Raw genomic sequence first — 57,671 nt, 5'->3', positions numbered from 1 at the left:
GGCATGCGGCGGCTGGCGCTATGGGCGAGCCGCTCGTTCGCGGCCGGCGTCCTGCTTTCGCTGCCCTTGGTGACGGCTTTGCTGCTGGTCAACCTGGGATTCGGCGTGGCCAGCCGCGCGGCGCCCCAGCTCAATATTTTCTCGGTGGGGTTCCCGATCAGCCTGGGACTGGGGCTGTTTCTGATCGGCATCAGCCTGCCCGACGTCCTCGGTCTTTTCTCGGGTTTTCTCGACGAAGGCTATCGGTTGATGAGCGAGATTTTGCGGTAGGGCAGCGCATCATGGCCGAAGAATCCGATCAGGAACGAACAGAAGACCCTACCGGCAAACGCCTGAGCGATGCTCGGAAGAAGGGACAGATTCCGCGTTCCCGCGAACTGAATACCCTGGTTCTTCTGCTGACCGGTTCGGCAGCGATATTGGTCTTCGGCGGCGGCATAGTGCAAAGCCTGTGGAACGTGATGGAGGGCGATTTTCGCCTGAGCCGCCGCGATCTTTTCGATCCCGCGGCGCCGCTCGCGCATCTCGTCCGCGACTTGCTGGCGGCGGGCCAGGTTCTGCTTCCGATTCTCGGCCTGGCCGTGCTGGCCGCTCTGGCCGCGCCCATAATGCTGGGCGGATGGAATTTCAGCGGCGAAAACCTGATCCCCAAGCCGGAAAAGCTCAATCCGATGAAAGGACTGGCCCGCATGGTTTCCATGCAGGCTCTCGCGGAAGTCGTGAAGTCGGTATTGAAATTTCTTCTGATCGGCTCCGTGACCGCCGGACTGTTGACGGCTTATTTCGACGATCTGGTCGGTCTCGGCCGTTTGTCCTTGTTTCCGGCGGCGAACGAGGTCGCGCGCCTGGTCATGACGTTCATGTTCTGGCTGTGCGCTTCGCTGGGGCTGATCGCGGTTCTGGACGTGCCTTTCCAGCTCTGGAGTTACAAGCGCCAGCTCAAGATGACGCGCCAGGAGGTCAGGGACGAAATGCGCGAAACCGAAGGCAAGCCGGAAGTCAAAGGCCGGATTCGCAGTTTGCAGATGGAACTGGCGCGCCGCCGCATGATGGACGAGGTGCCCAAGGCGGACGTGATCGTGACCAACCCGACCCACTACGCGGTGGCCCTGAAATACGACCAGGCCAGCATGAAAGCTCCGAGAGTGGTGGCCAAGGGCGCGGATCTGGTGGCGGCGCAGATCCGGAACCTGGCGGTCGGCGCCGGCGTGCCGCTGCTTTCCGCGCCGCCGCTCGCCCGCGCGCTCTATGCATCCACCGAACTCGGCCGCGAAATACCCGCCGGTCTCTATTTCGCGGTCGCCCAGGTTCTGGCTTACGTCTACCAGCTCAAGGCGGCCCGGGTTTTCGGCGGCGAGATTCCGACGCCGCCGACCGACTTCAAGGTTCCGGAAGAGTTCCTGCGCCGGTCCGTCGACGCGTAGCCCGCGCGTGGCCTGAGTTTTTTCCGCGGCCGTCCGGTCGGCACGAAACGTGATTGCCTTCGGTGTCATCGAAGGTTTTGCACGGTTTTCGTCATGGCCGCAACGGTATTGGAAAGAATCAAGGTCGTCGGCAATCTCGGCTTGGGCGCGCCTCTCGTCATCCTGCTCATGATGATGATGATGGTGCTGCCGCTGCCGCCGTTCGTTCTCGATCTGCTGTTCACGTTCAACATCGCGTTTTCGCTGCTGATCCTGCTGGTGACGATCTATACGTTGCGCCCGCTGGATTTCGCCGTGTTTCCGTCGGTTCTTCTGGTCGCGACGCTGCTCCGGCTGAGCCTCAACGTGGCCTCGACCCGCGTGGTTCTGCTCGAGGGACACAAGGGCCCGGATGCGGCCGGCAAGGTGATCGAGGCGTTCGGCGAATTCGTGATCGGCGGCAATTACGCCGTCGGTCTGGTGGTGTTCATTATTCTGGTCATCATCAATTTCGTGGTCGTGACCAAGGGCGCCGGGCGCGTCTCGGAAGTCAGCGCGCGCTTCACCCTGGATGCGATGCCGGGCAAGCAGATGGCGATCGACGCCGACCTCAACGCCGGTCTGATCAACCAGGACGAAGCCCGGGCCAGGCGGCAGGAAGTCTCGCGCGAGGCCGATTTCTACGGATCGATGGACGGTGCCAGCAAATTCGTCCGCGGCGATGCCGTGGCCGGCATCCTCATTCTGCTCATCAATGTCGTCGGCGGCCTGATCGTCGGCATGCTGCAGCACGGGCTGCCGTTTTCCGAAGCCCTGCACAATTACACCCTGCTCACCATCGGCGACGGCCTGGTGGCCCAGATTCCCTCGCTGTTGCTGTCGGTCGGGTCGGCCATGATCGTGACCCGGGTGTCCAGCAGCAGTGAAAACATCGGCGCCCAGTTCAGCGCCCAGTTTTTCGCCGATCCCAGACCTCTCGGGCTTTCCGCGGGCGTGGTCGGGCTGTTGGGGCTGATTCCCGGCATGCCGAATTTCGCCTTTCTGCTGCTGGCCGGTGCTATGGGCGCGTCGTCCTATGCCATTTTCAAGCGCCAGCGGCAGGAGCGCGCGCTGGCGGAAACGCGGGTCGCGGCCCGGCCGCCGGCGCCCGAAGCGAAAGAACTCGGCTGGGACGACGTCATGCCGGTGGACCTCATCGGGCTGGAAGTGGGCTATCGGCTCATCCCGCTGGTCGACAAGAATCAGGGCGGTCAGCTCATGCCGAAGATCAAGGGCGTGCGCAAGAAGCTGTCCCAGGATCTCGGTTTTCTGATTCCCTCGGTGCACATCCGGGACAATCTGGATTTGACCCCCAACGCTTATCGCATCAGCTTGCTCGGCGTCACGGTGGGCGAGGCCGAAGTGTTTCCGGATCGATTGATGGCGATCAACCCCGGACAGGTGTACGGCACGCTGAAAGGCGTCGAGGGCAAGGACCCGGCTTTCGGCCTGGAGGCCGTCTGGATCGAGCCGGATCAGCGCGATCATGCCCAGACGCTGGGCTATACCGTGGTCGATCCCGGCACGGTGGTGGCCACCCATCTCAGTCATTTGCTGCAATCCCACGCCCATCAACTGCTCGGACATCAGGAAACGCAGCAGTTGCTCGACCTGCTCGCCAAATCGATGCCCCGCCTGGTCGAGGATCTGACGCCGAAAATCCTGCCCCTCGGCGTCATCGTCAAGGTGTTGCAAAACCTCCTTCAGGAGAACGTGCCGATCCGCGATATGCGGACCATCGCCGAAACTTTGGCGGAGTTCGGCGGCAGAAGCCAAGATCCCGGCGTTTTGACGGCGGTGGTGCGGGCCGCGCTGGGACGGCTGATCGTCCAGAAAATCAGTGGGATGGAAAAAGAAATTCCGGTTTTGACGCTGGATTCGGATTTGGAACAGTTGTTGCAAAAAATACTGCAAACGGCCGGTCAGGATGGCGCCGGCATCGAGCCCGGACTGGCGGAGCAGATTCACAAATCCCTGCAAGACAAGGCTCAGAAACTGGAAATGGAAGGACACCCCGCCATTTTGCTGGTGTCGTCGCCGGTGCGGACCTGGCTGGCGCGCTTCGTGCGCCATTCCATCCCGGGGCTCAGCGTTCTGGCGTACAACGAGATTCCGGAAGACCGGCAGGTCCGGGTGGTGGCCAGCATAGGCCAGCGCGGCTGAAAGACTTGAGGCATAGGCATGAAGATCAAACGATATTTCGCACCCGATATTCGTCAGGCGATCCGTATGGTCCGCGAAGAGCAGGGGCCGGACGCCGTCATCCTGTCCAACCGCAAGGTGGACGGCGGCGTGGAAATCGTAGCGGCCCGCGACTTCGACGAGCAACTGCTGCTGAATCGCGCCAAATCGGAGCCGCGCGGCGAACCGGCCGGCGCCGAAGCGTCCGGGAAAGCCGAGGCCGACGCGAAGCGCCGCGCCGAAGGCGCCTTTCGCGAGGCCTTGGGCAAAAGCCCGGCTGTAGCAGACATGCGCAGACCGGTTCCGCAAATGACGAAAAGGGAGGATCGGGGCGTTCCTGCGGCCGAAAATCCGGTTTCTCGGCCTCGGCAGGAGTGCATGGACACGGCGGCCGTCCGGCCGCCGGAACCGGTCAAGCCGGGTGTCGACGCCGAGGCGTTCAGAGAGATGCAGCGCGAACTCCGGCAGATGCGGCGAATGATCGATGCCCATTTGAGCGAAGCCGGCTGGCAGAACGCGGCGAGCCGAAACCCGGCCCGGCTGGAATTGCTGCGCCGTTTCAGCGCGCTCGGATTCTCCAGGAACATCAGCCAGGACCTGGCCGAGCGGCTGGGCGGCGTCGACGATCTCGATCTGGCGTGGCAGGCCGGGCAGGACATCCTGTCACGGCAGATTCCGTTGGCCGAGGACAATCTGCTCGACTACGGCGGCGTCGTCGCACTGGTCGGACCGACGGGCGTCGGAAAAACGACGACGATCGCCAAGCTGGCGGCCCGCTTCAGGCTCAAGCACGGGCCCCGGCAAATCGCGCTGATCACCACCGACAACTATCGCATCGGAGCCCACGAACAGCTCGGCACCTACGGCCGCATCCTCGACGTGCCGGTCCGGGCCGCCTCCAGCATCGAGGATCTGCGTCAATTGCTGTCCGGTTTCTACGATAAGCGTCTGGTGCTCATCGACACCGCCGGCATGGGGCAGCGGGACCGGCGTCTGGCCGAGCAAATCGCCCTGTTCGGCCGCGCCGGGGTGCCGGTCAGATCGTATCTGGTCATGTCCGCGGCCAGCCAGTTGCGCGTCATGCAAGAGGCGGTGGCGTCCTTTCGTGGCTTTTCCCCGGAAGCCTGCATTCTGACCAAACTGGATGAAACCGACCAATTGGGCGCCGCGGTGTCCGCCGTGGTGGAAAACCGGCTTCCCGTCGCCTTCGTGTGCGACGGACAACAGGTCCCGGAAGACCTGCACGTGGCCAGAACTCACCTATTATTAAACCGGTGTTTCGCCGAGCGGTCCGGCGCCGAAGATGCCGGCGCTCCGATGCCTTCCTACGAAGACTGGATAGCCCATGCGAATGTTTGACACAGACCAGGCCGACGGAATCCGGCGGATGGCCCAGCCCAGGCCGGTGCGCGTTTTGGCCGTGAGTAGCGGCAAGGGGGGCGTCGGCAAGACCAACGTCGCGGTCAATCTCGGCGTCAGCCTGTCCGAACTCGGCCGGCAAGTGGTTCTGCTCGATGCCGATCTGGGGCTGGCGAACGTGGACGTGCTGCTGGGCTTGCAGCCGAAATACAACTTGTCCCACGTGTTGAGCGGCGAGCGCAGCTTGGACGAAATTCTCGTCGAAGGGCCGTCGGGGCTCAAGATCGTGCCGGCCTCGTCCGGCATCCAGCGCATGTCGGAGCTCACGTCCGCGGAACAGGCGGCGGTGATTCGCGCGTTCGGGGAGATGAGCCAGGATATCGACGTGCTGCTGGTCGACACCGCGGCCGGCATTTCGGGAGGCGTGGTCAATTTCGCGCGCGCCTGCCAGGACATCGTCCTGGTGGTTTGCGACGAGCCCACGTCGCTCACCGACGCCTACGCCTTCATCAAGTTGCTGAACCGGGACTACGGCGTCTATCGGTTCCAGATCTTGACCAACATGGTCCAGGACTTTCAGCAGGGCCAGGCGCTGTTCGGCAAGCTGTGCCGGGTGACCGACCGCTATCTCGACGTGACGCTCGATTTCCTGGGCGCGGTGCCTCGGGACGAGCAATTGCGGCGGGCGGTCCAAAGGCAAACCCCGGTGGTCGTCGCCTATCCGCAAAGCAAGGCGTCGCGGGCGTTTCGCGCCTTGGCGCTGAAGATGGACGCCGCGCCGATCTCGGGGCAGGCCAGCGGCCGGCTGGAGTTCTTCGTCGAACGGATGATTCAGTACACCCGCGCGGCGGCCTCATGAGCGGCATCGCGTTGTACGCTTCGGTACAGGCGCCAGGCGTGGATGCCGTCGTGGCGCAATATGCGGCGCTGGTGAAGCGGATCGCCTACCATCTCATGGGGCGGCTGCCGTCCAGCGTGCAGGTGGAGGATTTGATCCAGGCCGGCATGGTGGGGTTGCTGGAGGCGGCCCGCCAGTACGACCGCACGCAAGGCGCGAGCTTCGAAACCTATGCCGGGATTCGGATACGCGGCGCCATGCTGGACGAACTCCGGCGCTACGACTGGACGCCGCGTTCGGTGCACCGCAAGGCCCGCGACGTGGCCGAGGCGATGCGGATCATCGAGGCCAGAACCGGCCGCGACGCCCGCGCCGCCGAAGTCGCCGAGCACCTGGGCCTATCCCTCTCCGAATACCATCAGGTTCTTCAGGACGCCTTGAGCTGCCGTATTTTCAGCATCGAAGAACTGTCGGAGGCCGGCGATTCGATCCTGGACGATTGCGCGGATTCGGCCGCGCCGCCCGTCGACATACTGACCCAATCCGGGTTTGCGGAGGCATTGGCAGAGGCCATCTCGGGGCTGCCGGAGCGGGAGAAATGGGTGGTTTCGCTTTATTACGAAGAGGAACTCAACTTGCGCGAAATCGGCGAAGTGCTGGGAGTCAGCGAATCCCGTGCGTGCCAGATTCAAGGCCAGGCCATGCTGCGTCTTAGGGCGAGGATGCAGGACTGGCTGGATGCGGAGCAATCCGCCGCAACCTCTTCGAAACGTCGGCGAAAGGCCGTGCAGGCCTGAAGCCTCATATACCCATAAGAAAAAACAGTCAACCGGAATGCGAGGTGAGCGCCCTTGAACAAGAACATGAAAATCCTGGTCGTGGATGACTTTTCCACCATGCGCAGGATCATCAGAAACCTGCTGCGGGAGCTCGGGTTCAACAACATCTTCGAAGCCGACGACGGGCAGAGCGCCCTGCCCAAGCTGCGGGCGGGAGGGATCGATTTTCTGATCACCGATTGGAATATGCCCGGGATGACGGGCATCGATCTGCTGCGCGCGGTACGCGCCGACCCGAAGCTGGCTCAGTTGCCGGTGTTGATGGTGACCGCCGAGGCGAAGCGGGACCAGATCGTGGAGGCGGCCCAGGCCGGCGTGAACGGTTATGTGATCAAGCCGTTCACCGCGGCTACGCTGCAAGAGAAGATCGAAAAGATTTTCGAACGCCTGGAAGCCTGATCGGATCTTCGGAGAGGCCAATGACTGACAAGCAATCGCCCGTCGACGGGCGGATCGAACAGGCGCGGGCGCTTTTGGCGGCTCTGGAGCGGGGCGACGACGAGTCGGCCGACCGCATTCTCGACGAGATCGGCCGTGTTCGGGAGACCCTGATGTTTCAGGAAGTCGGCAAACTGACCCGGCAACTGCACGACACGCTGGCGAATTTCGCTCTGGACGAAAAAATCGCCGATCTGACGGAAAAAGAGATTCCGGATGCGAAACAGCGCCTCAATTACGTCATCGCCATGACCGAGCAGGCGGCGAACACCACGCTGAACGCCGTCGAATCCATCTTGCCGCTTGCCGAAAGCCTTCGCGACCGGTCGGACGAACTGGGCGGCCGGTGGCGGCGCTTTCGCCAGCGGGAAATGCCTTACGAGGAATTCAAGTCCCTGAGCCAAGACCTGGCGGAGCATTTCGCCGCCGCTGCGGAGCATTTGCAGACGGTGCAGCACAGCCTCACCGAAGTGCTCATGGCGCAGGGGTTTCAAGACCTCACCGGCCAGATCATCCGGCGCGTGATCAAGCTCGTGCAGGATCTGGAGCGCAGTCTGGTCGAGCTGATCCGGATATCGGGACGGCGCTTCAAGTCTTCCGGCGAGAGCGTGCCGGAAGCCGCGCCGGCAGCGCTCGGTCCCGCCGTTCCGGGGGTGGACGAGGATACCGTGCGGAATCAGGACGACGTGGACAGCTTGCTGTCGAGTCTGGGCTTCTGAAGGTAGCGCGTCATGGCAGTCGATCTCGACGACGAAATCGTTCAGGACTTCCTGGTGGAAGCCGGAGAGATACTGGAAAAGCTCAACGCCCAATTGGTCGAGCTGGAACAGTCGCCGGACGATTACGATTTGTTGAATGCCATTTTTCGCGGCTTTCATACCGTCAAGGGCGGCGCGGGTTTTCTCAATCTGGCCGCCCTGGTGGACGTTTGTCACAACGCCGAAGACGTGTTCAACGTGCTTCGGCAGGGTGAGCGGCGCGCCGATCCGGCTTTGATGGACGTCATTCTCGAGGTTCTGGATGTCGTCAATGCCATGTTTCGGGACATTCGGTCCGGGCACGACCCGGAACCGGCCGACCGGTCGCTGATCGATCGGCTGAAGATTCTCGCTCGGCCGGAAACCGATTCTGCCCCGCAAGTTCCGGCGGCCGTGGAATCCGCGGCTGTTCCCCAGGCCGCTTTCAAGGCCGTTCCGTCCGCGATGAATGTCGTGGAACAGGCGCTTGCGGAGATGCTGGAACCCGCCCGAGACGACGTTCCGGACGAACCGGAATGCGAGCAATCGGCGGACGAGCCGGAGCGCGCTTCGCCCGCCGCGGCGATCGAAGCGGAAAGTCCGGGCGCCGATGATATCACCGAGGAAGAGTTCGACCGGCTGCTGGACGAGATGGGCGGAGAGAGCAAGCCTGGCGGCGTTCTCGATGCGGACGCGTCAAAGGTTTCGAATTCGGACGGCGAGATCACCGAGGAGGAGTTCGAAAGCCTGCTGGACGAGCTTCACGGCAAAGGCAGGCACAACGGAAGGCCGAGCGCCGCGCCCGCCGTTGCGCCGAAGCCTCCGAGGGGAAGCGACGACATCACCGATGACGAATTCGAAAGCCTGCTGGACGAGCTTCACGGCAAGGGCAAGCACAACGGCGTTCCCAAGAAGACGATAGCGCGTCCGGCCGCGGTCGATCCTCCGGCGCCGGCGAAAGTCGGGGGCGCGGCTCAGGACCCGGTCAAAACGATCAAGGCGCCGGTCGCCGCGGCGGCGGAAACCACGGTGCGCGTCGACACCCAGCGCCTCGACGAAATCATGAACATGGTGGGCGAACTGGTCCTGGTCCGTAACCGTTTCCAGACTCTCAAGACCGCGCTCGGCGACGAAGAGATCGCCAAGGCGGTCGCCAATCTGGACGTGGTGACCTCGGATCTTCAGTTGTCGGTCATGAAGACGCGCATGCAGCCGATCAAGAAAGTGTTCGGGCGGTTTCCGCGCGTGGTGCGGGACCTGGCCAGAAGTCTCGACAAGGAGGTACGGCTCGAATTGCGCGGCGAAGAGACCGATCTCGACAAGAACCTGGTCGAGGCCCTGGCCGATCCCTTGGTGCATCTGGTTCGCAACGCCGTCGACCACGGCATCGAGACGCCCGAGGCGCGGGTTGCGGCGGGCAAGCCGCGCGAGGGTTCGGTCGTTTTGACCGCGTCGCAGGAAGGCAATCACATCGAATTGACCATCGAGGACGACGGCAGGGGCATGGACCCGGGCGTGCTTCGGCGCAAGGCCGTGGAAAAAGGATTGATGGACGAGGAAAGCGCCGCGCGCCTGGACGACAGAGACTGTTACAACCTGGTTTTCATGCCCGGCTTTTCCACCAAGTCGGAGATTTCCGATGTTTCCGGGAGAGGCGTCGGCATGGATGTGGTCAAGACCCGGATCGCTCAGATGAACGGCTCGGTCGCCATCGATTCGGTCAAGGGGAAGGGCAGCCGCATCACCATCAAGCTGCCGTTGACGCTGGCCATCATGCCGACCCTGATGGTCAGGCTGAACGAGCAGCCCTTCGCCATTCCGCTGGCGAACGTCGTCGAAATTCTCGACCTCGATCTCGGCAAATCCAATACGGTGGACGGACAGTTGGTGGTCCTGGTCCGGCAACGGGCGTTGCCGCTGTTTTATCTCAAGGAATGGCTGGTTCCGGGCTACCGGCACGACAGAAAGCGCGACAGGGAACCCGGTCACGTGGTGGTGGTGAATGTCGGCGGACGGCACATCGGGTTTGTGGTCGATCACCTGGTCGGGCAGGAAGAAGTGGTCATCAAGCCTTTGGGCGCGAAGCTCGAAGGCGTAGCCGGAATGGCCGGCGCCACGATTACCGGCGACGGCAAAATCGCCCTCATCCTGGATGTGCCCGGCTTAATGAAACGGTACGGCCCGTTGCGTTAAACATAGAGCAGCTGAGAGGTTTTCATGACAATCCGGGTTCTGGTGGTGGACGATTCGGGCTTCATACGCCGCAGGCTGACCGAAATCCTCGGCGCCGACGGCGATATGGAGGTCGTGGGATGCGCCGCCGACGGCGCCGAAGCTGTGCAGAAGGCGGCATCCCTCAATCCGGACGTCATCACCATGGACGTGGATATGCCGGTGATGGACGGCATTACCGCGGTGCGCCGCATCATGAAGGATCAGCCGACGCCCATTCTGATGTTTTCCGCATCCACCAAGGCGGGCGCCAAGGCCACCCTGGACGCGCTCGAAGCCGGCGCGATGGATTTCATGCCGAAACAATTGCAGGAAATCAGCGGCGATCAGGACTTGGCCAAGCGCATCCTGCGGCGCCGCGTCCGCGATCTGGCTGAGCAGGCCGGTAAATTCAGGCGGCTCGGCCGGTTGTCGAAGCCCGCCGCTGCCCCGGCCGTTGCCGGGCCGTCAGCCGCTAAGTCGCAAATCCGGGATTTCCGTTTGCTGGCGATCGCCGCTTCCACCGGCGGCCCTGTGGCCATCCAGAAGATTCTGACGCAGATTCCGGAGACCGCTTCGGTTCCCATCCTGCTGGTCCAGCACATGCCGGGAAATTTCACCGGCAGCTTCGCCGAACGACTGGATCAGATTTGCCGGATTCGAGTCAAGGAAGCCCGGAACGGCGACGAACTGAAGCCCGGCGTCGCGCTTTTGGCGCCCGGCGGCTTTCAACTGGAACTGAGCGAGCGCGGGGCGCGCAAGACGGTCGTCGTCCGGGAAAGCGAAAGCGGGGAGCATTTCCGTCCCAGCGCCGATGTGACGTTCAGCTCCATAGCCAGAAGCATGCCCGGCAAAGTGCTCGCCATCGTGCTGACCGGGATGGGATCGGACGGGAAACTCGGGGCGGAAAAGCTGAAAGCCAAAGGCGCGGTCATCTGGGCTCAAAACGAGCAGAGCTGCGTCGTTTACGGTATGCCGAAAGCCGTCGTCGACGCCAGGCTGGCCGACTGCGTCTACGATCTCGATGAAATGGCCGGCGAGTTGAAGAATCTCTGAGTATGGATCCTTTAAGCATCATCGGAGTGACTCTCGGGCTCGTCGCCGTGCTGGGCGGCAACTGGCTCGAGGGCGGGCACATCGCCTCGCTGCTGAACGGCCCGGCGATGGTGATCGTATTCGGCGGGACGCTGGGGGCGACGCTGTTGCAGACGCCGCCGGCGGTGTTTTTGTATGCCGTCAAAATGCTGAAATGGGTTTTCATGACGCCGCCGATCGATCATCAGGAGCGAATCAAGAAAATCGTCGGCTGGAGTGCGCTGGCGCGGCGGGAAGGTTTGCTCGGCCTGGAAACCTTCATCGGCGACGAGAGAGAACCGCTGGCGAAAAAAGGGCTTCAGTTGCTGGTCGACGGCAACGAGCCCGAGGCGATCAGAGACAGCCTGGAGGTCGAAATCTACGCCCGGCGCCAGCGGGAACTGAGCGCGGCCAAGGTGTACGAGGCCATGGGCGGTTACGCGCCAACCGTCGGAATCATCGGCGCGGTCATGGGATTGATCCACGTGATGCAGAATCTGTCGGACCCCGGCAAGCTGGGGGCCGGCATCGCCACGGCGTTCGTGGCTACGATCTACGGCGTCAGTTTCGCCAATCTGATCGTTTTGCCTATCGCCAACAAGCTGAAATCCCGCGCGCAGGCCAACAACCAGGCGCGGGAACTGATTCTGGAAGGCATCATCTCGATCGCGGAAGGCGAGAATCCGCGGAATATCGAGATGAAGCTGACCGGTTTTCTCGACGGGTGACGACGCTATGGCGCGACGCAGGCATTCGGAAGAAGAGCATGAAAATCTGGAGCGCTGGCTCGTGTCCTACGCCGATTTCATTACGCTCCTGTTTGCGTTTTTCGTCGTGATGTATGCGATTTCTTCGGTCAACGAAGGCAAATATCGGGTGTTGTCGGAGTCGCTTTCCTCGGTATTCAAGGAGCCGCAGAAAGATCATGACCTGAGTCACACGCTGGAGCCGATCCAAATCGGCCAGTTGAGGAAAGGGGAGGATCTTTTCGGCGAGCCTTCGACGCCGGGCGGCTCGATATCGTCCGAGAGCGTGATCGGGCCGGCAGGCGATGATTCCGAAGCGGAGCGGGCCCGGCTGGGAGGGGTGGCGGGCCGGATCGAAGCGGCTTTGTCGCCGTACATTCAGGACGATCTGGTCGCCGTCAAGCGTCATGAGCTCTGGGTGGAGGTCGAGATGAAGAGCGGCATGTTCTTCTCCAGCGGCAAGGCCGATCTTTCGAAAGAGTCTCTGCCCATGCTTTACCGAATGGCCGAAATTTTCCGCGAAATCGACAACACCATTCATGTCGAGGGCCATACCGACAATGTGCCGATCAATACGTCCGAATTTCCGTCCAATTGGGTTCTGTCTTCCGCCCGCGCCGCCGTCGTGGTCAACCAGTTGATGAGCAACGGCATCGATCCGCGCCGGATGGCGGCCATAGGTTATGGCGAATATCATCCGATTGCCGACAATCGGACCGAGGAAGGCCGCTACCAAAATCGGCGGGTGGTGATCGTCCTGATGTCCGACGGAGCGGCCCGCTACAAGCTTTCTTCCGGTGACCGAATCCAGGACCTCGACGCGCCCCCGAAGCCGGTGGCCGCGGGTTCGTCCACTCCTCCGGCGGAGGCCATAAATCCATGAAAATCTGGGCCGTATCCAACCAGAAAGGCGGCGTCGGCAAGACTACGACGGTCGTGACCTTGGGCGGGATTCTCGCGTCTCGCGGATACCGTACGCTATTGATCGATCTCGATCCCCACGGTTCCCTGACCAGCTATTTCAGAATGAACCCGGATCAAATCGACATCAGCGTCTACAACCTGTTTCAGGATGCGATAGCCAAGAAAAAGCTGTTTCCGGCCCCTTACATCGTTCCTACCTCATTCGAGGGACTGTCGGTACTGCCGGCTTCCACCGCCATCGCGACCGTCGAGCGGCAGGGCGGCGCCGGGGGCATGGGGTTGGTGATCGCCAACGGCTTGGCGGCCGTTCGCAAACAGTACGATTTCGTGCTGATCGACAGCCCGCCCATGCTGGGCGTGCTGATGGTGAACGCTCTCGCCGCTTGCGGACATCTATTTATACCGGTATTGTCCGAATTTCTCGCGCTCAAGGGCCTGGAGCGCATGCTGCATACGCTCGACATGATCGGCAAATCCCGGAAAACGCAGATGAACTACACCATCGTTCCCACCTTGTTCGATCGGCGCACCCGCGCATCGACGCAAACCCTTCGGATAATGCGCGAGCGTTATGGCGATCAGGTGTGGGGCTCCGTGATACCGGTCGACACGCAGGTGCGGGAAGCGAGCGACGCCGGAGTTCCGCTGTCGTGCTACATGCCCAGATCCAAAGCCGCCACCGCCTATGCCGAACTCCTCGATCATATCTTGTCGCAAGACCGCTTCCGTCGGGATGAACCGGCTCTGGCCACTGCATGAGAGCCGTTAGCCTCGGGCAAGATGCGGCCGGACGGTAGGAGCGGGCACTCGTTTTTTATCTGCGAGGCCTGCCGAATCGCGCCTATGGGCAACCGGAAACGGTGTCGGCCGGGCTCATCGAAAGACAGAACGGATTCGGGTCGTCCACCGGGGCTTTGTGATTTTCATGATGACACTAGAAGCAAGAGGGTGATATGAGCGAAGCGTTGGAAAAACGCAGTGATCCGGTGAATCGGTGGGTCACGTTTCGTTTGGGCGAGGAAACCTACGGCATTAATGTGATGCAGGTGCAGGAGGTGCTGCGCGTCAGTGAAATCGCTCCGGTTCCGGGAGCGCCGGATTACGTGGTGGGCATCATCAATTTGCGCGGCAACGTCGTTACCGTAATCGATACCCGGAAGCGCTTCGGACTGCTTCCGAAAGAGCCGGACGACGCCTCGCGAATCGTCATTATCGAAGCGGAAGATCAGGTTATCGGCATCCTGGTCGACAGCGTTGCCGAGGTCGTCGAGCTCAGAGGGTCGGAAATCGAATCGGCGCCCAGCGTCGGCAATGAAGAAAGTGCCCGATACATCCAGGGCGTGACGAGTCATGGCGGCGAATTGCTGATCCTGGTCGACCTCAACCAGTTTTTAAACGACGAAGACAAGGCCGCGCTCGATCTGCTTTAACCCATGTCGCAAGGGAACGGTGAAAGGATCATGGTTGAAATTCATCCTGTCGAGCGCGTGGGACCTTTGCCGGCCGTCGAAAAGGCTGAACGAGACGAACGCCGAAAACGGCAAAACGCCGATTTGCACGAAAAGAAAAAAACGGAGCCGGCGGATAGTCGCGATTCGCCGCCCCATGTCGATGAATACGCCTGATGGACTGGCATCTCCCATATTTTATTCTGATCGGACTGATCGTCGTGCTATCGGCGGGAATGCTCGCGCTGGCACGGGCTTACCTGATGCTGCGGCGCGATCATGCGTCATTGGCCGCCGTGCTGGCCAAGCAGCAAAACGATTTGAACGGGCTGTCGGCAGCCGCGGTACAGGTGGACCGGCGCATGCTCGATCAAGAGCGGCGGCTCCGCGAGTGCGACGAGAAGGTGACGTCGCTGTCCTTGCAGGATACGGGCTATCAACCTTATCGCGCCGCGATCGAAAGACTCAAGGACGGCATCGATCCTCGGGAACTGGTGTCCGAACTGGGGCTTTCCCTGCCCGAGGCAGACTTGCTGGCGCGTCTCTACGCGCAGAAACGGAACTGATACCGATTCGCCAAAAAGGGGCTTGGTTTGTTCGGGTGTTTTTCTCGGCCTGAAGAGCATGATCCCAGAAACGGCAATTGACTGCCGGGATGGCGTAGAAACGTCTCACGGATTCCGACTCTCTTTCTTTCTACCGACGGCACCGCTTGGATGCGCCGTTACGTACCCGCCCGCCGCACACTCGAGCACGCCCAACGGCCGTTTCCAGATGATTGCTCGAACCGGTTGTCGAGAACGATTCCCGGAATTGTGAATCGAATACCGGAATGCGTGATTTGACGGTCACGCATTCCGTTTGTTGCTCAAACGCAAAATCGTCGCAGGGCAGCAACTAAGCGTAGCGTTTCGCCTGGAAATTTATGATATAGTCGCGGCGATTTCGACTTCGGACTTATGGGGAAAACCATGTTTCTTCAGTTTATTCTGGGATTATTTCTGGTTGCTTTAGCGCCGTTGTCCGTCGCCGCCGATGCTGGCGCGGATGCGAAAAAAACCGTAGACCTGCTCAATACCACGCTTATTCAGGTCATGAAAGACGCTAAACAATTGGGATACCAGGGACGGTATAAGAAGCTCGAACCGGTAGTCAAGGCTGTGTTCGAGTTTGAAGCCGTTTCCCAGATTGCGCTTGGCAATCACTGGAAAAAGCTGGAAAAGCAACAAAAAACGGCCTTTGTCGAGAAATTGACCGATCTCAGCATAGCCACCTATGCCGCTCAGTTTAATGGGTATTCGGGGGAGGAGTTCAAGTACGATTCCGCCCAAGACATGAAGAGCGATCGTGTGCTGCTGCGTTATTTTCTCACCGCGCCCGGCGAGAAACCCATTAAATTCGAATACGTGGTAAATCAGTTCAACGGGCAGTGGCACATCATCAACATCGTCGTCGACGGCATCAGCGATTTGGCGCTCAAGAAGGCGCAATACACCAGCGTCATCGACCGCGAGGGATTCGATAGTCTTCTGAACAAGCTGTCCCAGAAGATCGCCGATTATTCCAACAACAATTCGACTTCCGGATAAAAACGGCGGTCATGCGGACGGGATAAAAACCTCCGTAGGAACCCTCTTTTCGAGAACGCCCCGCTTTGAGCGGGGCGTTCTCATTTCGGGCGGAGGCCGATTCGAAGCTCATGCGAGCGTTCTCCGGGATGCCGGCGCGATTTCGAGCTTTGCGGCGCGGCGACGCCGTCGCAAAGGAGATGGAAAGAGATTGTCCCGGTGCGGCCGCCGGCGGTAGACATTCGCACGAACGTTGACCGTATCCGATATTTGAGGCTGACAACGCAGGGAAGCTCGGCATGGTTCCTGTCCGGGAGCGGGCGACTTCGGATGTAGCCCGCAAACGAAAAGGCCCGTCGCTTGGACGGGCCTTTCGCTCGGGCCGGCAGACTTGCGGTACGGCCTCGCTCGTTCGGCTTCAGAACAGCGGTTCGCGATAGAACAGCAATATATTGCCGATCAGGAACATGGCCGATATGGATACGAAACCGGCGATTTTTCCTTCCGAAAACCCGCCGTAATTTTCGTCGGTTCCCGCCAGACGGAGTTCCAGCCAGCGCCCGCTGGCCATGATTACGGAAAGCAGCCCCATCGCCGTGTGTGTCGACTGGATGAGGTATTCGCTCTTCAGTTCGAACTCGGCATGCGCGTGGGTGAGCAGCAAAATGCCCCCAAACGCGCACAATATGGGAAACAGATAACGTAATCGTTGGGCGTTCCGATTGGTGCGCGTGCGCATTTCCATGACGCCCAATGCGAAGGCCAGAAGCGTGGCGATACGATGCTGGAATACCTCGCCGTTGCCGAAAGTGCTCTCCCAAAAACCGATGGGACCCAAAGGCCAAGTTTCGGCATCGCTGCGGAAAAACAGAAAAATGCTCAATCCCACGAACCCGAGAGGCCAATATCGGGCCCATTCAAACCGCTTGTTATAGGACAGCATGGCGATGAGCGCCATGATCGTCAGGAACAGGCCCGATATGTTGTGATTGTAGTCCGACCACTCCGTGGCCGCGGGCGACGGGATCTTGTTGACCACCGCCACGCGCCCCGGCTCTCCGGCCAGCAGTTGTTCGTGGGTCGGCGAAGAAAGACGAGGAACGCGCGGAACGAACATCTCGGCGACTTCGGAGACGGTCGCGGACAGTTCCTTGATGTCTTCGGAAGGCGGCTGAGACGATAAAGTGGCGGCAATGAAGAGTATCCCGACCAATATGAAAGCCTCGGCCTCGATGTAATGCGGAACTTTTCGATCCAGCGCCTCCGTCTGCCGTTCTCTCAGCCACAGCCGGCCGGCCCGATGGTTCAGATAAGCAAAGCCGAGGGCGATGATCAGAAGGATGACTTTGGTGACGACCAGGCTGCCGTAACCGGTCCCGAAAAGACCGTTCCAACTGCCGATATAAGTCCAGGCCAGCGGAAGCCCCGTGATCAGGAGCATGGCCACGGAACTGGCGCCGAGCCAACCGAAACGGGCGACGGCGAGCGGCCAGAGCGCTTTGGCTTCCTGCGACCGCCGGCTCATTTGCCAAAGCGACAAGAGTTGCGCGACGCCGCCGAACCACACGGCCGCCGCAAACTGGTGGAGCACGGTCACGGTCATGAGCGTCCCCCTGTCTTCGAAGCGGCCCACGCCATGCACCAGCCAGGCGCCGGCAATCACCAGAGGCACGATCAAAATTGCGGCGAGATTCCAGGATGATCGTTTATCCGGTGTCTGACGCAACTGGCTGGCGACGAAGATCAAGCCCAGGGACAGCAGGAAGCGGATCAAACCGGCCTGAAACTGAACCGTGCCCACATACGCGTCGACCGGAAGTTCGCCCAGAACCGAAGCCAGAACCGCACCCTTGATGATCAATTTGAGTCCCTGGGTGACGGCCAGGGCAACGGCACCGGCGCGCAGCAGTTCGACCGACCGGCGGACCACGGATTCATGGACGACGAAGCCGGGCGACCAAACTCGGAGAATGAAGGCGCTCCAGAGCATGCTGCCCACGGCCAGGGCGTAGCTGATCAGAATCAGCCCGCCGAGGAAATCATCGATGAAATTGGCCAAGCCTTGCATGTACATAGGGATTACCGCGGTTCAGAGACGTGGAAACGGATGACGTTTTCCGTGAAGTGTCCATCCGCGGCGAACACCTTGTATTTCAAGGCGTATTCGCCCGGTTCGAGAGCCGGCACATGAATGTGCATCTCGCCCGGTTTCTTGCCTTTCTCGATCGGCATCGGGTGATAGACATCGCCTTTGCTGACCAGGAAGACTCGCGACAGCGGCAATTCCACGTTGGAATTGAAAAAAAGCACTACCGTCGTGGCGTGATTCGGCTGAATCGGGTTTTGAGTCAGCGAGGATTCGGTGACCACGGCGTGAGCCCAAGGCCGTTCGGCGTAAGCCAGGAGCAGACAAATGGAAAACAACAGGAAAACAAGCTTGTTGCTGCGAGAGGCGGTGGGGTGGTGCATGGTGCGTGCCGGTTTGATAGGTGGATGTGGAAGTTAGCCCGCCTTGGATTTCAAGGCGTGGCCGGTAAGATTTTTCCCCAGGTCCCAGATGGCTCCCGGAACCTTGTGGCAGTCGGCGATGACGTCGTCCAGGGCGGCGAGGATCCACTGCGTGTCCTTGTCGTTGATCACCAGCGGAGGCAAAAATTTCACCACGTTCATGCCGTGCCCGGCGACTTGGCTCAAGATGCGATGATTCTTGAACAGCGGGATCGTGATCATCTGGCTGAACAACCCTTTGTTGGCGGTTTCCAGCAGATTCCAGGCGGCTTTCAACGAGAAGCTCCTGGGCGAGCCGAATTCAAGAGCGATCATCAGGCCCTTGCCGCGGGCTTCCTGGAACAATTCGTACTTGTCGACCAGATTTCGCATGCCGGCCAGAAGTTCATCCCCGCGGCGGGCAGCGTTTTCCACCAGGTTTTCGTCGTCGATGACCTTCAGGGCGGACAGTCCGGCCGCCATCGCCATATTGTTCTTGGAGAAGGTCGAACCGTGGACCACGGCGCGGTCCATGCGGTTGAAGACGGCGTCCATGACGTGCTTGGTCATCGCCACGGCGCCCACCGGGATGAATCCTCCGGACAGGGCCTTCGCCATCAGGATCATGTCGGGCTTCACCCCCCAGTGCTCGATGGCCCAAAACTTACCGGTGCGGCCGATGCCGGTCTGAATTTCGTCGGCAACGAAAAGCGTTCCGTATTTGGCGCACAAGCGAGCCGCTTCAGGCAGATAACCGTCGCTCGGCAAATTGACGCCCTTGCCCTGGATCGGCTCGACGATGAAGGCGGCGACGTCTTTACGGCGCAACGCTTCGTCCAGGGCTTTGATATCGTTGAACGGTATGGCGATGCATTCCGGCAGTAAAGGCCCAAAACCTTCGCGGAAGACTTTTTCGCCGTTAAGCGAAAGCGCGCCCATGGTCAAACCGTGGAATCCGTGATCGCAATAGACGATCTTTTCCCGCTGGGTGGTGTAACGGCTGAATTTGATCGCCGCTTCGACGGCTTCGGCGCCCGAATTGCAAAAGAACATTTTGCTGAGGTTGTCGGGGCTGTGCTTCAGGATTTGCTCCGCCAGCAGGCCGCTGAGCACGGACACGTCCATCTGCACCATATCCGGCAGCTCGCTTTGCAGCACGTCCTGAAGGGCCTGAATGATCTCGGGATGATTGCGGCCGAGCGCGAATACGCCGAAGCCGCTCAAGAGGTCCAGATATTCGTTGTTCTGATCATCATAAAGATACGGGCCACGGGCTTTCGTGTAGATGCGGTCATAGCCGATGGCCTTGAGCACCCGGACCATTTGGGTGTTCAGGTAGTTTTCGTGCAGCTCGAAGTTCTTGCCGCGATGGGTGGCCAGCAAATCCGTAATGTAGGTGGACATCGAAACCTCGGGAATTATATCTAGGGCTAAAAAGACGCTCGAATTTTACACGATCAACGCCGGTGGGAGACCTTCAGCATACTGAAAGCGGGGAGTACGACCATGGCGCAGACCAGCGTGAGCAAGAGCCCGATGGTCAGAAGCATGCCCATGCTGGCGGTGCCCTGATGGGTCGTGAAAGCCAGACTGCCGAAGCTGAATACGGTGGTCAGCGAACCGTAGAATATCCCCTGCGCCTCGCTGGTGCTGAGCAGGTTTTCATCGCTCGAATGCAAGTAGTGCAGACGATGCGCCATGTGAATGCCGTTGTCGACGCCGAGGCCGAAAAGCAGGGGCAGGGCGATGATGTTGGCGAAATTGAACGGAATATCGAGCAGCACGGTGGTGGCGGCGGTAAACAGGGATGCCAGCAGCAAGGGCAACAGTACGAGCAGGGTATCTTTCAGGTTCCGCAGAACCAGCAGTAACAGTACGGTCGTGGCGACGAAGGCAATCGTGAACGCCTCCTGAAAGGCCTTGATGGCCTCGTTCATGGATTCGAGATAGGCGACCGGCACGTCGGTCACATTCTTGTCGACTTTTTGCGCTTCCAGAATGAACTCCCGCAAATTTTCGAGATCGTTCAAGTCTTTTTTCGGAAAGATTTGCAGGCGGTATAGTCCGTCGGCGCTGACCCAGCGGCTTCTCAGATCGTCGGGCAGGGTTTCCATGGAAATGGGACGGGCTTTAAGGCTATCGCGAAGCTTGGCGATGGTGGCCGGAAGCGGATCTAAAATGCTGTCCTGAAGTTTGTCGAGTATCTCTTGGCGTGTGCTTTCGTCGGTGGTCTCGATGCGGGCCTGCAACTGCGTCAGAGCTTCGTCCAGGGCTTTGAGCACGCCGTCTTCGCCGGCCGCAGAACGGTCTCGCACGATCTGGTGAAACGTCTCGATCGACTTGGGGGCGACGTCGTCTTGGACAGGCGGCGGGAAATTGTCGAGCTGTGGGCCCATGATGAGCGCCAGATCGCTGATGACGGCGAGCTTTTCGTCCTGATGGTCGGGGATGAAGTCGAAGATGCTGACGACTTTGTCGACCGAAGGCAGGGCTTTGAAGCGGGTTTCCTTGGCTTTGACTTCGGCTTCGCTTTGCGCCAAGGAGGCCAGCGTCATGGGGGAGGTGTCTTCGAACTGCAACAAATATTTAAAGGTTTTGACCGATTCGGTATTGGGATCGCGCAGATTGATCGGATTGAAATCGACGGTTATGTCGCACAGCAGCCCGGCGGCGATCAGGCCTAGGATGATGGTGATCACCCGGATCGCGGGCGCATAGCGGATCGGCCAGTTGGAGAGCAGGAACGAAGAGTCGTTCTTTTCCTTATCGGGACGTTTCGGTTTCAACGGCATGACTTTCAGCAGCGCCGGCAGTACCGTGAACGTCGTCGCCAGCGCGATGAACATGCTGGTGCCGGCGATAATGCCGAGTTCCGCGACGCCCGAATAATTGGTCGGGATAAAGGCGTAGAGACCGGTCGCCGCGGTGAAGGTGCACAGAACGAGCGACGAGCCGGTGGACGTCAGGGTGTCCCGCAGGGCTTCCCGCTGGGATAATCCGCGCAGGACCAATTCCCGGAAGCGCAGACAGAAATGGGACGAATAGGCATCGCCCATGCCGATGAACAGGACTGCGAAGCCGATGGAGATCAGGTTGAGCTGGCCGATGGCGACGGTCGCGAAACCGAGCGAGAAAATCAACCCCATGGTCAACGCGACGAAGGTGGCGAACATCAGCTTGAGCGACCGGTAAGCGATCCACAGGGTCGCGCAAACGAGAATCAGGGATACGACGCTGGCGATCGAAACGCCGGTGCCGATGGTCTGCATTTCTTCGTGCTCGAGCACCACTTCGCCGGTCTTGTGAACCCGCACGTCGGCAAGATCGCCTTGCAACACGCTCGCGACCACGTCGTCGATGGCCTTGATCGGTCTTTCGGCGGGCAGCATTTCGTTGAAATCGAGGACCGGCGTGATGGTGATAAACCGCTTGGTAACCCCGAGCCCCTCTTTTCGGGTGAGCATCAATTGCTGCCACGACAAGCGGTAAGGTTTTCCTTCGCTGGCTGCAACGGTCGCCTCGCGAATTTTCTCCAGCAAGGGGTTTAAATCGATCGCGAAGTCTTCTGCGGAAGTCTTCAGCGCTTCGCCCAGGATGTCGAGGAGACCGCCGAGACTGTTGTTCTCCGCGATGCGTCCCAAGAAAGGCTGGGCATTGGCAAGCTGGGCGGACAAATCCTCCAGTTCGTCTAGGCTCAGATACAACAAGCCGTTTCGAGCGAAAAACTCGCCTTCGTCCGGAATCTGAACCGACTTGATGTCGGTTGAATTCTGTCGGAGTTTATCGCCGATGCGTCTGACCGCTTCGGCGGTTTCTTCCGGAGTATTGCCTTCGACCAGCAGAATGATGGTGCTGACGTCTTGCGGAAATGCCTTTTCCAGTTCGATGCGATTCTGCTGGAACGGCAGTTTCGTGGAAATCATGTCCGCCGTGTTCGTGTCGACCTTCAGATTCTCGACGGCGTACTGGAGGGTGAGGCCGCTGGCAATTAAGAACAGCAGGATGACCAGCCATGGCCGATTGAGAAAATTTTCCTCCCACCAGTGAATGGACCGAATAAATAAGCGCTCGGTGGTTCTGCTCATCGATGTTTTGGTTGCGAGAGTTAACCGCCGGTGGTTGGCGGCGAAAGACGGAAATCGGGCCCCAAGAGGCGGGCTGTTCGGCGAAGCGTGTTTGCAGCGGCGTCGAAAGCTTTTCCGAGCCGGGCCAATGCAACGAATTCGCCGGGATGGCGCGATGCATATTTCAGGAGCTTCGAAAGGCTGACGTCGCCGCGTTCATCGACGGCAACGGCGACGGATCGGGGAAGCGTCATGCCGGCCGGATCGGCGATGGCCCGAATCGCCAGAAAAGGCACGCCCCGGGCCCGGGCGGCGGCCGCTACGGCCGCGCTTTCCATGTCGACGGCAATCGCGCCTTTGGCAGAATGAAGCATGCGTTTTTCGGCCGAACTCGCGATGATTTCGGGACTTCCGAGCAAAGGGCCGGCGGCGACGCTGAGCGCCGGGGCGAGGGCCTGTCGAACCCTTTCGTGCCAATCGGGGCAGACCGCATGCTCGACGTCTTCCGGTGTAACGATTCGTTCAGGCAATGCCAGATCGCCCGCCCGCAGGGCGGGGTCGAGAGCCGCCGCGCAGCCCCAGCTCACAAGTGCTTCGACATTGCGTTCGAGCAGGCGGGATGCCGCAATCTGCGCATGATTCGGACCGGTGCCGGAGACCGTTAACCAGTGACCTTCCGGCAGTTGCAGCAAACAATCGAAGCCCGCACGCCGACGGACGAGGGTGCGAGCCTCGGCCGGCAGCGCGACTATAAATCCGATGGATTTCACGCCGTGGCGTAGCGTTCGTTGCGGTAGCGGGCCAGCGCCCAGAGCGGAAAGAATTTGTCGTAGCCGTGGTATTTGAGATAAAAGACCCGCGGGAATCCGGGGGCGGTGAAGCAATCGTCTTTCCAGAAACCATCGGCGTTTTGAGTTCTGACGAGGTAGTCTATGCCGGCTTCGACTTCCGGCGAATCCGCCTCGCCTGCTGCCATCAGCCCGAGTAACGCGAGCCCGGTCTGGAAGGCCGTGCTGGTGTGAAAGCGGCCCCGGCGCTCCAGGTTCGTGTCGTGATAGGTGAGATTGTCTTCGCCCCAGCCGCCATCCGGACGTTGTACGCTTTTGAGCCAGGCGACGGCTTTCCGTACGCTGGGATCGGTTGTGGGAATGCCGGCCATTTCGAAGCCAGTCAGCACCGACCAGGTACCGTAAATGTAATTGGTGCCCCAGCGCCCGAACCACGAGCCGTCCGCTTCCTGTTCCTTGCGCAGATAGTCGATCGTACGATCCAGCACCGGTTTAAGATCCGGGCGTTGCTTCAGCATCTTGCCCAAGAACATCGCGCAGCGTCCGCTGACGTCGGCGGTGGGGGGATCGAGCAGTGCGCCGTGATCCGCGAAAGGTATGTTGTTTAGATAATAATGCGTGTTGTTCGCGTCGAACGCGCCGAAACCGCCGTTATCGGATTGCATGCCGGCGATCCAGTTGATGGCGCGAAGAATGTTCGCGTCGAACTCGCGGGTTTCGGCCTGGCTCAGGGCGTGGGCGACAACGGCGCTGTCGTCCACGTCGGGGTAATAGGTGTTCTCGAACTGGAAAGCCCAGCCGCCGCCTTCGAGATTCGGCCGGTTGATCCGCCAGTCGCCGGGTTCGTCGGTAAGCTGCTTGCTCGCCAGCCAGCGTAACCCTTGAGCCAAAGCGTTATCGATCTGCGGGTCTTTTTCAAACTTGTTGACTTCCTGCAAGGCCAGGCTGGCTAGCCCGGTGTCCCAGATCGGCGAGACGCAGGGTTGACAATAGGCGCTATCTTCGCCGATGACGAGCAGGCGTTCGATGGCTTCTTTGGCAATCCGGCGGTTCTCGTCCTCGGGAGGAATGCCCAGGTAGTCCATGGCCTCATAGGCGCTGACCATGGCAGGAAAAATGCCGCCCAAACCATCCACGCCGTTCAATCGGGCCATGAACCAATCGCGCGCTTTCTCGGTGGCTTTCCGCCGCATGGCTTTCGGGATGAGCGGTTCCATCAGGCGGCCGATGCGTTCGAGTGCCAGAATGCTTTTTCCGAGAGGCGTCTTTACGTGGCTGAAATAATTCTTCTCCTTTTCCGGATCGACGGTAAAGAGTTCGCGGATGCCGATCTTTCCCGGGTTGCGCGCTTTTACTTTGTAACTGCACAGAATGAACAAAGGCACCATTACCGTGCGCGACCAATAAGACACCTTGTCCAGGTGGAACGGGAACCAGCGCGGCAGCAGCATGATTTCCACCGGGATAAAAGGTACGGCGCGCCAAGGCACCTGCTCGAACATGGCCAGCATGATGCGGGTGAAAACGTTGGCTCGCGCCGCGCCGCCCTGTGCCAGAATCCATGCCCTGGTCCTTTTCATATGCGGGGCGTCGATGTCGTCGCCGGCCAGTTTCAGGGCATAATAGGCCTTTACGGTGCAGCTGATGTCGCCGGGACCGCCGAGGAACAGCGGATAACTGCCGTCTTCCTGCTGATGGGCGCGCAGATAGTTGGCGATCTTGGCTTGCAGTGACGGGTCGATTTCGTCCATGTAGTGCATCATCAGGATGTACTCGGCCGGAATGGTGCAGTCGGCTTCGAGTTCGAATACCCAGTAGCCGGTTTTGTGCTGCAATCCCAGCAGTTCCTTCTTGGCGCGACGGATAGCGTTATCCAAGGGCGATTCGAGGTAGGGCTTCAGTAAAGCGGTATCGAGCGAGGAAAGTGCAGTCGCTTCTTTCAACATGAGCAAGAAATCCCCTGTTTGTGGTTGGCTTCTCACGTATCGGTGCGGTGACCGACGGCCGGAATCCGTTGATCGCTGCGCGGCAAGCCGGTTCCCGCCAGGCGAAATGCGGCGCCGAGCAGGATATCGCTCGAACGCAGCAGGCGACTTGTGAGAACGGTCGCTTTCACGGCCCGGCGTGTGATCTTGACTTGCGATGAGGCGCTGAAATAAAGATTTTTATTGATTTTGCGCAGGGTGAGTACCGCCATGCCGAGCGCCCACAAGCAGAACTCCCGAAGTCCCGTTTCATGGGGCGGTATATAAAGGGTATAAGCAAGCGCGTTCCCGAGATGTCCGTGAGCGATCCCGACCAGTTGCTTGAATCCCTCGCAGAATCTGGGATCGCCATGATTCGGTTTAAGCTCGCGCAAATCGAACCCGCATGCGTCGAAAATTTCGCGCGGCAGCCAGCAAACACCGCGGGCGTGGTCGTCCCAGAGATCTTTGAGAATGTTGGTCATTTGCAGGCCCTGGCCGAACGACACGGCCAGTTTCATCATGTCGTCGCGATGGGCGGCGATCTCGGGGGAGTAGTGGCAGAAGAGCTTGGTCAGCATTTCTCCCACCACGCCGGCGACGTAATAGCAGTAGTCGCTCATTTCGTCCATGCTCGAAAGGCCGTGGCGCAAGTCGCGATACTGGAACTCCGCCATCCCTTTCGCCATGATTTCGACGCAGGTGGCCAATGCTTCCCGCTGCGGCGGATCGAAGCTATGGGTAATGGCGATGACCCTCGGAACCAACTGAATCAGTTCGTGCTCGGCCGGACTGGTGCTTTTCGAAAGGCATGGCTTGAGCGCGTCTCGAAGCCGCTCGGCGGCCTCGTTACCTTGAACCACTCTCACGAATTGCTGGCAAAATCTGCGTTTTTCCGCGGATGTGAATGCCGTTTCGTCTTCGATGGTGTCGACAATGCGGCACAACAGATAGGCATTCGAGACCGGCTTGGCCAAGACTGGCGGCAGTTGCGGAATGGTGAGCGCGAAGGTGCGGGAAACGCCTTCCAGGAGGTGGGATTGCAAGGCGTCATCGTCGCTCATCACGTTTGAATCTAAAGAAAGGCTTCCGCTTGTGCGGACGAGTGTTGCTCCGTTCAAGTTCAAAATTCCAACCAGTTTCTAGATGTGGTGTTCCGGCCAGTTCGTCTTGAGATAAGGCAGCAACGGTGCGCTGGACAAACCGCAGATTCTAGCCTTATTGCCCCAATCGTCAAGATGTGTTGTATTTTAACGAAATTTAGTTGAGGAAAATACAACTACAAGCTAGGATGTTCCATTAGAACTAATCCGAATGAATTTGGTTTGTCAAAATGTCGGAGAGACGATTTTTTGAATTCCAAAGCATATTGGTCAGGAATTCAGTTATGGTTTATAGTTCCCGGCGGTATGCCCTATACGCCGCCAGGGCGAATGTAGGCTGATTTTTAGTGAATTGAACTTGTCAACTCGGGGGAAGGTGAATGAGCGTTCCAATAAGGCAACAACTCAGCGTGGCGAAGTATCTTTTGCGCCAAAAGTTAAAGAGAAACGAACGTTATCCGTTAGTGTTGATGCTTGAGCCCTTGTTCCGTTGCAATTTGGCATGTGCCGGGTGCGGCAAGATCGATTATCCCGACGAGATCTTGAATCGTCGACTCAGCATCGACGAATGTTTGGCCGCTGTCGACGAATGCGGCGCTCCCATCGTTTCCATTGCCGGCGGCGAGCCTCTGCTGCACAAGGAATTGCCGCAGATCGTCGAAGGCATAATCCAGCGCAAGAAATACGTCTATCTCTGCACGAACGCGTTGCTGCTCAAGAAGCGTATCGATGATTACAAACCTTCCCCCTATCTGACGTTCTCGATACATCTGGACGGCAATCGCGAGCGCCACGACGCTTCGGTTTGCCAGAAAGGCGTGTTCGATCGGGCTACCGAGGCCGTGGAAATGGCTATCGCGCGCGGGTTCCGCGTCACCATCAATTGCACCTTGTTTCAGGGCGAGAACGCCGAGGAAATTGCAGCGTTCCTCGACTATTGCAAGAAGCTCGGAGTCGAGGGCACGACCATTGCGCCGGGCTTCAGCTACGAGCACGCGCCGCTGCAAGATATCTTCATCAAGATGCGCGACAGCAAGGAATTGTTCCGCAAGGTTTTCAAGCTGGGCCGCGGCCGCAAGTGGAAGCTGAACCATTCGAGCCTGTATCTGGATTTTTTGGCGGGCAATCAAAGTTACAACTGCACTCCCTGGGGTAATCCCACCCGCAACATATTCGGCTGGCAAAAGCCCTGTTATTTGTTGGTCGACGAGGGGTACGCGCCTTCCTTCAAGGCATTGATGGAAGAGACGCCTTGGCATAAATACGGCAACTCCAAGAACCCGAAATGCGCCAATTGCATGGCGCATTGCGGATACGAGGCGAGCGCGGTGGAAGATGCCGTGAGGAATCCCTTGAAAGCGGCTTGGGTCGCTCTCTTCGGGCCGCGCACCGATGGCCCGATGGCGCCCGAACCGGTGCCGGAATACGACGTGGAATCGGTCGGCGTCAAGGCGAGACCGGCAATTCGCATCGAGGCGATCGACTAATTTCGGTTCCGAAGCCGGCGGTACATGCCGAGTCGCAGTACCGCCGGCTTTTTCAGTTTCTCCTTATCTGTTTGCCTTTCCCGGCTAATCCGCGCTGCGAACGCGATTACGATTGCCGCTTTTCTTCCCGTCAAAGCCAGCGCGGCACCCGGCGTTGGTATTCCCGATATCCTTCGGCAAATAGGCCGATCAGCTTGGTTTCTTCATACGGGATAAAAAGACGATCGATGATGAAAAAGAAGCCGATCGGGGGAAGAAACAGCGACAGCGAGCCGACGAGAAAGGCTAATCCGATCAATGCCGTGAGTATTCCCAAATACATGGGGTTGCGGGTCCAGCAATAAGGACCTTCTTGGGCGAGCGCGGTGGGATCGCCGGTGGGGATGAACGTCGTTTGGAGAAGGCGGAACTGAAACAGCGCCGAGGTGCTTGTGGCAAAGCCCACGGCGATCAGTATGATTCCCAGGTCGGTCGTCTTGAAGTGCGGAATACCCGGAAACAGTTGGTTTAAACCGAAACCCAGACCCACAAGAGCCAAAGCAATGACGGGAGGCGGAAGGCGAATTATGTGTTGCATAATCGAATGGCCGAACGGAGTTGATTGGCAGGGCGATCATACGTTAGGTATCGGCGGCCTGAAAAGTCCATCGCTACTCTCGTCTCGCCGGAGAAAATGATCGAGATCGCTTAGCCGCCAACCGATGTTCGGCGCCCGCGCACAGAGAGCGGCGCTGATATCGTCGCCGAGATTTAAATTTCGGAGCGACCATTCGTCGGGATGGCCGCAAGATTCCGGGATCGCTTCCCAGCGGAGGATTTCTCCGGAAGCCAGGATGCATCGGGTGAGGCCTAATCCCAGCCCTCGTCCCACCGCTTTGATAAACGCTTCTTTGCGCGTCCAGAAATCGAAAAATGTCGCCAGGCGATCTGGTGCCGGCAACGAGCGCCAGTAGTCGCGTTCGGACGGGGCGAAACAGCGCTCCACCAGACTTTCGATTTGCGTAAGCGGGCGCCTGATCTCAAGGTCGACGCCGAGCGCCAGATCCAGCCCTACGGCAATAAGAGCCCGATCGCCGGAGTGGGAAACGTTGAATACCAGTCCCCGGTCGGGAGCTGTCCCGGCCAGCCGCGGTTTGCCGTGTTCGCCCAGTTCGAAGCGGATGGCATGCGGCGCCATGTCCAGATAACCCGCCAGCAGACACCGTAACGCGCCATGAGCGGCGATGAATCGTCGTTTGTGGGTATCGGCGCGGAACTGCAAGGCGCGATCGCGCTCGGCCGAGTCGAGCGTTCTCCAAAATACATCGCCATCGAACGGCATGGCGGCAAGATTCAACTGCCAAACGTGGATTTCGGTGCTCTTGGGGTGCGTAAGGGTATCGGGCCGGGAGTTCATGATGTGAAATTTCCGTTGGGTCGACGGGTAACGCCGTGCTCAGGGGCGAGCAATGCGACTGTCCTTCTGCAAACGCTTCAGTCTTGCTTCCGCCGAGTCGAAGCTCTCTTTTTTTTCTTGGGCGATTTGGGGGCGGGATGGCTTTCATTGCAAGTAAAACCTTAAAATTCGCTCCTCGTCTCGAGTTCGCCGTGAGGGACTGTCGCGTCATTCGACGGAATCCGTGGATTTTAAAGCAAAGCATCGCTCATGCTGCGGCGAACGGAGCGGATACCCAAGATTTCGGCCTTCGATAATCAAAATAAAATCGAATTTTCCTCCTGAAAAATCCGATAATAACCGATTTTCGGCGAGCGGCCTTTCCACGCCATCGATGTTTCCGTGACGGGATCATGGAGCGGCGCCGGCCTCGATCTTAATCAGATTAGACTTTAATATCAGGGTGGTTTTATCGATGAAACGCGCATTAGTGACCGGCGGCAGCGGAGCCATCGGCGGAGCGATTGCGCGGCGACTGGCCGATGACGGTTTGCATGTCATCGTGCACGCGCATAGAAATCAGGAAGGGGCGCTCCTCGTGGTCGAAGACATTCGGGCGCGAGGCGGGTCGGCGGAGACGGTAGCGTTCGACGTCGGCGACGGCGACTCCGCCGCACGAGTCCTGGAGACGCTCCTCGAAGCAGGGCCGATCCAGGTTTTGGTGAACAATGCCGGTATCCATGACGATGCGGCGCTGGCCGGAATGCGCCGGGAGCAATGGCGGCGCGTCGTAGAGGTTTCATTGAACGGTTTTTACAACGTCACTCAGCCGGTGCTTCTGCCCATGATCCGAACCCGATGGGGACGTATCATCAGCGTGTCGTCGGTGGCCGCGCTGATGGGGAACCGCGGGCAGGCCAATTACGCGGCGGCCAAGGCCGGATTGATCGGCGCCTCCAAGTCGCTTGCTCTCGAGGTCGCATCCCGCGGAATTTCGGTGAACGTGGTTGCGCCGGGAATCATTGAAAGTCCTATGATTTCGGAAGCGTTCAACCCCGAACTGATCAAGCAGTCGGTGCCCATGAAGCGCGCCGGAACGCCTGAAGAAGTGGCGCATCTGGTCGGCTTTTTGGCCTCGGACAAGGCGTCCTATATTACCGGGCAGGTATTTTCCGTGAATGGCGGCATGGCATGATTTCAGATCGAACGGAGCGCCGCAGTCCCGGCAAATGCGAGCCCTATGCCCTGGTAATCCCGGCTTTCAACGAGGCGGCGACGATCCGGGAAGTCGTGACGGCGGCGCTGCGATTCGTGCCTCGCGTCATCGTGGTGGATGACGGTTCGACCGACGGGACTTCCTCGGCTCTGGAGGGGCTCGGCATCGTCTTGCTCCGGAACGAAACGAATCTGGGCAAGGCGGCCAGCCTTTGGCGCGGCTTACGGCACGCATTGCGAGAGCGGGATGTCGCCGGCGTCATGACGATGGACGGCGACGGTCAGCACGATGCGTCCGAAATTCCCAAGCTTCTTCTGGCGGCGCGCCGGTTTCCGCGTCATATCGTCATCGGATCCCGGCTCTGGAATAAGGCCGCGATACCGCCGGCCCGTTATCGCGCCAACCGCTTCGCCAATTTTTGGATTGCCTGGGCTTCCGGGCAGCCGATCGAGGATAGCCAATCGGGATTCCGCGTTTATCCCGCGGAATTGATCCGCTCGGTCACCGTGTCTTGTGCTCGGGAGCGGAGTTTCGTTTTTGAAAGCGAAATTCTGATCGATGGAGCTCGCCTGGGGTTTTATGCCCTGCCGGTGCGCATCGGCACCGTTTATCGCGACAATTCGCGTCCCAGCCATTTCCGTCCGGTGGCCGATATCCTTCGGATTACGCGCATGGTGGCGTGGAAGCTGATCACGACGGGCTTGTATCCAAAGGGGCTTTGGCGCAGCTTGACGGTGCGCCCGATCGGCGGCGAGTAGCCCGGCTCCCGATACCGAAAATATATCCGGAAGCAGAAAATCCGATAATGGGGGGGATGTGATCCAAAGCGGCGTTCAAACGACCGAGCACGTACTGTTTTTTACCCTCGTGCAGGTCGCCGTCATCATCGTCGCGGCGCGAGTGGCGGGTTATCTGGCCAGGCGGATCGGCCAGCTGCGGGCCGTGGGCGAGATCGTTGCGGGACTCTTGCTGGGGCCTTCGCTGTTCGGCGTACTCGCGCCGGAAACGTTCCGGCTGATATTCCGGACCACCGACACGATGCCCATCAGCATCATGAGCCAGATCGGATTGATCATGCTGATGTTTCAGATCGGCCTGGAATTCGATTTCTCGCATCTCAAATCCCGAGAGAACCGGCGCGCGGTCAGTCTGATCAGCGTGATGGGCATCGCGGCGCCATTCCTGCTCGGACTGGCATTCGGTTATGGATCTGCGCCTTATCTCGCTTCGGGCATTGCCGTGACGGGGTATGCCTTGTTCATGGCCACCGCGTTTTCGATTACGGCGGTGCCGGTTTTGGGACGCATTATGATGGAGTTCGATCTGACGCGGACTCGGATCGGGGTGATTACCATTTCCTCGGCAGCCGTCAACGATGCCGTCGGCTGGACCCTGCTGGCATTCATCTCCGCGGTGGTGACCGCGCATTTCTCCGTTGTCGACATGTTGGCGCAGGTGGCGGCGCTGTTGTTTTACGTTGGGGTGTGCTGGTGTGTGGTGCGACAGGTCCTCAAGTTCGTCGTGCGCCGTTTCGACTTCAACAATCAGGCGCTGCCGCAAGACCTGATGGCCATTCTCCTGGTCATCGTGTTCACCTCGGCCATGTTGACCAGCAAACTCGGGATTTTTGCCATCTTCGGCGGGTTCATGATGGGCGTGCTGTTGCACGATCAGTATGAGCTCGTCGAGGCATGGAAGCATAAGGTAGCGGATCTGGTAACGGTGCTTTTCTTACCGATTTTTTTCACCTATACCGGTCTGCGTACCGATGTGGGGGGATTGGAAACGGCGGAACTCTGGTTCTGGTGCCTGGTGCTCGTTTTTCTAGCCGTTGCGGGCAAATTCGGCGGCTGCTACCTTGCGGCTCGGCTGGCCGGCCTCAAGAGACCGGAAGCGCGGAACATCGCCATCATGATGAACACAAGGGCGCTGATGGAACTGGTTGTCGTGAATCTGGGGTTCGACCTGGGAGTGATCCCCTCTCAGGTTTTCACCATGCTGGTGCTGATGGCGATAGTCAGCACTGTCATGACGGCGCCGGGGCTTAGGGCATGGCTGCCCTCCATGGGGCATGCGATTCCGGCAGGGCGGGATGCGTAAAATCCTTTTACGGCCGCTCGCGGCGCTTTTCCAATTTATTCTGCCAGGACTGTGACAAAGCCTCGATTCGAAGAGCCCTCTCGATGATTTCTTGCTGACGTGGCCCCTGTCTGACCGCGAGCATGGCATCCCGGATATTCAATCGCTCCTCGTCTTCCTGAAGAAGGGCGATGGAATCGCCGGAACGTACCGAGCCTTCTTTCAGCACGCGAAAATAAAAACCGGTTCGCCCCGAGGATAGAAAGGCGCTTACGAACCCGGGGTCGCCCATCCTGATTCCCAATTTGAAACAGGGAACCCTCGGTTGGGTGACCTGTACCACGATATTGCCGATTTGAAAGACGTCGCCGATGTGAACGGTTTCGTCAGGCATTCCGGTGACGGTGAAGTTTTCGCCGAATTGCCCGAAAGGAAGGGGCGGGCGTTTCAATTCCTGCTCCCAAAATCGGTAGTTTTCCACCGTGTAGACATAAATGGCTTTATCTTTGCCGCCGTGATTCTTCAGATCGGCTTGCATGTCGCCCTCAAGTCCGAATGCGCCGGCTTTGACCGGACCGTCGACGGGCGTTTTGTAAATGCCCGTGGAAATCGTGCGGCACTCATATTCGATTTGTTTCGGTTCCGCCAAGCTGATGGCCAAGAGTTCCACGGGCGCCTCGCTGAAAGTTGGGCCGATGCTAATCCGATCGAGGGGCGACCGCGCGCCTGACCGGTCCGAAAGATTGTCTGTGGATCGGGCTCGGTCCCAGTTCGCGCAGGCACGAAGCATGTATCGCCGTGGGATAGCCTTTGTGGAGAGCAAGATCGTAGCCGGGGTACAGGCTGTCGAGAATCTTCATCTCCCGGTCCCGGAACACTTTGGCCAGTATCGATGCGGCAGAGATCGCCGGTACGGTTGCGTCTCCGCCGACGATGGCTTCGCCGGGGCAGGGGAGTTCCGGATAACGGTTGCCGTCGACCAAAACCCGATCCGGTTTCGTCGGCAGGGCCGCGAAGGCGCGACGCATGGCCAGCAGCGATGCCTGAAGGATGTTGATCCGATCGATTTCGCTCGCTTCCGCGCGGCCCACCGCCCAAGCGAAAGCGCATGCCTTAATGGACGCGGCCAGTGTTTCGCGGCGTTGCGGCGTCAGTTTTTTCGAATCGGCCAGCCCCTCGATGCAAAAACAGTCGTCGACGACCACTATTGCCGCCACTACCGGTCCTGCAATGCACCCGCGGCCCACTTCGTCGCAGCCGGCAATCAGCGCCACAGCGTTCGATTCCTGAAAAGTTTGCCGAGTACCGTCAGCGGATAATGCTCCGGCCGGTCTGCTTGAGAAAGTCAACCATCGTTTGAATCTCCGGAGTCTCGGCGGTCATTTCGTCAAGGTGTTGGATCGCCTCTTCGAGCTTTAGCCGGGATTTGTACACGATCTTATAAGCTTTTCGAATCTGCCGGATCGATTCCGGGCTGAAACCCTGCCTTTCCAGGCCCACCGTATTGATCCCATGCGGTTTGGTAGGGCTGCCTCCGACCATGACATAGGGCAGAATGTCGCGGGTGATGACGCTGCCCATGGCGGAAAAGCTGTGTCGCCCGATCTTGCAAAACTGGTGTACAAGCGAAAAGCCGCCCAATATGGCATGGTCGTCCATGCGCACGTGGCCGGCGAGCGAGGCGGCATTGGCCATGATGACATGATTGCCGATTACGCAATCATGCGCGACATGGGTGTATGCCATTAGCAAATTATCGTTGCCGATGCGGGTCACGCCTTGATCTTGAACGGTGCCGCGGTGAATCGTGACATACTCGCGAACGATGTTGCGGTCGCCAATATCGAGATAGGTGACTTCGCCGTGATATTTTTTATCTTGTGGATCTTCTCCCACGGAGGCGAATTGGAAAATCCGGTTGTGTTTCCCGATCCGGGTCGGCCCTTTGATGATTGCGTGAGGACCGATATGGGTGCCGGAATCGATTCGGACCTCGGGTCCGATGATGGCGTAAGCTCCTACACTGACGTCGTTCGCTAACTCACAGGAAGGATCGATAATGGCTGTGGGATGAATCAAGACTCCTGCTCCGCCGCCGCACACATGATTTCAGCACTGGCTACAAATTCCCCGTCGACCTCGGCGCGACAGGAAAACGCCCAGATATTCCGCTTGTGGCGCAGGTAGGTCGCTTCTAGCATCAGTCGATCGCCTGGAACGACCGGGCGTTTAAAACGTACTTTGTCCAGGCCGACGAGATAGTAAACCATCCCTTTTCCCAAAACATCCGGCGCGGTTTCCGACGCGAGCAGGCCGGTCGTTTGCGCGAGTGCTTCGATAATCAGAACTCCGGGCATGATGGGTAATTCGGGGAAGTGGCCTGTGAAGAACGGTTCGTTATAGGTTACGTTCTTGAAGGCCAAAAGCCGCTTGCCGGGGTCTACCTCAAGAACCCGATCCACAAGGAGAAAAGGATATCGGTGAGGCAGATATTCTTTTATTTTTTGAATATCCAAAGGCGCTTTTCCTTCTTCGGGGATGGATGCGATCATGGCTCGGCGTGTTATTGCTTGAAGCTGTCTTTGAGTTTTTTCTCGACCTTGCCGGTCACGTCGACCGTGTCGCTGGCGAATACCACCCCATCGGTCAAAAGAAGATCAAAGTTTTCGTCTTTGGCCAGGGATTGAATGGCTTCGAAAATCTCTTTCTGCAACTGAGTCAATTCTTCATTGCGGCGGAGATTGAAATCTTCTCTGAATTCGTCTTGTAAACGTTTGGCTTCACGTTTCCGGCTGATGATTTCTTTATCGATCTTCTGCCGCTCGGATTCGCTCATGATCGCGGCATCTTTGGCGAGCTTTTCTTCCATCGATTTGATCTGTTTTTGCTCGGCGACCAACTTTTTATCGCGCGGCGCAAATTCCCGCTCCAGTTCCTTTTTGGCTTTCTCGGCCTGAGGTGCCTTTTCCAATAACCGAGCTACATTGACAAAACCGATTTTGAGGTCGGCAGCTTCAAGGCTCATGCTCGTCAATAAGCCGAGCAGGGCAAAACCAATGCTTTTTTTTGACATGATCTTAAATCTCGCTTCGAAAATTCGGTTAATGGAAGAGTTATGAATGGCAGGAATACTGAATTTTGATCGTTTTTCGGAAACGGGTAATGTGTCGGAGCCGAAATGTCTGCCGCCGATTATACAAGAACTGTTTGGCGCCCATCGACTCTCCATGTCATCTCATGCTACATCCGGCGAATCAAAATCCGGAGCCGAACGAAAATTGAAAGTTTTGAATCTCGTCTCTGCCGCTGGCGTTTAAAGGTTGCGCCACGCTGAATGCCAAAGCCCCGAAGGGGGACAGCCACCTAGCCGACAGCCCGGCGGAATAGCGCAGTTCTCCCAAATCGTAGGTGCCGTCAAAAACGTTGCCTGCATCCAAGAAGGTGCCCAGGCGAAGGTTCTTGCTGTCCTGCATAAAGGGTACCGGGAAAAATAGCTCGGCAGTGCCGACCAGCTTGCTCGATCCGCCGAAGGGGTCGTTTCCGCCGTATCCCCGGCTGTTGTTCTTGGTGCGAGGTCCCAGCGTGTTGGGCTGGAAGCCTCTGACGGACTGAGGACCGCCCGCGAAGTAATTTTCGAAAAACGGCAGCTTTCCGGTGTCTCCATAGCCGTCGCCGTACGCGATTTCACCTTCCATCATGAAGGTAAGATCTTTTGCTATCGGGAAATAGTGCTGAAGCTTGTAGCTGGCTTTGTAGTAATTCAGATCGCTTACAGGCATGGACGCCAACAAGGATAGGCGCTGGGCTCCGCCCTTCGTCGGAAAGATGGCTCGATTCAAGGTATCGTGGGCCCAACCGGCCGACAAAGTCAATGTGTTGTATTTGTTGCCATTTTCTTCAATGAAGTTAAGGATCTCTTGCGATGATCTGGATGAGCCGTCGAGCTTCGTGTGTTCAAAATCCAGATTGAAACGCAAGCTATCGAACTCGTTCAGCGGGATGCCTAGATTGACGCCCGCAGAAGCGACGTCCGTATTGTAACGGGCAATGTACATTTGCGCCGCATCGGTGTTTCTGTAGCTGAGGTCGAAACCGCTGCTGATGCCGTCCAGCGTGGTATACGGATTGAAATAACCGAGCCGGTAAATCGTATTGACGCTGCTGTTGTTGAATGTCAGGTTGATCCGCTTGCCCGTACCGAAAACGTTGTCCTGGGTAACGCTGGCGTTGAAGATGATGCCTTGGGCCTGGGAAAAGCCGACGCCCGCCATCAGGTTTCCGGACGGTTTTTCCGTAACATTGTAATTGACGTCGATCTGATCGGTGGTTCCGGCCACCGCCGGCGTTTCGACGTTGACATCCTGAAAATAGCCCAACCGCTCCAGGCGGGTTTTGGAGCGTTCGATCTTGCTGGTGGACGCCCATGCCGCTTCCATTTGCCGCATCTCGCGCCGCAGCACTTCATCCCGCGTTTTGGTGTTGCCGTGGAAGTTGATGCGGCGCACGTAAACCTGCTTGCCGGGATCGACGAAGAAAGTGATCGAGACGGTTTTTTGCGACTCGTTGATGTCCGGCACCATATTGACGTTTGCGAAAATATAGCCTTCATCGCCCAGGCGGTCGGAGATCGCTTTGGAGGTTTCCGTAGCCAGCTTGCGCGAGAACGTATCGCCGGGGCCGATCTTGACCAGCGGGGTCAACTGGTCGGGTGGCACGATGAGCTTGCCTGTCAGTTTCGCTTCGTTGACGGTGTAGACATCGCCCTCTTTGACATTGATGGTGATATAGATTTCTTTTTTGTCCGGGGTGATGGAAACCTGGGTGGATTCAATATCAAAATTGATATATCCCCGGTCCAGATAATACGATCGCAGTCGCTCCAGATCGGCGGAGAGTTTTTGCTTCGAGTATTGATCGTTTTTGGTGTAGAACGAGAGCAGATTCGGCGTGCTGAGCTCGAATTGATCCAGAAGCTCCTCATCGCTGAAGGTATTGTTTCCGACGATATTGATCTGTTTGATCTTGGCGACCTTGCCTTCGGAAATCTTGATGTTGACGCTCACTCGGTTGCGCGGCAGGTCGGTCACTTCCGAAGTGATTTTCAATCCGTACTTTCCGCGGCTGTAGTACTGCCGACGAAGTTCCTGTTCAACCTTGTCGAGGATTTGGCGATCGAATACTTTACCTTCGGAAAGCCCTACGCTTTTTAATGCCTTCGTCAGATCCTCCGTGCTGATGTCCTTATTGCCTTCGATTTTGACGCTCGTGATGGAAGGGCGCTCTTCGACGGTGATGACCAAGACATTTCCGTCTTGGTCGAGTCGAACATCTTTGAAGAAGCCCGTCTTGAACAAAGCCTTGATGGATTCCGCCGACTGCTGCTGGTCGAAAACGTCGCCGATTTTGACGGGGAGATAGTTGAAAACGGTGCCGGCCGAAACCCTTTGCAATCCTTCGACGCGAATATCTTCGATGACGAACGGCTCAAGCGCCCAGGCCGAAAAGGTATAGGAAATCCCTAACAGCAGCAATTTCGCTAGTTTGTAGCGGTTCATGAATTAGGGCGGTTCGGGTCGCGGGGCGCGTTGGTTTTAGCGGCTTGAGGGTGTCCGGCAGGTATGGCGCATTACACGCTTACGCTCGCAAATCCCACGGCGACCCTGGATAGCTCGATTTCCCATAACGGAAGGAGTCCAAAACCTTGCGAAACCCAAGACGGCTGCATCAGGCTTCCCGCAAGTCCTTTTCCACTTGCTCGATGCTGATATGCCGGATGTTTTTGCCTTTAGCGTAATAAATGACATATTCGCAAATGTTGCAGGAGCGGTCGCCGATGCGTTCCAGCGAACGGGCCGACCACATGATGTCGAGCGATACCGGGATGGTTCGGGGGTCTTCCATCATATACGTGATCTGCTGACGCATGATGCTTTCGTATTCCCGGTCTACCATCCTGTCTTCCTGGACGACGCGCAAGGCTTCATCCACGTCCATGCGCGCGAAAGAATCCAGCGCCTCTCGAAGCAATCCGCGCACGTGTTTTGCCAATTGCTCGACTTCGGTCAGCTGGTTCTTCTTTGGATAATGACTTGCGAGATCGATGGATAGTCGGGCAATACGCTTTGCCTCGTCGCCGATCCGTTCAAGATCGGTGATGGTTTTGATGACCGCTACCACTAGCCGCAAGTCGCGGGCGGTGGGTTGGCGGAGGGCGATGATTTGAGTGCACTCTTCGTCGATGGAAACTTCCAGGGAGTTGACCTTGTAGTCGTCGGTGATGACGCGCTCGGCCAGTTCCACATCGTTGTTCACCAGCGCCGTCACGGCCGACTCGATCTGTTCCTCGACCAATCCGCCCAGGGTAAGCACCCGATTGCGGATGTCCAGCAGTTCATGGTCATACTGCTTGGAAATATGCTGATGCAAATTATCGGTGTCGGAAAAGTTAGTCATCGTGCTGCGTGATCGGGGTTGTTGCTTCGGAGAACCGCCGTTCGGCATTCTATCAACTCATTCCGGCGCATGAAAGCTCGATCCGTCCGATCCGCGTCCGTACGCGCTGAAAGCGGTAATACCGGGTTTTCACCGAGTGTGCCGCGAAATGTAACCGGTAATTTCGGCGCGATCGTGGTAGAGCTGCTTGAAAGCAAGCGAGCAATCGGCAAGCGTTTCGCCTAGTCGCGCTTCTATAATGCCGCGGCAGCGCTTGACTTCTTCGTAACGTTTGTTCATCGGCAGTTTCAGATTGAAGATCGCCCTTCGGCACAGGCCCAGAGCGATCCACTCGCCGACCAGGGCGGCGATTCGGGCGGGTTGCTCCACCACGTCGCAGACCAGCCAGTCTACGGCTTTGGCCGGACGATATCGAAATGCGTCCGCTCGCAAGTGCTCCACCAGTCCCGTGTCCAGCAAAGCGGCATCGAGGTTCCCGTTGTCGACGGCGGTGACCTTGATATGGCGTTTGGCCAATTGCCAGGTCCAGCCTCCCGGGGCGGCGCCCAGGTCGACTGCGGTTATGCCGGGGCCGAGGCTGTTCGGCTGATCGTCCAGGAAAGTCAGAAAGGCTTCCTCCAGCTTGAGGGTGGACCGGCTCGGTGCGCCTCGGGGGAATTTCAGGCGGGGAATGCCCATCGGCCAGGGGCATGAGTTGCCGGGTATCGAAACTCCGACATAGGCTGCCGTTGAACTGAGGAAAAACAGGTGCAGCCGGGGCGCCGGGGCGCCGCCCAGCAGCCCGCTGCCTTTGAGCGCGCGATCGAATGGCGCGGCAAATTTCCGGGTGAAAGCGGCGAGTGATTTTGCCTCGTTGGTATCCGCCGTTTCCAGGAGAACCTCGGAGAATCGCTTGCCCAGCCGGGTAACGGCCCGCAGCAGCGGCTGGACGCGATCGGCTACGGGAAGCTCGGTGAGCGGGCCGGCGGCAAAAATCAACTGTCGCGCAAAAATGAGGTTTTTGAACCGCAAACCTTTATCCGGCAGCGAAAGGGCCTCGGCGTCGTGCGGTATGAATATCACGAAGCCGCTGTCGGGCTTCGCCTTGACATAGCCGGATACGCCGAGTTCGCCGGTTCGTTCCGAAATTTCGGCGGCGCATTCTTTTTCGAATCCGCTGCGGCAGTAGAGTAAGACCCGGTCCGGGAGATCGGTGTTTATGGCGTTCAATACAAAGCGGTTTCTAGTGGCCCCAAGGGTGTTCGAGAAGCTTTTTCTCCCAGTCTAGGGATGTCTTCACGATGAACGACAGGTCGTCATAACGCGGTTTCCAGTCGAGCACTTGGTGGATTTTGCCGACTGCCGCCACCAGTTGGGGCGGGTCGCCGGGGCGTCGCGGCATTTCTTCGACCGTTATCGGTTTTCCGTTTACGCGATCTACGGCGGTGATGACTTCTCGAACGCTATAGCCGTGCCCGTAGCCACAATTCAGCGTGACCGAGTCGCCCCCGTTGCGCAAATAGGTCAAGGCTTGAACATGGGCATCGGCGAGATCGCTGACGTGAATGTAATCGCGTACTCCGGTGCCGTCCTCGGTAGGATAATCGGCGCCGAAAACACACAATTTTTCCCGTTTGCCGACGGCCGCTTCCGCCGCGACCTTGATCAGCAAGGTCGCGCGGCGGGTCGACTGGCCGATCTTCCCTTCCGGATCCGAACCGGCCACATTGAAGTAACGCAGGATGACATGCGTCATGTCCGTTGCGGCCGAGAGATCCCGCAGCATCCATTCACTCATCAATTTCGAAGCGCCGTAGGGATTGATCGGCGCCGTCGGCGACGACTCGGACGCATAGGGCTCATCGGGGATGCCGTATACGGCAGCGGTCGAGGAGAAAATGAAATGCTTCACGCCGGCATTGCGGGCGCACTCCAGCAGATTGCGCGTGTTGCAGGTATTGTTGCCGTAGTATTTCAGCGGATCGGATACGGATTCCGGAACGATGGTATGGGCGGCGAAGTGAAGCACCGCCTCCACGTTATAGTCGCGCAGGATTCGAGCTACCAAATCCGTGTCGCCCGTATCGCCCTCGACGAAATCGCCGTAAAGCACGGCTTCTTTGAAACCGGTGGAGAGATTGTCGAGCACTACGAGGCGTTCTCCCATTTCACCCAGTTGCTTGACCACGTGGCTGCCGATATAGCCGGCACCGCCGGTGACTAAAATGCTTTTTCTTTCCATATGATGCTCCTCGTTGGCGGATCAGTGCGTGTCGGTGGCGGCGAACCGCGTTTTTCTCGGAATCCGATGCTCAGTGCAGGTTATGAAAAAAGGGTTCTATCTCCACCGTTTGGCCGGCCTCGATTCCGGTGCTTTGGGCGGGAAGGACGATGAAGCAGTTTGCCGAGCTCATGGATGTCATCTGGGAGGAGCCTTGGCAGGTCAGCCCGGCGACGGTGTAACCGCCGTTCGGGGCGCGCCGATAAGCGCCGCGCTGGAACTCCAACCGTCCTGGGCGCTTGTGAAGGCGGTTGGTGCAAACGGCCTGAAGGCGCAAGGGCTCTATGAGCGGCGCACCCATCAGCCGCAGCAGGGCGGGGCGCGCCAGTTGTTGGAACGTGACCATCATGGATACCGGATTTCCCGGCAAGCCGAAAAAAAGGCTTGAATCGATGCGGCCGAAGGCGAAAGGTTTGCCGGGTTTGATGGCGATTTTCCAAAAATCGATATGGCCGATGTCTCTCATCACTTCGGTGATGAAATCGGCGTCCCCCACCGAGGCGCCCCCGGAGGTGACGACCGCCGCGGCTTGGCTCGATGCCTCCAGCAGGGCGCTTCGGATGGCTTCCTTGTCGTCTCGAATCACGCCCATATCGATCGTCTCGATATCGAGGGCGGCCAGCAAGGCGTCCAGAACGTAACGGTTGCTGTCGTGAATTTCGCCGAAAGCAAGCGGTTCCGTTATGGCGCGGAGTTCATCGCCGGTGGAAAAAAATGCGACGCGCAGTTTGCGGCGGACCGTAACCGCCGGCATGCCGATCGAAGCCAGGAGACCCAGTTCGGCGGGGCCGAGTCGCTTCCCCTCGGAAAGAAGCCGGTCCCCGGCTTTTATTTCCTCTCCTTGAGGCCGAACGTGTTCGCCCGGCTTGGGCTTCTCGGCGATTTGAATTTGGTCGCCCAGGCGCCGCGCGCGCTCTTGCATGAGCACGGCATCGGCATTTTCTGGAAGCGCGGCGCCGGTGAAAATCCGTGCGCATTCTCCGGGCGAGAGCGGCGCCGGGTAAGGCCGGCCTGCCCAAGCGGTTCCGGCGACGCGAAGCGTGGAGGTTTTTTCGAGATCTTCGGTTCTAACGGCATAACCGTCCATGGCCGAGTTCCGAAACGGCGGAAGATCCGTCGTTGAATGGATGTCTTCCGCCAGGATGCGGCCGAGCGCTCGTTTCAACGGGAGCTGTTCGGTTTCCCGTATCGGCGTTATGGTTTCGAGCATCCGATCCAGCGCGTCTTCCAGGCTTAAAAGCCGCGACTGTTTTTCCGCGCAGCAATCAAGCGCGGGCATGGGGAAGAAACTCCTGGCAAATGAAACGGACGATCTGCTCCGGGTCGTTGATATTCAGTCTGGGTATGCCGGGCGCAACCGCCGGCTCGGCGTCCGTCGCAATCGCGATGATGGTGTCGTCGCCGGGGAACAATAGCGGCTTGCCGAGAGCGGGGCGGTGCAGCTCGATTTTCGGGAAGCGTTCGCTCTTAAATCCTTCCACTAATATCAGATCCAGACCGGTCTGGTCGAAATGGGCCAATTCCTCGGACAAGACCGGCTCTCGGATCATCCGGTGTTCCGTGATGATGGCGCGGCGGTGCGACGAACTCAGCATGACGGGGCTCGCACCGGCCTGGCGCAGTTCGTAGCTGTCCTTGCCGGGGCGATCGATTTCGAAATTGTGGTGACTGTGCTTGATCAGCCCGACGTTGAGGCCGTTCGATCGAAGCAGCGGGATGACTTTCTTTAAGAGAGTGGTTTTGCCGGTGCCGCTGAAAGCGGCAAAGCCCAGTGTCGGCACCAGCGCATTGAGGATATTCAGCATTCGACCGCTTCGTTTGGAGTCGCAGGCAGCTTGCGGGGGAGGGGAAGGCCGGATCGGCGCCCGTTTCGGGTGCTCGTCGGCTGTGCAGACATCGCTAACATCACGTTCCGGTCAGTGTCTCGTTTGGAAAAAGCGGCTCGGAATCGGTTTTCCCGATCGTCCGGCTAGGAAACGCCGTAATAATCTTTGTACCACCTGACGAAATTGGCGATTCCGGATTCTATGGGCGTTGCCGGCCGATAGCCGACATCGCGAATGAGATCGTCCACGTCCGCGTAGGTATCGGGCACGTCGCCGCTCTGCATGGGGAGGAGGTTTTTTTCCGCTTTTTTGCCCAGGCATTCTTCCAGAACCTCGATGAAGCGCATGAGTTCGACGGGCTGGTGATTGCCGATGTTGTAAAGACGGTACGGCGCCTTGCTGGTGCCGGGATCCGGGCGGTCGCCGTTCCAATCCGGGTTGGGCGCCGCGACGTTGTCGAGAACCCTGACCACGCCTTCCACGATGTCGTCGATATAGGTGAAGTCGCGGCGATGATGTCCGAAATTGAAGACGTCTATCGGCTTGCCGGCCAGAATGTTCCGGGTAAACAGGAACAGGGCCATGTCCGGGCGGCCCCAGGGACCGTATACGGTGAAGAAGCGCAATCCGGTCGTCGGCAGGCCGTAAAGGTGACTGTAGGTGTGCGCCATGAGTTCGTTTGCTTTCTTCGTGGCTGCGTACAGGCTCACCGGGTGGTCGACGTTGTGATGGATCGAAAACGGCATGGCGGTATTGGCGCCGTAAACGGAACTGGAAGAGGCGTAAACCAGGTGCTCGATTCGATGATGCCGGCACGCCTCCAATATATTGCAGAAACCCACCAGATTCGCGTCGATGTAAGCATGGGGGTGCGTCAGCGAGTATCTCACCCCGGCCTGAGCGGCGAGATTGACGACGCGCTGCGGCCGGTGGTCCGCGAACGCCTGATTCAGACGCTTGCGGTCTTCCAGGGCAATGCGGATTTCCGTGAAGCCGGGCTGGTTCTTCAGTCGGGCCAGGCGCGCTTCCTTCAGGCCGACGTCGTAGTAATCATTGACGTTGTCGATACCGACGACCTCGTCTCCACGCGCAAGCAGCACCTGCGCCAATGCGGCGCCGATAAACCCCGCCGTGCCTGTGACCAAGACTTTCATTGACTATGTCCCTGTAGGTTATAGGTGGTCATCCACGGCATTCCGCGGCAACGCATATTTGACATCGAACAGGATTCCGTCGGGTTTTGCCAATGCGCGGATGGCTTGCGCGCCCATCGCTTTGAATTCCCGGTGGGCGACTGCGATGACGATGGCGTCATACTTCGCGGCGGGAAGTTCCCGAAGAAGCTCGATACCGTATTCCTCGTGGACTTCCGCGGGGTTGGCCCACGGATCGTAAACATCGACCCGTGCATTGTAGCTCTCGAGTTCTTTGATGATGTCCGTCACCCGCGTGTTCCGGATGTCCGGGCAATTTTCCTTGAAAGTCAATCCCAGGATGAGGATGTTTCCCTCACAGACTTGAAGACGTTTCTGGGTCATGAGCTTGACCACGCGGCTGGCGACGTACTCGCCCATGCCGTCGTTGATTCGGCGGCCCGCCAGGATGATCTCGGGGTGATGGCCGAGTTCCTGCGCCTTGTGGGTGAGATAGTACGGGTCGACGCCGATGCAGTGGCCGCCGACGAGGCCCGGACGAAACGGCAGGAAGTTCCATTTGCTCCCGGCGGCTTCCAGAACTTCCAAGGTGTTCAATCCCAGCTTGTTGAATAGGATCGCCAGTTCGTTGATGAGCGCGATGTTGACGTCTCTCTGGGTGTTCTCGATCACTTTTGCCGCTTCGGCGACCTTGATGCTGCTGGCTTTGTGAGTGCCGGCCGTGATGATTTTGCGGTAGAGCTCGTCGACGAAATCGGCGACGTCCGGAGTTGAACCCGACGTGACTTTCTTGATGGTAGTGACGCGGTGTTCCTTGTCTCCGGGATTGATGCGCTCGGGGCTGTAGCCGCAGTAAAAATCCCGGTTGAAGACCAATCCCGATCGAGCTTCCAGAATCGGCACGCAGACTTCCTCGGTTGCGCCCGGATAAACCGTGGATTCGTAAATGACGATGTCGCCTCTCGACAAGATCCGGCCTACGGTTTCGCTGGCTTTTTCCAGAGGCGTCAGATCGGGGCGTTTGTGCTCGTCTATGGGGGTCGGCACGGTAACGATATACACGTTGCAGCCCGCGAGATCGGCGGGATTCGCGGTGTAGCTCAGGCGCTTCACGCTGGCGAGTTCGTCGGCGTCGACTTCGAGCGAGCGGTCGAGTCCGTCTTTCAATTCCGCGATGCGCCGGGCGTTGATATCCAGACCTATGGTATCGAAGTGCTTGCCGAATTCCACCGCGAGCGGAAGTCCTACATAGCCCAGTCCGATTATGCCGATCTTTGTTTCAGCGAGCGAGCGCATCATGCCTCCAAATGAGTGAAGAATCTTAGAAATTCAGCGAAAGCTTAGACGATATTCTTGGGGGTTTTGTAAAAGCGATTAGGCTATGAAAACACGCATTCGGTCCCTCGCCCGGTCAGTATTTCTCGATCTGTCGGGGTTCGGCGGTCTGCGCTACGGATGCCCCAACCTCGGCTTAATTCTAAATGAAGGCACTTGAAGCGGAAAGCTCTTCCTCGTCCGGCGCGATGCCGTGCGCATCGCGGGTTGTGCGGGTGTCGGCGCGGATGCCCGTGCATCCGGAATATCGGGGATTTGACTGCCCGGCGCGATATCCTGGACTGGCGGTGTTCATTCAGCGCGAGAGGAGCGGTTCTTTCGGTGCGCGGGCTCGCATGGCGCGAAGGTTTTCGAGAACCTGAATCCTGACATGAAAAGCCGAAATCGGGATGCGCTTTTTGTAAAAAATCGTCTTGAACCGTCGATTCGGCTGCGCGCTCTGGGAAGCTTGTACCTATTGATCGAAGCTTCGAAAACTCATGGCGCGGAATGCCTTTGACGATACCCTGTCTTCCGTCGGAGATTTTGCCAGACAAGGGGGCTGTGTGTAGCGTATTCTATGCGCCCGGCAAAAGATTAATACTAATAGGGTCATGATCCCGACCTCATATCAAGCCGGGATCTTCAAGAAAACAAGAAATTACTAATAATGGCCGTTTGGGTTTCTGGGCGATCCACCTCGAGATAAGGCGTTTTCTGATTCCGACTCGTCGGTTTTGACATCGCGGCGGAAGCGGCGCGGACGGGCTTCGGGTGCGCTCGTTCTAAGGGGGCAAACGCGGGATATAGGCCTGCGGCGATCATAAAAACTGTTTACTCGACCTTAGTTACGCAAAATCGGCGCCGCTATGAGGCGCAATCGCAGTCCCGAGAATTCCTTGATATGACTACAACACGATTCGTTTCTTTAAAACCCATTCGGCCGATTCTCATTTCATAGCCATGCCGGAACGAGAAGGACTCATACACTCTGGCGGTAAATTTATCTGATCGAGGGTCGGCAAGATTTATGATTCGCGTTTTTCGCCATTATATTTCAAGCGTTTATCTAATTATCTTTTTGCTGGACTGCGGCATTTTTTTCTCCGCCTTTTATATGGGGGCGGTTTTGCGGTTTTTTCCCAATTTTCAGGACAGCTTATCGACCATCAATTTGGCCGATCCGTCCGCCACTTTCTGCGTGTTCATGCTGGCAAGCACTACGGGAATGGGGCTCTATCAACGGGCGCAGAACGGGGGCGATGCGGGGCTGCTGCTTCGCATATTGGCGAGTTTCGTGCTCGGCGCCATCTTGATGGGCTTGGTCTTCTATGTCATTCCGACGATTTTTGTCGGACGGGGCGTATTCGGCTATGCCTTGCTATCCGCCTTGACGTTGACGTTGTTTTCGCGATTTCTGTTTCTGAAGTTCGTGGATCGGCAGGAGCTTAGGCGGCGAGTGCTGGTTTTGGGCTCCGGTTATAACGCAAACATGATTCAAGAGTTCGAAAGCAAAGCAACCAATCCGAGCTTTCGCGTCATCGGCTTCGTGCAAATGGGCGGAGATTCCTGTCGGATCGATCCGCGCCGCCTACGTGTTTTGGATGCATCTCTCAACGAGTTCGCCACTGCGCACGATATCGACGAAATTGTGGTGGCCCCGGACGACCGCCGGGGAGGGCTTGCCGTAGACGAGATCTTGGACTGCAAGATGGATGGCCTGGAAGTGGTGGACCTTTTGCATTTTTTTGAGCGCGAGGCCGGCCTGATTCGGGTCGATTGCCTGCATCCCAGTTGGCTGGTTTTTTCCGACGGATTTCGTTACAGCGGTCTTCAGCAGCTTTCGAAACGCGCGTTCGATATTTTGGCGAGCCTTGCCTTGCTCGCCGTAAGCTGGCCCATCATGGTGCTGACCGCTTTGGCGATCGTGGTCGAAAGCGGCTGGCGTGCGCCGGTGTTTTACCGCCAGGTGCGCGTCGGTAAAAACTGGCGGTTGTTCAAAGTGATAAAGTTCCGAAGCATGCGCGTCGACGCCGAAAAAGACGGCAGGGCGCGATGGGCGACCCGAAACGACGATCGCGTGACCCGGGTGGGCCGGTTTATCCGGAAGACGCGCATCGATGAACTGCCGCAGCTGTTTAACGTTTTGACGGGCGAGATGAGTTTCGTCGGACCTCGTCCGGAGCGGCCCGAATTCGTGGAAAAGTTCGCGGAAACCATTCCGTACTATTCGGAGCGCCATCGGGTGAAACCCGGCATTACCGGCTGGGCGCAGTTGTGTTACCCGTATGGATCGAATTATCAGGATGCCATCGAGAAGCTGCAATACGATTTGTACTACGTCAAGAATTACAGTCTTTTTCTCGACTTTCTCATCATGTTGCAGACCATTGAAGTGGTTATCTGGGGCAAGGGAGCCCGTTAAGCGTCGACTTGGCATTTCGTTCCCGGATATCCCGGCAGCACAGATGGGCGGAGCATTTTTCATTTAACGCAGAGAGCGCATGACTGTCGGTGCCGTCAGCTATCTGGCAGGTTTTTTGGCCTATCTCTTTTTGAGCGCGCTGCTGCTGATCAGTTGGCGCGGCAACGAGATGGGCCGTTGGCTGGTTCTCGCGTCATTCGCGACCGCCGCTTGGTCCGCCATTTTGTCCGTGCAGGAGATTTACCGGATTTTCCCCGCGGCGTTCATCTGGTCGGCCGAAATCGTCCAGACTTACGTCTGGCTGCTGTTCTTCGGCAAGCTGTTCAAGCCTATTGAAGGGAGCTGCGCCGGCTCGAATTCAATAATGTCCAAAATCATCGGCCGGGGCATTCACGCGACAGCCGGCGCCCAACTGGTTTATGTCTGGATTTCGGCCTTGCTGGAACGATCGTATCCCGATGTTTTCCGGCCCTCATTCCAGTTTTTCGGTCATGTTGGCCTGGCCCTGATCGGATTGGTTCTGATCGAACAGTATTTTCGCAATATCCGTGCCGACCTTCTGTGGCGGATCAAGTTCATCTGTTTCGCCCTAGGCGGGATGTTCGCCTACGATTTCTATCTTTACTCGGATGCTTTGCTGTTCCAGCGCATCAATTCGGATCTTTGGGCGGCGCGCGGCGCGGTGTTCGCTCTGTTGTCCCCCCTCTTGGTCGTTTCGGCGGCCCGTAACCCGCAGTGGTCGGTGGATGTGTTCGTATCGCGCCAGGTGGTGTTCCATTCGGCCACTCTTCTCGGGGCCGGCGTTTACTTGCTGCTCATGGCTACCGCCGGCTATTACATCAAGATATACGGAGGGGAATGGGGCGCCGTCGCTCAAATCATCTTTTTGGTCGGAGCGTTTTTATTGCTCGCCTTGCTGCTTTTCTCGGGGCAGATGCGGGCTCACATGCGCGTCTTTTTGAGCAAGCATTTCTTTAACCATGCCTATGATTATCGGGAGGAATGGCTGCGGATCATCGCGACGCTTTCGGATACCGACTCCGGTCTTTTGCTCGAAGAGCGCGTGATCGTGGCTTTGAGCCAGGCGGTAGAGAGCCCGAGCGGCGTGCTTTGGGGGCGTGAATCGAACGGGCATTTCGTCTGGCGCGCAAGCTTCGGCGATCCCGATATCGGCGTTTCCCTGATCGATCGGAACGACGCGGTGATTCGTTACATGGAAGATAAAGAATGGATAGTCAATCTGCCCGAAATGGCGGCGATACCGGAGATTTATCGCGGGATCGACCGGCCTTCATGGCTCGAACCCCACTCGGACGCATGGCTGCTGGTACCCTTGTTTCAGCGGAAACGCCAGTTGTCGGGGCTGGTACTGTTGAGCCGGCCGCGCACGGCCATCCATTGGAACTGGGAGGTCATCGATCTCTTGAAGACCTTCGGCCGTTTAGCCGCAAGCTATCTGGCGCTCGAAGATGCCGGCCGGGCCTTGGCCGAAGCTCGGCAGTTCGAGGGCTTCAACCGGCTTTCCGCCTTCGTCATTCACGATTTGAAAAACCTTATCGCGCAACTAAGCTTGGTAGTGCGCAACGCAGAGCGCCATCACAGCAATCCCGAGTTTATGCGAGATGCCATCAAGACGGTCGATCATGCGGTCGGGAAGATGAGCCGACTGATGTCCCAATTGAAAAACTCGGGCTCCGCGCAATCGGAGAAGATGATCGATCTGGGAGAACTTCTCATTGAAGTCGTAGAGTCGCGAAAGGTGCAGGCTCCGGTCCCCTCGTGTGATATGTTTAGGCGGTCGGTGCTGGTTAGGGCCAATCGCGACCGTCTGGCATCTTCCTTCGAGCATATCATCCAAAACGCCCAGGACGCCGCCGGCAAAAACGGTCGGGTGACCGTTCGAATGAGAGCCGAAGGCAACAGTCATGCTACAGTCGATATCGAGGACAACGGACAAGGCATGGACGAGGAGTTTATCCGTACTCGCTTGTTCAAGCCTTTTGAAACGACGAAGGGGGTAACCGGAATGGGCATCGGGGCATACGAGAGCCGCGAATACATACGTTCCCTGGGAGGGGAACTCAGCGTGAGAAGCGAACCGGGCGCACGCACTCTGTTCAGCTTCTCGATTCCTATCGTTTCTAAATCCGAAGAACTTGCCTTAAACGAGGTGAATTCCGCTTGAGCGGTCAAACGTTGCTGATCGTCGAAGACGACCCCGGGCTACAAAGCCAACTTCGCTGGAGTTTCGAGCAATACAAAGTCGTGGTGGCGGACGATCGGGAATCCGCCATCGCGGCGGTCAAGCGTAATCAGCCGGCGGTGGTTACGCTCGACCTCGGGTTGCCGCCGGATCCCGGCGGCGTGAGCCAGGGCTTTGCGACGCTTAACGATATTCTGTCCATCGCGCCGGCCACCAAGGTGATCGTCATTACCGGTAACGACGATCAAATCAACCCGGTCAAATCCATCGGGCTCGGCGCTTACGACTTCTATCAAAAGCCGATCGATCCGGAAACCCTCTCTTTCGTGGTGGATCGGGCATTCCGCCTTTACGGACTGGAGGAAGAGAACCGACAGTTCCAGCGGATGCACATCACCAATCCCCTGGAAGGCATCATCGGCGCCAGCCCGGAAATGCATGAAGTCTGCCGCATGGTCGAGCGCTTGGCGCCGACCGACATCACCGTGCTGCTGCTGGGCGAAAGCGGCACCGGCAAGGAGGTGCTCGCGCGCGCGCTGCATGCTTTGAGCCCGCGTGCGAAAAAGCCCTTTATCGCCGTCAATGCGGCAGCCATTCCGGATAGTTTGCTGGAAAGCGAACTGTTCGGTTTCGAGAAAGGCGCGTATACCGGCGCGACCCAGCAAACCAAAGGCAAATTCGAATTGGCCGATGGCGGAACCTTCTTTCTCGACGAGATCGGCGATATTCCGCTCTCGCTGCAGCCGAAGCTGCTGCGCGTCCTGCAGGAGCGGGTCATCGAGCGGATCGGAGGGCGGCAGCCGATCAAAGTCGATGTGCGCTTGATTTGCGCCACCCACCAGAATCTCTCGAAACTGATCGGCGAGGGAAAATTCAGGGAGGATCTCTATTTCCGCATCAACGAAATGATCATCAACATTCCGCCGCTTCGGGAAAGGACCGGAGACATAGCGGTTTTGGCGCGCGCTTTCCTGGACAAGTTTGCGCAACAAATGCGCCGAGCGAACCTCCTCGGTTTCAGCGACGGAGCCCTGGCCGCCATGGAAGCCTATCACTGGCCGGGCAACGTGCGAGAGTTGGAGCACAAGGTTAAAAGAGCCGTGGTGATGGCCTCGGGGCCTCTGATCGACGCCAAGGACCTGGAGCTTGCGCCGGGGGAATTCAAACGCCGGTTATGGAGTTTGCGGGAAGCACGGGATATGGCCGAGCGCCAAGCCATCTGCGCCGCGCTGAGCGAAGCCGGCGAAAACGTCACCAAGGCGGCCGAAATCCTCGAAATAACGCGTCCGACGCTTTATGCCCTTTTGAGTAAATTCAACCTCAAAATTTAATTTAGGAGAAATTAACATGGTTCGTTTGCTCCAAGCGTTGATCTTATGGGTGTCGATTTTCGGCCAGGGCCAATCGGGAGCCGACGAAAATCTGCTCGGGCAGGCTCGAGATTACATCCGAAAGGGTGAGATCAAGGCCGCGGTCATTCAGTTGAAAAACCTGCTTCAGAGCGAGCCGGAAAATTCCGAAGCGCGCATGTTGATCGGCGAGTCTTACCTGAAGCTCGGCGATGGTCCGGCGGCGGCCAAGGAGCTGGAAAAAGCACGGGATTTGGGCGCGCCGAAGGAAAAATGGATCATGCCCCTGGCGCGAGCCTATCTATTGCAGGACAAGCCAAGAGCCATTCTGGAGCAGATCGTGCCGGGAGATGATTTGGCCGGCGCGGTCCGCGCTCAAGTCTACGGTATTCGCGGATTGGCCCAAATTGCCCTGAAAGAGCCGGAGCAGGCGAAGGAAAGCTTCGCCGCGGCCTTGAAGCTCGATGCCGCGGCGAGCGATGCCTTGTTGGGCCTCGCCATGCTGGAAGCGCAGCAGAAGCAGTACAAGAAAGCGATCGAATACGCCGATCAGGCGGCCGCCAAAGACCCCAAAAACGTGAATGCCTGGATTGTTTTGGGAGAAACCAAGCGATCGGATGGCGATTTGCAGGGTGCGGTCGATGCCTTTACCAAGGCGCTCGATGTTCAGTCGTTTGATGTGCGGGCCCGGCTCGGACGGGCTGCGGCCTATCTCGGCTTGGACAAGCCGCAGGAAGCGCAAAAAGATGTGGATGAGGTTCGCAAGGCGGCGGGAGACGTGCCGCTGGCGCTTTATCTCCATGCCGTAATCGCCTTTCAGAAGAAAGAGCTTCAAGAAGCCGAAGACGCGCTCGTCAAGGTGACCGGCGTTCTTCCGAATCATTTGCCCAGCCGGCTGCTGTTGGGCACGATCGCCTATCAACAAGGAAAATACGAGTCGGCGGAAAACAATCTTTCGCAATATCTCGGATCCTTTCCCGGGCATTTGCCCGCCGCCAAGCTGCTGGCCGCGACACGGATGAAGCTCGGGCGCGCCCGTGAGGCCGTCGAACTCTTGAAGACGGTCGAAGATCAGGCGTCCGGCGACCCTCAGTTTCTCGCTCTCCTGGGCAGCGCTTATCTTCAGGACAAGCAATACGATGCGGGCACGGAATATTTGAGCCGGGCCTCCGAACTCGCGCCCAAGGAAGCCTCGGTCAGGGCGCAGTTGGCTTTGGGGCGCATAGCGTCCGGACGCATGGAGCAGGCGGTGGACGACCTCAAATCCGCCGTCGATCTGGATCAGAATCTGCTGCAAGCGGACGTGATGCTGATCCTCGCCCTGATCCATCAGAAAAAACCGGACGAGGCGATCGAGACGGCCCAGAAAATGAAGAGCAGGATGCCGGGCGATCCCATGCCCGAGAATTTGCTCGGCGCTGCCTATATGTCCAAAGGGGATACGGAGAAAGCGCGCGAACACTGGTCGGCGGCTCTGAAACTCAAGCCCGATTATGCGACCGCCGCGCTCAATTTGGCCAAGCTTGAACTCAGCCGTGACAACCCCGATGCGGCGGTCCGGCATTACGAGCAGATTCTTCGGCATGATCCGAAAAACCTGGCGGCACATCTCGGTCTCGCTCAGGTTGCCGAACTGCGCAAGGATTATCCGAAAATGGAGCAATATCTGAAGGACGCGCGCGAAAAAAATCCCAAGGCGTTGCAGCCATCTTTGATGCTGTCCCGATACTTCTTGGCGACGGGCAAGCCTCTCCAGGCGCTGGAGGTTGCCCGCGACGCCGAGATCAACAATCCCGGCCAGCCGCTGGCGCAGCAGAGCTTGGGTCTGGCCCAGTTCGCCAACGGCCAGGAGGCGAGCGCCGTCGCCACATTCAAGAAATTGGTGAGCAAGGTTCCCAACAATCCGGAGTATCGCCATCAGCTCGCTCAGATCCTTTATAAGATGGGCGACAAGCAGGCGGCCAGAGCCGAATGGGACAGCGCTCTGAAACAAGCCCCAGACTATTTGCCCGCGCTTTTGGCCCAGGCCGAGTTGAACCTTCAGGATAAAAAATACGGCACGGTGCTGAAAATAGCGGAGGACATCAAGGCCAAGCACCCGAAATCGCCGATGGGCTTTCAGTTGGAAGGCGATGTGCAGTTTTCCCAAAAACAGTTCGGGGAAGCGCGCGCGGCTTATGAAAAAGCGTTCCAGGCCGCTCCGAGCTCGATTTTGGCGCGGCGTTTATTTCAGACGCGTCGCGCATTGGGGCAGGACCAGGCTGCTTTCGACGGCTTGAATCAGTGGCTGCAATCGTCCAAAAACGATGTCGATGCGTGGACCTTGCTGGCCGTGGCGCATCAGGAAGCCGGCAGATCCCAGGAAGCTCTGAGCGCTTACGAGAAAGCCCAGAGCCTGGCGCCGGACAATACGCTGATTCAAAACAATTTGGCCTGGTTGTATCAAGAGTTGGGGAGCGATAAGGCGCTGCCTTTGGCCGAAAAATTGCTTCAGGCATCCGAGAACCGCCCTGAGATCATGGATACGGTCGGTTGGATTTTCATACAGAACGGAAAGCCGGAAAAAGGATTGAACTTGTTGCAGGATGCAGCTGTGCACGCGCCTCACGTGGCGCAGATTCGCATTCACTTGGCCGAGGCTTTGGCCAAGTTGGGGCGAAAGGACGAAGCGCGCAAGGAGGTGGAGCGCCTGCTCAAGGAAAAGGCGAGTTTTGCCGAACGCGATAAAGCCGAAGCGCTGCTAAAGAAGCTGTAATGCATCAAGCAAGGACTAAAAGTAAAAAAAGAAGGCGCATCTCCCGGCCTCGGGAGTGGTTTGCGGCGGTCGAGAAACAGGTTGAATTCGGCCGGATTCCGGTCATGACGCGGAATTAATCCTGCTCCTGATTGTTGGTAGAATGTGAAAGCGACTTAGTCAATGCGAAAAGATACGTTGAAAAAAACTCTCTTCATGCTCGCTCTTTGCGCGCCTGTTATAGCCGCTGCCGCGCAGAAAGCCTATGTCACCGACAGGCTGGAAGTCCAAATGCGCACCGGGCAGAGCTTGCAGCACAAAATCGTCAAAATGGTGCCCTCGGGCACGGAGGTGAGCGTCATCGAGCAGAATCCCCAATCGGGTTATTCCTTCGTGCGGTTGGGGAGCGGCGAGGAAGGATGGATGCTCAGCCGATACCTGTCCCAAGAGCCGATTGCTCTCAACCAGCTCGACGACATGACCAAAAAGCTCGATGCGGCGCTGGAAGAAAACAAACGGCTGAAAAGCGATCTGGCTGCAGTGACATCGGGCAAACAAAGCACCGATAAAACCGCTCAGCAACTTCAAACCGAGACCGCCCGTCTGAATACCGAGCTGGCGGCGGTCCGCCAGGCTTCCGCCAATGTTCTTCAAATCCAGGCCGAACGCGACTCGTTGCGGGAGCGCGTCATCAATCTCGAGCGGGAACTGGATACCCTTCGCCGGGAGAAGCAGGCTTTGGACGGAGATCACCGTCAGGATTGGTTTATGATCGGCGCCGGCGTGCTTTTCGGAGGCATCGTGCTCGGCGTGGTTCTGCCGCGCCTGTCCTGGCGCAAGAGAAGCCGTTGGGGCTCGTTCTAAGCCGCTAGTTTTTTGTTTCCTTCCCGACAAGCCGTGAATCGGCTGAATCCTCTTTTCGGAGATTATTGATGAGCGATAAAGAAACCCGTTCCTTTTCATCCCAGGTTGTCGACGGTATGGAACGGGCGCCGAGCCGCGCGATGCTGCATGCGGTCGGTTTTACCGATGGCGATTTCGAGAAACCCCAGATCGGCATCGCGTCCACCTGGAGCATGGTGACGCCCTGCAACATGCACATCGATCGCCTGGCGGACGACGCGGCCCGCGGCGTGGATCAAAACGGCGGCAAGGCCGTGATCTTCAACACCATCACCATTTCGGACGGCATCTCGATGGGCACCGAGGGCATGAAGTATTCGCTGGTGTCGCGAGAAGTCATTGCGGATTCCATCGAGACGGTCGTGGGTTGCCAAGGTTTCGACGGTGTCGTCGCCATAGGCGGCTGCGACAAGAATATGCCGGGTTGCCTGGTTGCGCTGGCGCGTCTCAATCGTCCTGCCGTATTCGTCTACGGCGGCACCATTCTGCCCGGCTGTCTCGGCGAAAAGAAACTGGATATCGTGTCCGTGTTCGAAGCGGTCGGCGCCCGCGCCAACGACAAGATCGACGACGCGCAGTTGAAGCAGATCGAAGCCAAGGCCATTCCCGGCGCAGGTTCGTGCGGCGGCATGTACACCGCCAACACCATGGCGTCCGCCATCGAGGCGCTGGGCATGAGCCTGCCCGGCAGTTCCGCCCAGGCGGCCGTTTCGCCGGACAAGCAATCGGATTGCGCCAGGGCCGGTCAGCAGGTTCTGAAACTCCTGGAACTCGGCATTCGCCCGCGCGACATCATGACCAAACCGGCGTTCGAGAACGCCATCACCGTGGTCATCGCTCTCGGAGGGTCCACCAACGCCGTGTTGCATCTCTTGGCGATGGCCAATGCCTGCGGCGTCGATCTGACACTCGACGATTTCACCCGCATCGGCAAGCGAGTGCCGATGCTGGCCGATCTCAAGCCGAGCGGACGCTACGCCATGGCGGAACTGATCGAGATCGGCGGCATCCTACCTTTGATGAAGATGTTGTTGGACGCGGGCCTTCTGCACGGCGACTGCCTCACCGTGACCGGCAAGACGCTCGCCGAGAACCTGGCCGATGTGCGGCCGTATCCCGACGGACAGGACATGATACGTCCCCTCGACAACCCGATCAAAAAGGACAGCCATCTGGTGGTTCTGAAAGGCAACCTCGCGCCCGAGGGCGCCGTCGCCAAGATTACCGGCAAGGAAGGGCTTTCCTTCACCGGGCAGGCGCGGGTATTCGATTGCGAAGAATTGGCGCTGAAGGCGATTCTGGACGGTACGGTCCAGAAGGGCGACGTGATCGTCATCCGCTACGAAGGACCCAAGGGCGGTCCCGGCATGCGCGAAATGCTTTCGCCCACCTCGGCCGTCATGGGCAAGGGCTTGGCCAAGGATGTGGCGCTGATCACCGACGGGCGGTTTTCCGGCGGCACTCACGGTTTCGTCGTCGGTCACATTACCCCCGAGGCATACGCGGGCGGTCCTCTGGCGATCGTTCGGAACGGCGACACCATCACCATCGATGCCGAGAAGCGCGAAATCACCTTGCACCTCGGCGAGGATGAAATCCGCTCGCGACTCGCTTCGTGGCGCCAGCCCAAGCCGCGTTACACCAAAGGCGTGCTCGCCAAGTACGCGAAGCTGGTATCGTCCGCTTCCCTGGGCGCGGTGACCGACATGAATCTGGAGGACATCTAGGGCCGTGCGTCGGGCGATCCCGGAAACGCTCGAAATGATCGGGGCGCTCATCGAGCGCCCTTCGATCAGTTGCACCGATCCGCGTCATGACCAGAGCAATCTGCCGGTCATTCATCTTTTGGCGGAATGGTTGGGCGGATTGGGCTTTGCGGTCGACATCCGCGCCGTCGGAGACGGCAAAGCCAATCTGATCGCGACGCTGGGCAGCCGCGAGGATCCCACGGGCCTGGTGCTGTCGGGCCACACCGATACGGTGCCTTGCGATCCCGAATCATGGTCTTCGGATCCTTTCAAGGCCGTGGAGAAAGACGGCCGTATCTATGGCCTCGGCAGCGCCGACATGAAATCCTTCTTCGCGCTGGCGCTGGAGGCGGCAAACCGCTTCGAAGCCAAGGACCTGCGGCATCCCCTGGTGATTCTTGCCACCGCCGACGAAGAAAGCTCGATGTCCGGGGCGAAATCCCTGGTGGCCGACAAGTCGAAGCTCGGGCGCTACGCCGTCATCGGCGAGCCCACCGGACTCAAGCCGATCCGCATGCACAAGGGCGTCATGCTGGAATCCATCGTGGTGAGAGGAAAGGCCGGACATTCGAGCGATCCGTCCCTGGGAGCGAGCGCGATCGAGGGCATGCACGCCGTACTGTCGGAGCTCCTGGCTTTCCGCGATGAACTCAGGGCGCGGTACCGCAATCCCGCGTTCAAAGTGGATTATCCGACGCTGAATCTCGGTTCGATCCACGGCGGAGACAATCCCAACCGCATTTGCGCGCACTGCGAAACCCAGATCGACATCCGCCCGTTGCCCGGAATGGAGCTCGAAGATTTGCACGACAAGCTGGTCAGGCGGCTCGAGCCCGTGCTGGCCGAAGCGAGTGGACTTTCTCTCGAAATCCGCCGCATGTTCGAGGGATTGCCGCCGTTCGAGAGCGCGGCCGGCGCGGAAATCGTCCGCTGC

At 58.4% G+C, this 57,671-nt stretch carries 49 protein-coding genes (2 of these 49 running past the window's edge); 27 read left to right on the top strand and 22 right to left on the bottom strand.

The window, feature by feature from the left end; translation table 11 throughout:
* The 16 genes from fliR to ACWJKU_RS13525 form a co-directional block, all read left to right on the top strand.
* On the top strand, positions 1-270 hold the final stretch of the coding sequence (gene fliR, locus ACWJKU_RS13600; RefSeq protein WP_454142957.1) for a flagellar biosynthetic protein FliR. The gene continues 507 nt to the left of window position 1, outside the view; only the last 270 of its 777 coding nucleotides appear in the window; its start codon lies beyond the left edge, outside the window; it ends in the stop codon at positions 268-270.
* Positions 271-281: 11 nt separating this feature from the next.
* Positions 282-1,424: a flagellar biosynthesis protein FlhB gene (gene flhB, locus ACWJKU_RS13595; RefSeq protein ID WP_454142955.1), complete on the top strand. Its 1,143-nt coding sequence runs from the start codon at positions 282-284 to the stop codon at positions 1,422-1,424.
* Positions 1,425-1,517: 93 nt separating this feature from the next.
* Positions 1,518-3,605 carry a flagellar biosynthesis protein FlhA gene (gene flhA / locus ACWJKU_RS13590; protein WP_454142953.1) on the top strand — a complete coding sequence of 696 codons (2,088 nt, stop codon included), beginning with the start codon at positions 1,518-1,520 and terminating at the stop codon, positions 3,603-3,605.
* An 18-nt stretch (positions 3,606-3,623) separates the two neighbouring features.
* Positions 3,624-4,982 carry a flagellar biosynthesis protein FlhF gene (flhF, locus tag ACWJKU_RS13585; protein WP_454142951.1) on the top strand — a complete coding sequence of 453 codons (1,359 nt, stop codon included), beginning with the start codon at positions 3,624-3,626 and terminating at the stop codon, positions 4,980-4,982.
* Positions 4,975-5,841 (top strand): MinD/ParA family protein, encoded by an 867-nt coding sequence (locus ACWJKU_RS13580; RefSeq protein ID WP_454142949.1) that lies wholly within the window; start codon positions 4,975-4,977, stop codon positions 5,839-5,841. Before flhF ends, ACWJKU_RS13580 begins: the two co-directional genes overlap by 8 nt.
* Complete coding sequence (locus ACWJKU_RS13575; protein WP_454142947.1) at positions 5,838-6,617, top strand: RNA polymerase sigma factor FliA; 780 nt, start codon at positions 5,838-5,840, stop codon at positions 6,615-6,617. The genes ACWJKU_RS13580 and ACWJKU_RS13575 overlap by 4 nt, the downstream gene beginning before the upstream one ends.
* A gap of 54 nt (positions 6,618-6,671) precedes the next feature.
* On the top strand, positions 6,672-7,058 hold the full coding sequence (gene cheY / locus ACWJKU_RS13570) for a chemotaxis response regulator CheY (protein ID WP_454142945.1): 387 nt from the start codon (positions 6,672-6,674) through the stop codon (positions 7,056-7,058).
* A 20-nt stretch (positions 7,059-7,078) separates the two neighbouring features.
* Positions 7,079-7,816, top strand: coding sequence for a protein phosphatase CheZ (locus ACWJKU_RS13565; RefSeq protein ID WP_454142943.1), 738 nt, complete (start codon positions 7,079-7,081; stop codon positions 7,814-7,816).
* Between the two features lie 12 nt (positions 7,817-7,828).
* A complete protein-coding gene (locus ACWJKU_RS13560; RefSeq protein WP_454142941.1) occupies positions 7,829-10,027 on the top strand; it encodes a chemotaxis protein CheA in 2,199 nt (732 codons plus the stop codon).
* Positions 10,028-10,051: 24 nt separating this feature from the next.
* Entirely contained in the window at positions 10,052-11,101 is a 1,050-nt protein-coding gene (locus ACWJKU_RS13555) for a protein-glutamate methylesterase/protein-glutamine glutaminase (RefSeq protein WP_454142940.1), read from the top strand.
* A gap of 2 nt (positions 11,102-11,103) precedes the next feature.
* Positions 11,104-11,847 (top strand): flagellar motor protein, encoded by a 744-nt coding sequence (locus ACWJKU_RS13550; protein ID WP_454142938.1) that lies wholly within the window; start codon positions 11,104-11,106, stop codon positions 11,845-11,847.
* A 7-nt stretch (positions 11,848-11,854) separates the two neighbouring features.
* On the top strand, positions 11,855-12,748 hold the full coding sequence (gene motD / locus ACWJKU_RS13545) for a flagellar motor protein MotD (RefSeq protein WP_454142936.1): 894 nt from the start codon (positions 11,855-11,857) through the stop codon (positions 12,746-12,748).
* Positions 12,745-13,548: a ParA family protein gene (locus tag ACWJKU_RS13540; protein ID WP_454142934.1), complete on the top strand. Its 804-nt coding sequence runs from the start codon at positions 12,745-12,747 to the stop codon at positions 13,546-13,548. Before motD ends, ACWJKU_RS13540 begins: the two co-directional genes overlap by 4 nt.
* 194 nt (positions 13,549-13,742) lie before the next feature.
* On the top strand, positions 13,743-14,219 hold the full coding sequence (locus tag ACWJKU_RS13535; protein ID WP_454142932.1) for a chemotaxis protein CheW: 477 nt from the start codon (positions 13,743-13,745) through the stop codon (positions 14,217-14,219).
* Positions 14,220-14,413: 194 nt separating this feature from the next.
* A complete protein-coding gene (locus ACWJKU_RS13530; RefSeq protein WP_454142930.1) occupies positions 14,414-14,803 on the top strand; it encodes a DUF2802 domain-containing protein in 390 nt (129 codons plus the stop codon).
* A 405-nt stretch (positions 14,804-15,208) separates the two neighbouring features.
* On the top strand, positions 15,209-15,826 hold the full coding sequence (locus ACWJKU_RS13525; protein ID WP_454142928.1) for an HpnM family protein: 618 nt from the start codon (positions 15,209-15,211) through the stop codon (positions 15,824-15,826).
* A 397-nt stretch (positions 15,827-16,223) separates the two neighbouring features.
* Here the strand turns inward: ACWJKU_RS13525 and ACWJKU_RS13520 are convergent, their stop codons facing one another.
* From ACWJKU_RS13520 to ACWJKU_RS13490, 7 genes are read right to left on the bottom strand one after another with little or no spacing between them, the layout of a single operon-like run.
* Complete coding sequence (locus ACWJKU_RS13520) at positions 16,224-17,879, bottom strand: copper resistance D family protein (protein WP_454142926.1); 1,656 nt, start codon at positions 17,877-17,879, stop codon at positions 16,224-16,226.
* 5 nt (positions 17,880-17,884) lie between these two features.
* On the bottom strand, positions 17,885-18,274 hold the full coding sequence (locus ACWJKU_RS13515) for a copper resistance CopC family protein (protein WP_454142924.1): 390 nt from the start codon (positions 18,272-18,274) through the stop codon (positions 17,885-17,887).
* A gap of 33 nt (positions 18,275-18,307) precedes the next feature.
* Positions 18,308-19,696 (bottom strand): aspartate aminotransferase family protein, encoded by a 1,389-nt coding sequence (locus ACWJKU_RS13510; RefSeq protein WP_454142922.1) that lies wholly within the window; start codon positions 19,694-19,696, stop codon positions 18,308-18,310.
* A 53-nt stretch (positions 19,697-19,749) separates the two neighbouring features.
* Positions 19,750-22,377, bottom strand: a complete 2,628-nt coding sequence (locus tag ACWJKU_RS13505; RefSeq protein WP_454142920.1) for an MMPL family transporter — start codon at positions 22,375-22,377, stop codon at positions 19,750-19,752.
* Positions 22,378-22,397: 20 nt separating this feature from the next.
* Positions 22,398-23,126: a phosphorylase family protein gene (locus ACWJKU_RS13500; protein ID WP_454142918.1), complete on the bottom strand. Its 729-nt coding sequence runs from the start codon at positions 23,124-23,126 to the stop codon at positions 22,398-22,400.
* On the bottom strand, positions 23,123-25,090 hold the full coding sequence (shc, locus tag ACWJKU_RS13495; RefSeq protein WP_454142916.1) for a squalene--hopene cyclase: 1,968 nt from the start codon (positions 25,088-25,090) through the stop codon (positions 23,123-23,125). Before shc ends, ACWJKU_RS13500 begins: the two co-directional genes overlap by 4 nt.
* 32 nt (positions 25,091-25,122) lie before the next feature.
* The gene (locus ACWJKU_RS13490) at positions 25,123-26,172 is read right to left on the bottom strand and encodes a phytoene/squalene synthase family protein (protein ID WP_454142914.1); all 1,050 of its coding nucleotides are present in this window, start codon (positions 26,170-26,172) and stop codon (positions 25,123-25,125) included.
* A 419-nt stretch (positions 26,173-26,591) separates the two neighbouring features.
* Between ACWJKU_RS13490 and hpnH the strand changes: the two genes are divergently transcribed.
* Positions 26,592-27,698 (top strand): adenosyl-hopene transferase HpnH, encoded by a 1,107-nt coding sequence (gene hpnH, locus ACWJKU_RS13485; RefSeq protein WP_454142912.1) that lies wholly within the window; start codon positions 26,592-26,594, stop codon positions 27,696-27,698.
* A 130-nt stretch (positions 27,699-27,828) separates the two neighbouring features.
* Here hpnH and ACWJKU_RS13480 read toward each other — a convergent pair whose 3' ends face one another.
* Both ACWJKU_RS13480 and ACWJKU_RS13475 read right to left on the bottom strand, forming a co-directional pair.
* Entirely contained in the window at positions 27,829-28,275 is a 447-nt protein-coding gene (locus tag ACWJKU_RS13480; protein ID WP_454142910.1) for a methyltransferase family protein, read from the bottom strand.
* A gap of 36 nt (positions 28,276-28,311) precedes the next feature.
* Positions 28,312-29,094, bottom strand: a complete 783-nt coding sequence (locus ACWJKU_RS13475) for a 4'-phosphopantetheinyl transferase family protein (protein ID WP_454142908.1) — start codon at positions 29,092-29,094, stop codon at positions 28,312-28,314.
* A 454-nt stretch (positions 29,095-29,548) separates the two neighbouring features.
* Between ACWJKU_RS13475 and fabG the strand changes: the two genes are divergently transcribed.
* Genes fabG through ACWJKU_RS13460 form a run of 3 tightly spaced genes read left to right on the top strand, consistent with a single transcriptional unit; the run spans position 29,549 to position 32,389 of the window.
* Positions 29,549-30,268 (top strand): 3-oxoacyl-ACP reductase FabG, encoded by a 720-nt coding sequence (fabG, locus tag ACWJKU_RS13470; RefSeq protein WP_454142906.1) that lies wholly within the window; start codon positions 29,549-29,551, stop codon positions 30,266-30,268.
* Complete coding sequence (locus ACWJKU_RS13465) at positions 30,265-31,047, top strand: glycosyltransferase family 2 protein (RefSeq protein WP_454142904.1); 783 nt, start codon at positions 30,265-30,267, stop codon at positions 31,045-31,047. Before fabG ends, ACWJKU_RS13465 begins: the two co-directional genes overlap by 4 nt.
* A gap of 58 nt (positions 31,048-31,105) precedes the next feature.
* Positions 31,106-32,389, top strand: a complete 1,284-nt coding sequence (locus ACWJKU_RS13460; RefSeq protein WP_454142902.1) for a cation:proton antiporter — start codon at positions 31,106-31,108, stop codon at positions 32,387-32,389.
* A gap of 7 nt (positions 32,390-32,396) precedes the next feature.
* On the opposite strand, the gene ACWJKU_RS13455 is transcribed toward ACWJKU_RS13460, so the two are convergent.
* The 13 genes from ACWJKU_RS13455 to tviB all read right to left on the bottom strand — a co-directional run bounded on the left by ACWJKU_RS13455 (position 32,397) and on the right by tviB (position 45,360).
* Positions 32,397-33,038, bottom strand: coding sequence for an MOSC domain-containing protein (locus ACWJKU_RS13455; RefSeq protein WP_454142900.1), 642 nt, complete (start codon positions 33,036-33,038; stop codon positions 32,397-32,399).
* A gap of 28 nt (positions 33,039-33,066) precedes the next feature.
* Positions 33,067-33,642 (bottom strand): ribonuclease HII, encoded by a 576-nt coding sequence (rnhB, locus tag ACWJKU_RS13450; RefSeq protein ID WP_454142898.1) that lies wholly within the window; start codon positions 33,640-33,642, stop codon positions 33,067-33,069.
* A gap of 34 nt (positions 33,643-33,676) precedes the next feature.
* Positions 33,677-34,447: an acyl-ACP--UDP-N-acetylglucosamine O-acyltransferase gene (gene lpxA, locus ACWJKU_RS13445; protein ID WP_454142896.1), complete on the bottom strand. Its 771-nt coding sequence runs from the start codon at positions 34,445-34,447 to the stop codon at positions 33,677-33,679.
* Entirely contained in the window at positions 34,444-34,884 is a 441-nt protein-coding gene (fabZ, locus tag ACWJKU_RS13440; protein WP_077730384.1) for a 3-hydroxyacyl-ACP dehydratase FabZ, read from the bottom strand. Before fabZ ends, lpxA begins: the two co-directional genes overlap by 4 nt.
* 47 nt (positions 34,885-34,931) lie before the next feature.
* Positions 34,932-35,597: an OmpH family outer membrane protein gene (locus ACWJKU_RS13435; RefSeq protein WP_454142894.1), complete on the bottom strand. Its 666-nt coding sequence runs from the start codon at positions 35,595-35,597 to the stop codon at positions 34,932-34,934.
* A gap of 25 nt (positions 35,598-35,622) precedes the next feature.
* The gene (gene bamA / locus ACWJKU_RS13430) at positions 35,623-37,923 is read right to left on the bottom strand and encodes an outer membrane protein assembly factor BamA (protein ID WP_454142892.1); all 2,301 of its coding nucleotides are present in this window, start codon (positions 37,921-37,923) and stop codon (positions 35,623-35,625) included.
* Positions 37,924-38,092: 169 nt separating this feature from the next.
* Positions 38,093-38,821 (bottom strand): phosphate signaling complex protein PhoU, encoded by a 729-nt coding sequence (gene phoU, locus ACWJKU_RS13425; RefSeq protein WP_454142890.1) that lies wholly within the window; start codon positions 38,819-38,821, stop codon positions 38,093-38,095.
* 129 nt (positions 38,822-38,950) lie between these two features.
* The gene (rlmM, locus tag ACWJKU_RS13420; RefSeq protein WP_454148141.1) at positions 38,951-40,021 is read right to left on the bottom strand and encodes a 23S rRNA (cytidine(2498)-2'-O)-methyltransferase RlmM; all 1,071 of its coding nucleotides are present in this window, start codon (positions 40,019-40,021) and stop codon (positions 38,951-38,953) included.
* Positions 40,022-40,043: 22 nt separating this feature from the next.
* Positions 40,044-41,042: a UDP-glucose 4-epimerase GalE gene (gene galE / locus ACWJKU_RS13415; RefSeq protein ID WP_454142888.1), complete on the bottom strand. Its 999-nt coding sequence runs from the start codon at positions 41,040-41,042 to the stop codon at positions 40,044-40,046.
* 70 nt (positions 41,043-41,112) lie between these two features.
* Positions 41,113-42,360: a molybdopterin molybdotransferase MoeA gene (gene moeA, locus ACWJKU_RS13410; protein WP_454142886.1), complete on the bottom strand. Its 1,248-nt coding sequence runs from the start codon at positions 42,358-42,360 to the stop codon at positions 41,113-41,115.
* The gene (gene mobB, locus ACWJKU_RS13405; RefSeq protein WP_454142884.1) at positions 42,347-42,886 is read right to left on the bottom strand and encodes a molybdopterin-guanine dinucleotide biosynthesis protein B; all 540 of its coding nucleotides are present in this window, start codon (positions 42,884-42,886) and stop codon (positions 42,347-42,349) included. The genes moeA and mobB overlap by 14 nt, the downstream gene beginning before the upstream one ends.
* Before the next feature lie 164 nt (positions 42,887-43,050).
* A complete protein-coding gene (locus ACWJKU_RS13400) occupies positions 43,051-44,061 on the bottom strand; it encodes an NAD-dependent epimerase (protein ID WP_454142882.1) in 1,011 nt (336 codons plus the stop codon).
* A gap of 18 nt (positions 44,062-44,079) precedes the next feature.
* Complete coding sequence (gene tviB / locus ACWJKU_RS13395) at positions 44,080-45,360, bottom strand: Vi polysaccharide biosynthesis UDP-N-acetylglucosamine C-6 dehydrogenase TviB (RefSeq protein WP_454142880.1); 1,281 nt, start codon at positions 45,358-45,360, stop codon at positions 44,080-44,082.
* 1,045 nt (positions 45,361-46,405) lie between these two features.
* Here tviB and ACWJKU_RS13390 point away from each other — a divergent pair.
* The 7 genes from ACWJKU_RS13390 to argE all read left to right on the top strand — a co-directional run.
* Positions 46,406-47,800: a TIGR03013 family XrtA/PEP-CTERM system glycosyltransferase gene (locus tag ACWJKU_RS13390; RefSeq protein WP_454142878.1), complete on the top strand. Its 1,395-nt coding sequence runs from the start codon at positions 46,406-46,408 to the stop codon at positions 47,798-47,800.
* A gap of 79 nt (positions 47,801-47,879) precedes the next feature.
* Positions 47,880-49,985: an XrtA/PEP-CTERM system histidine kinase PrsK gene (gene prsK, locus ACWJKU_RS13385; RefSeq protein WP_454142876.1), complete on the top strand. Its 2,106-nt coding sequence runs from the start codon at positions 47,880-47,882 to the stop codon at positions 49,983-49,985.
* Entirely contained in the window at positions 49,982-51,334 is a 1,353-nt protein-coding gene (prsR, locus tag ACWJKU_RS13380; protein ID WP_454142874.1) for a PEP-CTERM-box response regulator transcription factor, read from the top strand. Before prsK ends, prsR begins: the two co-directional genes overlap by 4 nt.
* 16 nt (positions 51,335-51,350) lie before the next feature.
* Positions 51,351-54,107, top strand: a complete 2,757-nt coding sequence (gene prsT, locus ACWJKU_RS13375; RefSeq protein ID WP_454142872.1) for an XrtA/PEP-CTERM system TPR-repeat protein PrsT — start codon at positions 51,351-51,353, stop codon at positions 54,105-54,107.
* Positions 54,108-54,284: 177 nt separating this feature from the next.
* Positions 54,285-54,950 carry a TIGR04211 family SH3 domain-containing protein gene (locus ACWJKU_RS13370; RefSeq protein WP_454142870.1) on the top strand — a complete coding sequence of 222 codons (666 nt, stop codon included), beginning with the start codon at positions 54,285-54,287 and terminating at the stop codon, positions 54,948-54,950.
* Positions 54,951-55,018: 68 nt separating this feature from the next.
* Positions 55,019-56,716: a dihydroxy-acid dehydratase gene (gene ilvD / locus ACWJKU_RS13365; protein WP_454142868.1), complete on the top strand. Its 1,698-nt coding sequence runs from the start codon at positions 55,019-55,021 to the stop codon at positions 56,714-56,716.
* Positions 56,717-56,720: 4 nt separating this feature from the next.
* Positions 56,721-57,671, top strand: partial view of an acetylornithine deacetylase gene (gene argE, locus ACWJKU_RS13360; protein WP_454142866.1) — the 5' portion only. The gene runs 216 nt beyond the window's last position; 951 of the gene's 1,167 nt are visible here — the first part of the coding sequence; its start codon is at positions 56,721-56,723; the stop codon falls past the right edge of the window.

This window comes from Methylocaldum sp. MU1018 (genome assembly GCF_053646775.1).
The sequence above is the reverse complement of the archived record's forward strand: the minus strand, read 5'-3'. Positions and strand labels throughout refer to the sequence as shown.

What these genes read in the sequence shown, in the direction of transcription:
- flhB (WP_454142955.1), top strand. Translation starts at nt 282, where the DNA reads ATGGCCGAAGAATCCGATCAGGAACGAACAGAAGACCCTACCGGCAAA.
- ACWJKU_RS13525 (WP_454142928.1), top strand. Translation starts at nt 15,209, where the DNA reads ATGTTTCTTCAGTTTATTCTGGGATTATTTCTGGTTGCTTTAGCGCCG.
- hpnH (WP_454142912.1), top strand. Translation starts at nt 26,592, where the DNA reads ATGAGCGTTCCAATAAGGCAACAACTCAGCGTGGCGAAGTATCTTTTG.
- ACWJKU_RS13400 (WP_454142882.1), bottom strand. Translation starts at nt 44,061, where the DNA reads ATGAAAGTCTTGGTCACAGGCACGGCGGGGTTTATCGGCGCCGCATTG.
- flhF (WP_454142951.1), top strand. Translation starts at nt 3,624, where the DNA reads ATGAAGATCAAACGATATTTCGCACCCGATATTCGTCAGGCGATCCGT.
- ACWJKU_RS13520 (WP_454142926.1), bottom strand. Translation starts at nt 17,879, where the DNA reads ATGTACATGCAAGGCTTGGCCAATTTCATCGATGATTTCCTCGGCGGG.
- ACWJKU_RS13505 (WP_454142920.1), bottom strand. Translation starts at nt 22,377, where the DNA reads ATGAGCAGAACCACCGAGCGCTTATTTATTCGGTCCATTCACTGGTGG.
- flhA (WP_454142953.1), top strand. Translation starts at nt 1,518, where the DNA reads ATGGCCGCAACGGTATTGGAAAGAATCAAGGTCGTCGGCAATCTCGGC.
- ACWJKU_RS13560 (WP_454142941.1), top strand. Translation starts at nt 7,829, where the DNA reads ATGGCAGTCGATCTCGACGACGAAATCGTTCAGGACTTCCTGGTGGAA.
- motD (WP_454142936.1), top strand. Translation starts at nt 11,855, where the DNA reads ATGGCGCGACGCAGGCATTCGGAAGAAGAGCATGAAAATCTGGAGCGC.
- shc (WP_454142916.1), bottom strand. Translation starts at nt 25,090, where the DNA reads ATGTTGAAAGAAGCGACTGCACTTTCCTCGCTCGATACCGCTTTACTG.
- ACWJKU_RS13575 (WP_454142947.1), top strand. Translation starts at nt 5,838, where the DNA reads ATGAGCGGCATCGCGTTGTACGCTTCGGTACAGGCGCCAGGCGTGGAT.
- ACWJKU_RS13390 (WP_454142878.1), top strand. Translation starts at nt 46,406, where the DNA reads ATGATTCGCGTTTTTCGCCATTATATTTCAAGCGTTTATCTAATTATC.
- ACWJKU_RS13435 (WP_454142894.1), bottom strand. Translation starts at nt 35,597, where the DNA reads ATGGAGAGTCGATGGGCGCCAAACAGTTCTTGTATAATCGGCGGCAGA.
- ACWJKU_RS13515 (WP_454142924.1), bottom strand. Translation starts at nt 18,274, where the DNA reads ATGCACCACCCCACCGCCTCTCGCAGCAACAAGCTTGTTTTCCTGTTG.
- galE (WP_454142888.1), bottom strand. Translation starts at nt 41,042, where the DNA reads ATGGAAAGAAAAAGCATTTTAGTCACCGGCGGTGCCGGCTATATCGGC.
- ACWJKU_RS13465 (WP_454142904.1), top strand. Translation starts at nt 30,265, where the DNA reads ATGATTTCAGATCGAACGGAGCGCCGCAGTCCCGGCAAATGCGAGCCC.
- tviB (WP_454142880.1), bottom strand. Translation starts at nt 45,360, where the DNA reads ATGATGCGCTCGCTCGCTGAAACAAAGATCGGCATAATCGGACTGGGC.
- mobB (WP_454142884.1), bottom strand. Translation starts at nt 42,886, where the DNA reads ATGCTGAATATCCTCAATGCGCTGGTGCCGACACTGGGCTTTGCCGCT.
- ACWJKU_RS13555 (WP_454142940.1), top strand. Translation starts at nt 10,052, where the DNA reads ATGACAATCCGGGTTCTGGTGGTGGACGATTCGGGCTTCATACGCCGC.
- ACWJKU_RS13565 (WP_454142943.1), top strand. Translation starts at nt 7,079, where the DNA reads ATGACTGACAAGCAATCGCCCGTCGACGGGCGGATCGAACAGGCGCGG.
- ACWJKU_RS13530 (WP_454142930.1), top strand. Translation starts at nt 14,414, where the DNA reads ATGGACTGGCATCTCCCATATTTTATTCTGATCGGACTGATCGTCGTG.
- ACWJKU_RS13490 (WP_454142914.1), bottom strand. Translation starts at nt 26,172, where the DNA reads ATGAGCGACGATGACGCCTTGCAATCCCACCTCCTGGAAGGCGTTTCC.
- phoU (WP_454142890.1), bottom strand. Translation starts at nt 38,821, where the DNA reads ATGACTAACTTTTCCGACACCGATAATTTGCATCAGCATATTTCCAAG.
- moeA (WP_454142886.1), bottom strand. Translation starts at nt 42,360, where the DNA reads ATGCCCGCGCTTGATTGCTGCGCGGAAAAACAGTCGCGGCTTTTAAGC.
- ACWJKU_RS13480 (WP_454142910.1), bottom strand. Translation starts at nt 28,275, where the DNA reads ATGCAACACATAATTCGCCTTCCGCCTCCCGTCATTGCTTTGGCTCTT.
- prsT (WP_454142872.1), top strand. Translation starts at nt 51,351, where the DNA reads ATGGTTCGTTTGCTCCAAGCGTTGATCTTATGGGTGTCGATTTTCGGC.
- prsK (WP_454142876.1), top strand. Translation starts at nt 47,880, where the DNA reads ATGACTGTCGGTGCCGTCAGCTATCTGGCAGGTTTTTTGGCCTATCTC.
- ACWJKU_RS13475 (WP_454142908.1), bottom strand. Translation starts at nt 29,094, where the DNA reads ATGAACTCCCGGCCCGATACCCTTACGCACCCCAAGAGCACCGAAATC.
- ilvD (WP_454142868.1), top strand. Translation starts at nt 55,019, where the DNA reads ATGAGCGATAAAGAAACCCGTTCCTTTTCATCCCAGGTTGTCGACGGT.
- fabG (WP_454142906.1), top strand. Translation starts at nt 29,549, where the DNA reads ATGAAACGCGCATTAGTGACCGGCGGCAGCGGAGCCATCGGCGGAGCG.
- ACWJKU_RS13510 (WP_454142922.1), bottom strand. Translation starts at nt 19,696, where the DNA reads ATGTCCACCTACATTACGGATTTGCTGGCCACCCATCGCGGCAAGAAC.
- ACWJKU_RS13540 (WP_454142934.1), top strand. Translation starts at nt 12,745, where the DNA reads ATGAAAATCTGGGCCGTATCCAACCAGAAAGGCGGCGTCGGCAAGACT.
- bamA (WP_454142892.1), bottom strand. Translation starts at nt 37,923, where the DNA reads ATGAACCGCTACAAACTAGCGAAATTGCTGCTGTTAGGGATTTCCTAT.
- ACWJKU_RS13580 (WP_454142949.1), top strand. Translation starts at nt 4,975, where the DNA reads ATGTTTGACACAGACCAGGCCGACGGAATCCGGCGGATGGCCCAGCCC.
- ACWJKU_RS13550 (WP_454142938.1), top strand. Translation starts at nt 11,104, where the DNA reads ATGGATCCTTTAAGCATCATCGGAGTGACTCTCGGGCTCGTCGCCGTG.
- ACWJKU_RS13535 (WP_454142932.1), top strand. Translation starts at nt 13,743, where the DNA reads ATGAGCGAAGCGTTGGAAAAACGCAGTGATCCGGTGAATCGGTGGGTC.